Genomic DNA, 57671 nt, shown 5'->3' with positions numbered 1-57671 from the left:
TCCGAGGTGTGGTTCAGCGGCAGATCGATGATCACCCGGACGCCGCGGGCATGGGCCTCGGCCACCAGCCGTTTGAAGTCGGTGATGGTGCCGAATTCGTCCAGCACATCGTAATAGTCGGCGATGTCGTAGCCGCCGTCGCGCAGTGGGGATTTGAAGAACGGCGGCACCCACAGGCAGTCGATCCCCAGCCACTGCAGGTAGTCCAGTTTGTCGATCAGCCCCGAGAAGTCCCCCGACCCGTCCCCATTGGCATCTGCGAAACCGCGGACCAAGACCTCGTAAAAGACGGCCTTGCGATACCAGTGGGGGTCATGCGCCAGTCCCGGCGCATGGAGTTGGAAGGGACTGGCCACTAGCTGCTCCTACGGACATGCAGGATGTGGGCGGGCTCGAAATGCGCGTCCAGCCGCACGTAGTTGTGCTCGCCCCACCGCCAGCTTTCTCCGCTGATCAGGTCGTCCACCCAGAAGGTGCCGTCCTCGTTCAGGTCCGCCGGGTCCAGACCGAGTGCGGCGAGGTCCAGGCTGACGGTGCATTCGCGGGCGCTGTGCGGGTCCACATTTACGACGACGATGATCGTGTCTTTTCCGGTGCCCTCGCTGCCGTCCGCGGCCGGCAGGTTTTCCTTGTGCTTGGAAAAGACCACTGTGGCGTCATCCGTGCTCCGGTGGACGGTCAGGTTCTGCAGGTCCAGAAGCGCCGGGTGGGCGCGCCGGATGTGGTTAAGGCGCGTCAGGTACGGGGCCAGCGAGCGGCCTTCCGCTTCCGCACGGGCAAAGTCCCGCGCTTTGTACTCGTACTTTTCATTGTCGATGTATTCCTCGGCGCCGGGCCGGGCGACATGTTCGTAGAGTTCATAGCCGGCATAGACGCCCCAGAGCGGGCTTCCCGTTGCGGCCAGCACCGCGCGGATCTTGAACGCCGCCGGTCCGCCGTACTGGAGGAACTCGGTCAGGATGTCAGGAGTGTTCACGAAGAAGTTCGGCCGGAAGAACGCCGGGGTTTCATGGCTGATCTGGGTCAGATACTCCTCGATCTCAGTCTTCCGGTTGCGCCAGGTGAAGTAGCTGTAGGACTGCTGGAACCCCGCCCGGCCCAGCGCATGCATCATCGCCGGCACCGTGAATGCCTCGGCCAGGAAGACCACATCCGGGTCCGTGGCGTTGACCTCGCCGATCAGCCACTCCCAGAACCAGACCGGCTTGGTGTGCGGATTGTCCACCCGGAAGATCTTCACTCCGTGGCTGACCCACAGCCGGACGATGCGCAGCACTTCTTCCGACAGACCCTCGGGATCGTTGTCGAAGTTCAGCGGGTAGATGTCCTGATACTTCTTCGGCGGGTTCTCTGCGTAGGCAATGGTGCCGTCCACGCGGGTAGTGAACCACTCCGGGTGCTCCTTGGCCCAGGGGTGGTCCGGCGAGCACTGCAGCGCCAGATCCAGGGCCACTTCGAGCCCCACGTCCGCGGCGGACTGGACGAAACGGTCGAAGTCCTCGAACGTGCCCAGGTCAGGATGGATGGCGTCGTGGCCGCCCTCGGCGCCGCCGATGGCCCACGGCGAGCCCGGGTCATCCGGCCCGGCGGTAAGGGTGTTGTTCGGGCCCTTGCGGTTCGTCACGCCGATGGGATGGATCGGGGGCATGTAAATGACGTCGAATCCCATGTCGGCGACGGCCGGGAGCCGCTCGGCCGCCGTCGTAAAGTTTCCTGACGTCCATTTGCCGGCGGCCGGATCGAAGACGGCGCCCTCGGAGCGGGGGAAGAACTCATACCAGGCGCCGCGCCCGGCCAGGTCCCGTTCCACCAGGATGGGGTACCGCTGCGACTCGGTGACGAGGCTGCGGATGGGGTGGGTGCGTACCGCCGTAAGGACCTCTTCCGAGCCTCCCGCGGCCAGACGGTCTTCGGCGGAGCGGCCCTCATCCGCGATGGCGCCGGCCGCGCGGCGCAGGACCTCGGCGTTCCCGGCCGGGCGGCCGTCCTGTCCGGCGGCCTGGTTGAACAGGCGGATGCCTTCGGCCAGCATCAGGTCCACGTCCACGCCGGCGGCGATCTTCACCTCGGCGTTGTGGTGCCAGGTGGCGTAGAGGTCGCCCCAGCCTTCAATGGTGAAGGTCCAGTTTCCCGGCGACGTGGGCCGTAGGGTTCCGGCCCAGCGGTCGGTTCCGCCGCCGAGCGGACGCAGGTGGGTCCGCTGCACGGCGTGGCCGTCCGGATCGTAAAGCACGGCGGTCACGCCGAGGCGGTCATGGCCCTCGCGGAAGACCGTGGCGGCGACTTCGATGTCCTCGCCGGGTACGGTTTTGGCGGGGAAACGCCCGCAATCCACCACCGGAGAGACCCCGGTGATGGGGATCCTGCCAAAGCGCAGGCGTGAGTTGGACGGTGCCGGACGCGGTTCCTCAGTGAATGTGCTCACAGATTAGACGTTAGCGACAAATGTGCCGGTTTGCTAAGGCTTCTGGACGAACTGGGTACAAATTCGGATCGTTACTCAAGCGTTTACGTATTTGAAACCGACATATGGTTACATCTGCGCTACCGTAGGCCGGGTGAAGGCAATCCGCAGATTTACGGTCCGCACTGTTCTCCCTGAAAGCATCGCCGCCCTGGGCCGGCTGGCAGGCAATTTGCGCTGGTCCTGGCACCAGCCCACCCAGCAGTTGTTCGAGCGCCTTGACCCGGCGCTGTGGGCCAAAAGCCACGACCCGGTAGCGCTGCTGGGCTCGTTCAACCGCGAGCAGCTCCAGGCGCTGGCGGCCGACGCCGCGCTGGTGGAGCAGATCCAGGCGCTCAGCGCCGATCTGGACCGGTACCTGAGCGATGACCGCTGGTACCAGACCCTCGGCGAGGACGCGCCGTCGTCCATCGCGTATTTCTCCCCCGAATACGGCATCAGTTCGGTCCTGCCCCAGTACTCGGGCGGGCTCGGCATTCTCGCCGGGGACCATCTCAAGGCCGCCTCGGACCTGGGCGTGCCGCTGATCGGTGTCGGCCTGCTCTACGCGGCCGGCTATTTCAAGCAGTCGCTCAGCCGCGACGGCTGGCAGCAGGAAACGTACCCGGTGCTGGATCCGGACGGGCTGCCGCTAACCCTCCTGCGCGAACCGGACGGGACGCCGGCGCAGGTGGAGCTGCCGCTGCCCAATGAGCGCCGCCTGCTCGCGCACATCTGGCGTGCCGACGTCGGGCGCGTGCCGCTGCTGCTGCTCGATTCCAACGTGGCCGGCAATGACGAGTCCGCGCGTCATATTACGGACCGGCTCTACGGCGGCGGCGGCGACCACCGGCTGCAGCAGGAGTTGCTGCTGGGCATGGGCGGCGTGAAGGCCCTGCGCATCTACGAGCGGCTGACGGGCACACCCGCGCCGGAAGTTTTCCACACCAACGAAGGCCATGCCGGCTTCCTCGGCGTCGAACGGATCCGCGAGCTGATGGACACCGGGCTGAACTGGTACGAGGCACAGGCCGCGGGCCGCGCCAACACGGTTTTCACCACGCATACCCCCGTCCCGGCCGGGATCGACCGCTTCGAGAAGCTGCAGGTGGAGCATTTCTTCCGCGCCGGCCTGGCTCCGAATGTGCCCATTGAGAAGATCCTGGCCCTGGGCGCCGAAAATTACGACGGCGGGGATCCCACCAAATTCAATATGGCCGTCATGGGCCTGCGGCTGGCCCAGCGGGCCAACGGCGTGGCCAAGCTGCACGGCGTGGTCTCCCGCGGCATGTTCTCCGGACTCTTCCCGGGGTTCGACACGCAGGAAGTGCCCATCGCCTCGGTCACCAACGGCGTCCACGTGCCCACCTGGGTGGATGCCCGGATTGCCGCGCTGGCCAAGGCCAAGTTCGGCACCGAGTCCGTAGTGGCCCGGCAGTGGGACAAGGTCTACGACGTCGATGACGAGGAGATCTGGAACCTGCGCCGGGAGCTGCGCTCCACCCTGATCGACGACGTCCGGCGGCGGCTGCGCTCCTCGTGGAAGAAACGCGGCGCCACGGATGCCGAGCTGGCCTGGACCAAGAACGTACTGGACCCGGACGTGCTGACCATCGGCTTTGCCCGGCGCGTGCCCACGTACAAGCGGCTGACGCTCATGCTGCGCGATCCGGCCCGGCTCAAGGCACTGCTGCTGCACAAGGAGCATCCCATCCAGCTGGTCATCGCCGGCAAGTCGCACCCCGCCGACGAGCAGGGCAAGCGGATGATCCAGGACCTGGTCCGTTTTACTGATGACCCGGCAATTCGGCATCGGATTGTCTTCCTGCCCAACTACGACATCGCCATGGCGCGCACGCTCTTCCCGGGCTGCGACGTCTGGCTGAACAACCCGCTGCGGCCACTCGAAGCCTGCGGAACGTCGGGCATGAAGGCTGCCATCAACGGCGGACTGAACCTGTCCGTGCTGGATGGCTGGTGGGATGAAATGTACGACGGCGACAACGGCTGGGCGATTCCGACGGCCAATCCTTCCACGACGTCCGGAACGGATTCGGTGGTCAGCCCCGAGGACCGCGACGACATCGAATCCGCCGCCCTGTACGACCTGCTGGAGAACCACGTGGCCCCGCGCTTCTACGGGGAGGCTACCGAGGGTGCCGCTGCCGTCGGGCCGTCCGCGCCGGTTGCACCCTCCGACCGGCTGCCGCACCAGTGGATTGCCATGATCCGGCATACCCTGGCCAACCTGGGGCCCGCTGTTTCGGCCGAGCGCATGGTCGAGGACTATGTCCGCCAGCTCTACACGCCCGCCTGCACCGCAGGCCGCGACGCCCGCGACGCGGACTTCGCCGTCGCCCGGGATTTTGCGGCCTGGATCAGGCGGGTACGCGCGGCATGGCCGGACGTGTCGGTGGAACATGTGGACTCGCTCGGGGTGTCCGACAATCCGCAGATCGGGGACCCGCTGCGGGTCAATGCCTACGTACGCCTGGGCAAGCTCAACCCTTCGGATGTCTGCGTTGAGGTAGCCCACGGCCAGGTGGGCGAGGGAGATGAACTGGAGCAGACGGGCTTCGATCCGCTTTCCTTTAAAGAGGACTTGGGCGAGGGCAGATTCCTGTTCTGCGGGGAAGTCGTGATCGACCGCTCCGGTTCCTTTGGCTACACCGTGCGGGTCCTGCCGCTGCATGACTCCATGGCGGGGAAAGCCGAGCTCGGGCTGGTGGCCAACGCGAATTAGGCGGCTGGCCGCCAACGCGGATTACGCCTCCGAGGAAGGCTGTTCCGCTGTGCCTACGGCGGTAGTGAAGCCGATCAGCTTATGCGTGCCATCGCAGTACGGCTTGATCGACGACGCTCCGCAACGGCACAGCGCTACGGTCTTCCGGCGGCGCGGTACCGGTTCACCGTCCGGCGTCACGATTTCGACGTCGCCGCGAAGCAGGAAGGGCCCGTCCGGGCAGGCTACGAGGACATTGTCCGGCTCGGCAGTTCGCTGTGCGGCGCTGCAGGGGCTTCCTGACGCGCTGGCGCTTTCATCGGTGTCTGCTTCGTTGCAGGTTGGCTCGGTTGACTCGATCGGCTCGGCTGGCTGCATGGAATGTTCCTTTCCTGGTCCCGTGGCGAGAGCGGTGATGAGCTGTGCTGCAAACGTTGGGCGGCGTACTTCCGCCGCAGCTGGTAGCGGGGCGTGCCGGCCGTAGGCATCCGGTTGCCGGCGTATTTCACGCCACCGCCGAGCCGCTGCCCCACGGCCAGCCAGATGCAGACGGCGCGTTCGAGCAACCAGCACGGTGCCCACAGCGCCGAGGTCGGCGGGAAGACAGCGCGCCCGTTTTTCCGCCGTCGTCCGGCCTCCGCTATTGCGACGGCCGCAGCCAGCAACGGGATCCAGCGGGACGGCCGGCGGGCCGCGAAGATCGTCAGCGGCAGCAGCGATAGATCCACGGCCAGCCGGATTGGCTGGGCGAAGTCGTCGTAGGCCTGGCGGACCCGCTGGCCCCTGAAATGTGCGGCTGTGGCCGGTATCCGGCCGACGAAAAGATCGTCCGCCCGAAGTTCCCGTCCGCCGGCGGCCTTGACCGTGCGGATCAACTCCAGGTTTTCGAACAGTACGTCCCCGTCATAGCCATCCGTAGCCTCCAGCGCGCTGCGGCGGACCCCCAGCGTGCCGGGAAAGTCCGAGGCCACAGCGCGGTTGAGCAGCGTGCGGGCGGTGTCCCAACGGGCATGCCAGGGCAGGGTCAGGAAGTAGTTTTGCGGCCGGACAACGTCTGCCTCCGCCAGCAGTTCCACCAGCCGGCGGAGCGCGGGGAGGGTGTAGCGGACGTCGTCGTCGGCCAGCACCAGGTACTTCTTACTGCTGTGCCGCACTCCTGTCATTACACCCGCGACTTTGCCGTTGCGTCCCGGCCAGGATTCTGGCCTGCGGTGCTCCGCCAGCCCGGCCCACGCCGCAGCGTGCACCTCGTACAGCCCGGGGGCGGAACCGTCCACCACGGTGATGCGGATCCAGCCGGAGAGCATGCGAAGGTAGCCGGTCAGCTCTTCGAGGCCCTCGTCCGAAAACCAGCGCAGCGGCAGAACGTACTCTGCCTCGGGCAGCTGCACCTCCTGCCCGCTGCCCTCAGTTCCGGTCATGCCGGTGGCCCGCCCGCCTGCCCACGGACAGGACCGCCGCCGCTCATGCCGCCAGGTCCAGCGGGATCCGCAGCGAGCTACGCCCGGCCTGCCACGCTGAAAGCTGGTGCGTACCCACCAAGGCATCCACGGCCAAAGCCGCTGCGGCCCCGAACAGAATGTCCGGCAGCAGGTTCGGTTCCGCCTCCGCGAGCCCGCCGGCCAGATCGCGCCCGGCGATCTGCTCGTGGACGGCGTCGGCCTCGACATGCTCGTCGAAGTAGCCGGTCACATCCTCGCCGTGGCCGTGGCGGCGGAAGCCCCGGCTGTAGAACTTGTTCGGGATGGATGAGGTCATTTCGTACGCCGCCAGGTGCCCCACGATCGCCCCGCGCAGCCGCCGGTTCAGACCGAACAACGACATCATGTTGACCGAGGCCAGCGTTACGGCAGGGATCAGGTCCACATACGTGCCGTACTGATCGTCCAGCCCCAGGCCACGCATGGACCGGGCGAAGAGAGCCGAATGCATCCTCTCCGGCCGGCCACCGCCATATTCGTCCGCCTGGATTTCCACCAGGGCCGCCTTGGCCCGTCCGGTCAGCCGCGGGATTGCCCAGCTGTGCGGATCCGCTTCCTTGAGCTGGTACACGGACCGGTGGATCAGGAACTCCCGCAGTTGCTCCGCGGTCGCTTCCCTGGCGACGTATTTCGAAACGCTGGGGCCGTCGTCGTCCCCCGTGAGCTTGAACAGCGCCGCCGCCACGTCCGCGGCAATGGGTGGTGGCGCGTCGGGCACGTTGGCCATCCGGCGGAGGACGCCCTCGAAGCGGCGTTCCAGCTCCAGCCGGAAGGCGGTCAGCTCCGGATGCCATTCCCACCGGTCGTCCACGCCCTCGATGCCGCCGTAGTGCAGCTCGTAGAGGCAGAAGAGCGCAAGCTGCAGGTCGTCGTCGTCCATGAGCTGCACACCGGCCGCCGCTTCCATGGCGGGGCCCAGCCTCGCCAGCGCGGGTACATGGTGTTGCGGCGCCGTGGCGAGGATGTCCATCAGGATCGAGCTCACCGGTCCGCGAGGCGTAGGCATTTTCATTATTTCTCCTGTTCCAGGGGAACCCCTTACTTCTAAGCATACTTACCAATACGATGGAATTTGTCCGACCATGTTGGGCTCTCCCCAGGAGGTGATCATGACACACGAAGAAACGGCGGCAAAGGGTTCCAAGGCGCCATCGCCCGAAGACTCCCGGAAACCCGGCTCCCCCGGCGACATCAAGAAGCCGTCTTGGCTCTATGTCTTTCGCAAGTCCATGCGCGAATTCTCTGCGGACCAGTGCACAGATTTGGCTGCTGCCCTGACCTACTACGCGGTGCTGTCCTTGTTCCCGGCGCTGTTGGCGCTGGTCTCACTGCTCGGTGTTTTCGGACAGGGCGAGCAGACCACCACATTCATGACAGACATGCTCGAACGCGTGGCACCTGGACAGGCGGCAGACACCATGCGCCAGCCGATCGAGCAGTTGGCCAGTGCACCCACCGCCGGTCTTGCGCTGATCGTCGGTGTCGTCGGTGCACTGTGGTCCGCCTCCGGCTATGTGAACGCCTTTAGCCGCGCGATGAACCGGATCTATGAAATCGAGGAGGGCCGGCCGTTCTGGAAGCTGCGTCCGGTCATGCTGCTGATCACTCTGGTAGTGGTGGTGCTGGCCGCGCTGATGCTGCTCATCCTGATTCTGTCCGGTCCCGTTGCGGAAGGCCTGGGCTCGGCCATCGGACTGGGCGGCGTGGCACTGACGGTGTGGAACATTGCCAAGTGGCCCGTGTTGATTGCCTTTGCCGTGCTGGTGGTGGCGCTGCTCTACTACGCCACGCCCAACGTGAAACAACCGAAATTCCGCTGGATGAGCATGGGCGCGTTCATAGCGCTGCTGGTACTGGCTTTGGCCACTGCCGGTTTTGCCTTCTACGTAGCCAATTTTTCCAACTACAACCGGACCTACGGCGCTATCGGCGGCATGATCGTGCTGCTGCTGTGGTTCTGGCTGGCCAATCTGTCCCTGCTCTTCGGCGCCGAGTTCGATGCAGAAACCGAACGCGGCCGCCAGCTGCAGGCAGGCATCGAGGCGGAAGAAACCATCCAGTTGCCGCCTCGTGATACCCGCAAGAGCGACAAGCAGCTCGAAAAAGAAAAGGAGGACATAGAGCGCGGCCGTTCTCTGCGCCGCAAGTACGCCCAGACCGAGGATGATTCCGGCGGCCCAGGCTAACCATCATCTGCTCCGCAGGAAGAAACCGACGAGGAAAAGGAATTGCGATGACTACGAATCCGAATACCGGCAATTACGACGACGGCATTCCCGGCGCCAACCAGCCCGGCGGCCCGGTCAGCCAGGATCCCTACGCCCCGGATCCCTATGCCACGCCGGCAGGCCAGCAGTCCAAGAGCGATGCAGCCAAGGAAGAGGCCAGGGAAGTAGGCCGCGAGAGCAAAGCCGCCGGAGAGCACGTCAAGGAAACGGCCAAGGGCGAGGCGAAGCAGGTAGCACACGAGGCCAAGGAGAAGGCCCGCGGCCTGATGTCCGAGCTCGGCGACGACGTCAAAAGCCAGGCCAGCAGCCAGCAGCAGCGCGTGGCATCGGGCCTGCGCTCCATCGGCGACGAGCTCCGCTCCATGTCCCAAAACTCCGAAAGTTCCGGCACGGCGACCAATCTTGTGGGCCAGGCGGCCGACAAGGCGGGCTCCGTGGCGGGCTGGCTGGAGAACCGTGATCCGGGCTCGCTGCTGGACGAGTGCAAGCGTTTTGCGCGCCAACGTCCCGGCGCCTTCCTCGCGATCGCGGCCGGCGCCGGACTGCTGGCCGGCCGCCTCACCCGTGGCATGACCGCGGACAGCGGCGGATCCGGACAGACAGGACAGACCGGTGCAACGCAGTACGGCGGCGCACACCGCGCGACGCCGGCAGTCTCCGACTATGACTACGACACCCAAAGTGCCGCGGGCTTCGCGGCCCCGGGTGCGCAGACAGGCTCGGCACTCGGCGGCGCGGCCGGAGCCCCGGAAACCATCGGGTATCCCTCCGCTACCCCGACCGGTGCCACCGAGCGCCAGGAAACAAATTCCGGACTCGGCGGAGCGGCTGGCACGCCGGAGACCATCAGCTACCCGGAGGAGCCGCCTACCGGCGGCCGGGGCACGGCCATTCCGGAACGGGACCCGTATGAGGGCGGTGGGAGCCGATGACCGAGAACCGCGTGCCCGATCCCGGTCAGGTTCCACCCACGCGCGCCGAGGTCAAGGCCGAGAACGAGTCGCTGGGCGATCTGCTCGGCGAAGTCAGCCGTGACCTTTCGTTGCTGATGCGCCAGGAACTGGAACTGGCCAAAGCCGAACTCAAGGAATCCGGTACAAGGGCCGGCAAGGGAGCAGGGATGATGGTTGGCGCCGCGGTCGCGGGCCACTTCGTCTTGCTGTTCCTCTCTATCGGCCTTTGGGATGCCATCGGCTCCCTCATCGGCTGGGGCTGGTCCGCGGTGATTGTCGCCGTCATTTGGGCAATCATCGGCGCCATCCTCTTCGCCGTCGGCAAGAAGCAGATGAAGGCCATCCAAGGGATGCCACGCACCACGGAGTCCGTCAAGAAAATACCCGATACTCTCAAGCCCAGTGAGGAAGCACGATGAGCCAGTCACCAGAAGAAATCCGAGCAGACATCGAACGTACCCGGGCACGGCTTGGCACGGATGTAGACGCCGTCGCGGAGAAGACCTCGCCCTCGAACATTGTGCACCGGCAGACGGACAAGGTGAAGGACTCCGTTGGCCGGGCCAAGGACAAGGTCATGGGAGCCAAGGACTCCGTCATGGGTGCCAAGGATGACGCGGGCGGCTCGGCCCGGTCCATGGCGCACGACGCCGGCGAGGCAGTCAGCGACGCACCGCACCAGATTGCCCGCAAGACCGAGGGCAACCCGCTGGCCGCCGGCCTGATCGCCTTCGGCGCCGGCTGGCTTGTCTCCTCGCTGTTCCCCGCCAGCAAGGTAGAGCAGCAGGCGGCCGAAAAGGTGAAGGACCAGGCCCAGCCCCTGGTCGAGGAGGTCAAGGGCTCCGCCCAGCAGGTGGCTCAGGACATGAAGGAGCCTGCCCGGCAAGCGGCAGAGGATCTGAAGACTTCGGCCAAGGAATCGACGGAGAACGTCAAGGCCGAAGGCCAGACCGCAGCGCAGGACGTCAAGGACCGCGCCGACACGGCACGGCAGCACGTCCAGGACCCGCCGGCCGGCCGGATGTAGGCGGCTTTAGGGGTATCCGCTCCGGATTGGTCCGCGACTGTAGCAGAGCGGAACCTGGCCAAGACGGGTAAGGGGGAACGACGGCGGTGGTGCACACCGCCGTCGTTCTCTAGTTTTCGCCCGGGAGCCAGGCGCGGTAGACGCTGAGGGCATCCGCGCCGATGATCTCGCGCTCCCCGCTGCGTACCTTGGCGCCGCGGCGCTGGTCATCCAGCTTCGAAGTAGTCAGGACCAGCTCAAACATCCGGTTGTGGCCGTCCATGACGCCGAAATCCTTCAAGGCGCCGGCGCTGGGCATAGTGATCTTGCGCGGCTCGTACCGGCCGTTGATCACCACCAGCCCGTCGATGACGCCGTCCGGCGAGCCCATCAGCAACTGGACCGTCCGGCTGCCCGGATCGGTCCACTGCTCCTGCGTCATCGGTTCGCCGGCTTCGTTGAACCACAGCAGATAGGAGCTCTGTTCCCGGGTCGGATAACTGTGCGGCTGGCTGGTCAGGAAGGACTGCCGGATCCGCAGCAACCGCCGCGTGGTCTTGAACATTTGTTCCTGGCGATCATCGAGCACCCAGTTGAGCCAAGAGAGCTCATTGTCCTGGCAGTACGCGTTGTTGTTTCCGTGCTGGGATTTGCCCAGCTCGTCCCCGGCGGTGATCATCGGGACGCCGAGCGAGAGCAGCAGCGTGGCCATCAGGTTCCGGGCGGAGCGGGCCCGCGCGTCCAAAATGGCCGCGTCACCCGTGGGACCTTCGACCCCGTGGTTGTAGCTGCGGTTGTGGTTGGTTCCGTCCCGGTTTTCTTCGCCGTTGTCCTCGTTGTGCTTGCGGTCGTACGCTGTCAGGTCCGCGAGGGTAAAACCGTCATGGGCGGTGATGAAGTTTACCGAAGCCAGCGAACTGCGGCCGGAACCGGCGAAGACATCGGCCGAGCCGGCCAGACGGCTCGCCAGCCGTGCCACCGATCCGCCCGGCATGCCCTGGCTGATCGCGTGCTGGTCGCCGAGCCAGAAGTCCCGGACGGTATCGCGGAAGCGGTCGTTCCAATCCGCCCAGCCGGCGGGAAAGTTACCGGTCTGCCAGCCGCCCGGCGCCACGTCCCACGGCTCGGAAATCAGTTTGACCCGGGACAAGGTGGGGTCTTCCGCCGTCGCACGCAGAAACGGATGCCGCGGGTTGAAATGCCCGTCCGGGTCGCGGCAGAGCGAGACGGCCAGGTCAAAGCGGAAACCATCGATACGGAATTCCTGAACCCAGTACCGCAGCGAGTCCAGCACCAGGGCCAGGACCTGCGGCTCGTTCAGGTCGAGGGTATTGCCGCAGCCGGTGGTGTCCAGATAGTTTCCGTGGCCGTCGTGGCGGTAGTAGACCTCGTCACCCAGCCCGCGGAAGGAGTAGGTCTGCTGGTGTTTGCCGCCCTCGGCAGTGTGGTTGTAGACCACGTCGAGGATGACTTCGAGTCCGGCTTCATGCAGGCGCTTGACCATGGACTTGAACTCGTCCTGCACAGCCTTCGGCCCCGCGGCGCGGGCGGCCTTGGTGGCGTACCGGGCGTGCGGGGCGAAAAAGCCCAGGGTGTTGTAGCCCCAGTAGTTGGACAGCCCCAGCTCCTGCAGGTGCGGCTCGTCGATATGGAAATGCACCGGGAGCAGCTGCACGGCAGTGATGCCCAGGTTCTTGAAGTACTCGAGCATGACCGGGTGTGCCAGGCCCGCGTACGTTCCGCGGAGCTCTTCGGGAATCTGCGGGTGCAGCTTCGTCTGGCCTTTGAGGTGGCACTCGTAGACCACCGTGTCCCGCCACGGTACGTCCGGCGGTGTATCTCCGGCCCAGTCGAACCCGGCGTCCACGTGTACCGAACGGAAGATGCCGCCGTCGTCGTCGATCGCCCGGCCGTAAGGATCCAGCAGCAGTTGCCCCGCACCGCCGTCGGGCAGTGTTTTGCCGTGCGGCCACAACGCGTAGCGGCTGCCGGGGAGCAGACCCCGGACGATCCCGTGGTGCACGCCGTCGGTCAGCTCCGGCAGCAGCACGGAAACCCACCGGCCGTCGGCGTCCTCGAAATGGATGTCCAGTGCGTCAACCGCCGGTGCGAACACCGCGACGTTGACCTCCCCGGCCAACAGCACGGCAGCACCGGCGCTGACGCCCAGCGGTGCGGGACTGGAGGTCCGGGAGGAACGGCCCTCGCTGCCCCGGTGCCCGGCGGTTTGCCTGCCGACGCTCGGGTTGGCGGTGCTGTTGACGGGAGTGACGGGATCGGCCAAAATCTGCCTGTTCTGTTGGTACGGCGGCACTATTGCGCGGCGCGCTGCCGGGATACTTCGTACAGGCTGATGCCCACGGCCATGGAGGCGTTCAGCGATTCCATGTCGGAGTCGATCGGGATGGAGACAATCTGGTCGCAGTTCTCGCGGACGAGCCGGGACAGGCCCTTGCCCTCGGAACCGACCACGATGCACAACGGTTCGGTCGCCAGTTCCAGCCCGGGCAGCGAAACGTCTCCGCCGCCGTCGAGTCCCAGGACGTAGATGCCCAGTTCCTTGAAGGCCTTGAGCGCGTTGTTCAGGTTGGAGGCGCGGGCCACCGGTACGCGCACGGCCGCACCGGCGCTGGTCTTCCAGGCGGAGGCCGTCATGCCCACCGAGCGGCGCTCCGGCACAATGACGCCGTGACCGCTGAAGGCCGAGGCCGAGCGGATGATGGCGCCGAGGTTGCGGGGGTCCGTGATGCCGTCCAGCGCGACAAACAGCGGGGCGTTGCGAATGTAGCCCTTCTTGAACTTGGCCATGGTTTCTTCGGCCAGTTCCAGCGCGTCCTGGTAATCGTACGGCGGGATCTGCAGGACCAGGCCCTGGTGGACGGCGTCGTCGGTCATCCGGTCCAGCTCCGGCTTATGGGTTTCCATCACCGGGATACCGCGTTCGGCAGCGATCTTCAGGGATTCCTTGACCCGGTCATCCATTTCCACCCGGACCGCCACGTGCAATGCCTTCGCCGGCACTCCGGCGCGCAGTGCCTCCACCACGGAGTTGCGCCCGGTGACGACTTCCTCGGCGGTCTTGCTGCGTCCGCGGGAGGCGCCGGCCCGGCCTGCGGGCCGCTTGGCGGCGGAACGCTCGGCGAGTTCCTTGCCGCGGTAAGCCTTGTGGTACGGCCGGTCCTCTGCCTTCGGGGTCGGCCCCTTGCCTTCGAGGGACTTGCGCCCGTGCCCTCCGGTCCCCGTGGTGGGGCCCTTCTTGGTCTTGCGCACCGCTCCTGGGCGTCCTTTGTTGGCCATGGTTTTACCTTCGGTCAGTCAAATATCCGCACCGGTCGGCGCGGGATCAGTTTTTAGCGATTCCCGTCGTCCAGGTCTTGCCTATGCGTACGAGTTTACCGGGCTGCCACAGTCCACGTGGGGCCGTCCGCGGAATCCTCCACAACGACGCCGGCAGCAGCCAGCGTATCGCGGATGGCATCAGCCCTGGCCCAGTCCTTCGCTTCGCGTGCGGCCCTGCGTTCCTCGAGCTGCGCCTTGACCAGGGTGTCCAGCGCCTGGCGTGCGGCGATGTCCGTTCCGCCGGTGTTCCAGTGCGGATCCAACGGATTGATATACAACACATCCGTCATCGCGAGCACCTGGTGCAGCGCCCGCTCTATCCCCGCGCTGTCCTTGCCGTCCAGGGCTGTGTTGCCGGCGCGCACGGTCTCGTGGACCACGGCCAGCGCCTGCGGCACGTTCAGGTCGTCGTCCATCGCGGCGCGGAAGGCCTCCGGGACATCGCTGCCCACGAAGCCGAAGTCTTCGCCGTAGAGGAACTTCAGCGCCCGCTGCAGGAACCCTTCAATGCGTTCGACGGCGGCCGCGGCCTCCGTGAGCGAGCCCGGGTTGTAGTCCAGTGCGGAGCGGTACTGCGCCTGGCCCAGGTAGTAGCGGACCACCACCGGCCGGGCCAGCTCCAGCATTTCGGTCGGGGTGACGATGTTGCCCACGGACTTGGACATCTTTTCGCCCTCGTAGGTGACCATGCCGTTGTGCATCCAGAAATTGGCAAAACCGTGGCCGGCGGCACGGGACTGCGCCATCTCGTTCTCGTGGTGCGGGAAGCGCAGGTCCAACCCGCCGCCGTGGATGTCGAATTCCGGGCCCAGGTACTTGGTGACCATCGCCGAGCATTCCAGATGCCAGCCGGGGCGGCCGGTGCCCCACGGGCTGGGCCAACTGGCGGTGGCGGGCTCGCCCTCCTTGTAACCCTTCCACAGCGCAAAGTCGCGCGGATCCTTCTTGCCGCGGGGACCGGCGTCGGGCGCTGCCTGCATGTCTTCGATCTTCTGCCGCGTCAACGAGCCGTACTCGGACCACGAGCGCACGTCGAAGTAGACGTCGCCGGAGCCGTCCAGCGCCGGGTAGGCGTGGCCGCGGTCGATCAGCAGCGCGATGAGCTGGTGCATCTCCGGAATATGCCCGGTGGCACGCGGCTCGTACGTGGGCCGCTGCACGCCGAGGATGTCGTACGCGCGCTCGAAGGCCTGCTCGTAGCGGTAGGCCAGCGCCCACCACGGCTCGTTGGGGACCGCCAGCGGGTCCTCCAGCGCTTCCGGCAGGTAGGAGGCGGCGGATTTGGCCAGGATCTTGTCGTCGATGTCCGTAACATTGCGGACCACGGTGACCTCGTAGCCGCTGTAACGCAGCCAGCGGGTCAGCTGGTCAAACGCGATGCTGGAGCGGATGTGGCCCACGTGCGGATCCCCCTGCACCGTGGCACCGCAGTAGTAGAGGCCTACCTTGCCCGGCTGCAGCGGGACGAAATCGCGGACTTCTGCGCTGGCGGTGTCATAGAATCTCAGGCTCACCGCTCCAGATTAGCCGTCAGGGCTGGCGAACCGAAACAACGACGGCGGTTGCCACCGCCGCGATCCCCTCACCTCTGCCGGTGAAACCAAGCCGGTCGCTGGTGGTGGCGGAGACGCTCACCGGCGCGCCGGCCGCCTGCGTGAGGGCCGCTTCGGACTCGTCCCGCCGCGGGGTGAACTTGGGCCGGTTGCCGATCAGCTGCACGGCTACGTTGCCGATCTCGAACCCGGCATCGCGGACAATGCGCGCGGCTTCGGCCAGCAGGGTGAGCCCGGACGCGCCGGCGTATTCCGGCCGGTCGGTGCCGAAATGGGTGCCGAGATCGCCCACGCCGGCCGCCGAGAACAGGGCGTCCGCGGCAGCGTGGGCCACCGGGTCGCCGTCGGAATGGCCGGCCAGGCCACGTTCGCCTTCCCAGTGCAGGCCGCCCAGCCACAGCGGCTGCGGGTCATCCTCGGGTGCGTAAGCGTGGACGTCCACGCCGATGCCTGTGCGCGGAAGCGGGTAGGGATACGTGGCCACGGATCAATCCTCCATTGTCGGGACAGGGTGGTTTACAGAGGAACGCTCGATTTCGACGGCAGGCTGTCCGGTTCGGGACCGGGCTGCCACCAACGCTTCGGCGGTCATCAGGTCAAGCGCCGTGGTGATCTTCAGGGCCTCCGGCGATCCGGGCACCAGGAATACTTCGGTGCCTTGGCTTTCCAGCAGCATCGCATCGTCCGTGATTGCTTCAGCCTCCAACTGCCCCATCGCCGCCAAGCTGCGGTGCGCGGCGTTCAGGGCGGCGGCGTCGAAACCCTGCGGGGTCTGTACTGCGCGCAGCCGGGAACGGTCCGGGGTTCCGGACACCTTTTCGCCGGCCATGGCCTGCTGCCCGGCTCCGGAGGGAACCGCGGTCTTGATGGTGTCCGCTACCGGGACTGCGGGAATGACGGCTTTCGCCCCGGCGGCCAGCGCCTGGACCACGCGGCCGAAAACTTCAGGAGGCGTGAGCGCGCGGGCGGCATCGTGGACCAGGATGCCGTCCAGGCCCGAGCCTAACCCGGCCAGGGCATGGCTCACGGAAGCGGCACGGCTGGTACCGCCTTCCACCGCTGTCACGGGAACCTGTCCGGAGGCCGCGGTGCAGACGGTCCGCAGCACGGAATCCCCCGGCGGCACGGCCACGCAAATCCGCTCCGCGACGCCTGAAGCCAGGATGCCCTCGAGTGCGTGCGCCAGAATCGTGCGCCCTGCCAGCGGCACCTGGGCTTTAGGCAGCCCGTAGCCAAGGCGTTGGCCGGAGCCTGCTGCAACAACAACGACGCCGATCCGCGGCTTGGAACTTCTGGGCACGGCCCAAGCCTATACCGGCATCAAAAAAACGGCCGGTCCATCAGGACCGGCCGCTTTGAGTTCATTATGCCTTGCAGGCTGCTGGGTTAGGAGGCCAGGACCTCATCGAGCACTTCAGCTGCCTTGTCTTCGTCTGTCTTTTCCGCAAGAGCCAGTTCGGAAATCAGGATCTGGCGGGCCTTGGCCAGCATGCGCTTTTCGCCTGCTGAAAGACCGCGGTCCTGCTCCCGGCGCCACAAGTCACGGACTACTTCCGCTACCTTGATAACGTCACCGGAGGCCAGTTTTTCCAGATTCGCCTTGTACCGACGCGACCAGTTGGTGGGCTCTTCAGTGAACTCGGCACGGAGAACGTCGAACACGTGCTCCAGGCCTTCCTTGCCCACTACATCCCGAACGCCAACCAGATCTACGTTCTCTGCCGGAACCTCAATGGTCAGGTCACCCTGAGCCACGCGGAGCTTGAGATACATCTTCTCTTCGCCCTTGATGGTGCGCATCTTGATCTCTTCGATCTTCGCTGCACCGTGGTGAGGGTAAACTACCGTCTCGCCGACCTCAAATACCATGTGGACTTTCCCCTTTCCCGCCTACAAGTTTACCACGGAAAAAGGCCCTACTTCCCCGAGTTTGCGCTGGTCAGAGGGCCTCGGAGGGGCAAAATGACCCGCATAATGGTCTTGACGGATCCGGCGATTGATGCATCCCTGGGTCGGCCTGACGCGTTCTTTACGGGTGCCGAGTCCTGGTTTTTGGGCAATTACGGCTAGGCTAGTGACCGTGTTGTGCTTTCTGTCTGCGCAACCGCCACTCATCTACAAAGCCTTTTGATTGAGGAGTTCCTGCTGTGAAGATTGCGCCGAAGAACCGTGTGCAGCGTGCCCTTGTAGCCGGCGCCGCCGCACTAGCCCTGCTGGGGACCGCAGGGTGCAGCGCCATCAATGAACAGGCGACTACGTTCTCCTACGCGGCCAGCGACGGCGTCGTGGCCGACATCGGCCCGATCGATTTGCGCAACCTGATGATCATTGCCGCCGATGCAGAATCGCCGGGCCGGGTGCTGGGCACCGCAGCAAACACCTCGGACTCCCCCGTCCAGCTGAGCCTGGCAGTCGCCGGCAGCACCGCAAGCGTTACCGTTCCGGCCAACGGGCAGATCCGTTTCGAAGAGGATGAGAACGAAACGATCCTCAGCAACCCGGGCGGCGTGCCCGGTTCCATCGTTGACGTCACCGTTCAGGTCAACTCGGACTCCCAGGTTATCGGCGTACCGGTCTTGGACGGCACCCTCGCCGAATACACCGAGTTCGTACCCTCGGGCACGCCGACCGAAGGGGAAACCAGCGCCCCGACCGAAAGCGCTACCCCCGAAGCCACCGAGGCAGCAGCCGAAACGGCGTCGCACTAACCGCTGTCCCGCACCGGCCAGGCCGGACTGGCCGAGACAGAAGGACCGCACTCGCAAGGAGTGCGGTCCTTCTGTCTATACCCAGGGGTTTACGGCTCGAATTTGTAGCCAAGGCCGCGGACGGTGACGAGGTATCGCGGGGCGGATGGGTCCGGCTCCACCTTGCTGCGCAGCCGCTTCACGTGCACGTCCAAGGTCTTGGTATCGCCGACATAGTCGGAGCCCCAGACCCGGTCGATCAGCTGGCCGCGGGTGAGCACCCGGCCCGCGTTCCGCAGCAGCATTTCCAGCAGTTCGAATTCCTTCAGCGGCAGCGAGACCGGCTCACCGCTGACGCTGACCACATGCCGCTCAACATCCATCCGCACCGGGCCGGACTGGACCGTGTTGGAAATCAGCTCTTCCGGCTCGCCCTGGCGGCGCAGGACGGCGCGCACCCGGGCTACCAGTTCACGCGAGGAATAGGGTTTGGTGACGTAGTCGTCGGCGCCCAGTTCCAGGCCGACCACCTTGTCGATCTCCGCGTCCTTGGCGGTCAGCATGATCACGGGCACGTTGGACCGCTGGCGCAGCTGCCGGCACACCTCGGTGCCGGACTGTCCCGGCAGCATCAGATCCAGCAGGACCAGATCCGCACCGGACCTGTCGAACTCCACCACGGCGTCCAAGCCGTTGTCGACAACCTGTACTTCAAAGCCCTCTTTGCCCAGAAGATAGCTCAGCGGATCGCTCAGCGACTCTTCATCTTCGACAACCAGAATGCGGGTCAAGCAATAGCTCCTTGCTCACGGGCGCCTGCGCCCTTGGGTGTTTCCCGGGCCGGTTCATCGCCGGCCTCGTCCTCGGAATCGGACTGCTCCATCTCCGGCAGCCGGACGGTAAACGTTGATCCCTGCCCGGGTTGGGACCAGACCGAAATTTCGCCGCCGTGCTGGGAAATGACGTGTTTGACGATGCTCAGGCCCAGCCCGGTTCCGCCGGTCTGCCGCGACCGCGCGGCATCGATCCGGTAGAAGCGCTCGAAGATCCGGTCCTGCTCATCCTGGGTGATCCCGGGTCCCTGGTCCGTAACGGACACCGTGGCGAGTCCGTCGCGGGTTCGCATGCCGACCCCCACGGTGGAGCTCTCCGGCGCATAGCGGATGGCGTTGTCGATGAGATTGCGCAGCGCGGTCATGAGCAGGTCGGCGTCGCCGTAGACTTCGTTGTCCACCTTGCCGCCCACCACAATCTTGATGTCCTTGCTTTCGGCCGGCAGCCGGTTGCGGTCCACGGCCTCGGCGACCACCGCGTTAAGGTCAACGGCCTCGCCGGACTGCACTACATCCGCACTCTGCAGCCGCGACAGTTCGATGATGTCCTGTACCAGCGCGCTGAGCCGCTTGGACTCCTTCTCCATCCGCTTGGCGAACCGGCGCACTGCCACCTCGTCATCCGCTGCCTCCTCGATCGCCTCGGCCAGCAGCGACAGGGCGCCGACCGGGGTTTTCAATTCGTGCGAGACGTTGGCGACGAAGTCAGTGCGCATGGCCTCGGTGCGGGTGATTTCGGTCCGGTCGTCGGCCAGCAGCAGGATGTATTCGTCCCCGATGGGAGCCACCCGCACCTGGACAATGATCATGCCCTGGCCCAACGGGCCGCGGGGCAGTTCCAGCTGGCGTTCTTCGATGACACCGTCGCGGCGGACCCGGGCGGTCAGTTCCAGCAGCTCCTTGTGCACCACGGTGTGGCCGCGGACCAGGCCAAAGGCATAGGCCCCTGGGCTGGCACGCACCACGCCGTCGATCACGTCGACAATCACGTAGGCGCGTCCGACCACGGACAACACTTCCGCCGAACCGTCAGGAATGGTCGGCTCGGCAACTTCGATGCGGTCCCGCCGCTGGCTCTCGCTCAGTCTGAAGGCGAGCACACCAAAGGCACCCAGCACGATGCCGGCCAGTCCGGCCAGCAGGCCGATCATCAGAGCACTCACGCCTCTAGCTTATGCCTACGAATGCGCCACAATTACCCGTTCCAGTAGTAATCAAACAGGGGTTCAACTAACGTTCACCTAGAGACGGGTAACAGTTCACCGGGCACTGAAAGTCTGCTTGGTAAGTGTGACCACACGTATTGCAACAAGCGAAAGGACGCCCTGTGCGCAAGGTATTCCAGGCGGAGCTCCACCAGGTCGGCGAACAGCTGATCGAGATTTCACGGCTCGTAGCCGAAGCGATGGAGAAGGCGAACCAGTCGTTCGTTAACGCCGATATCGAACTCGCCCAGGAGGTCATCGCCGCCGATGCGCGGATCGATTTCCTGCAGAACGATCTGGACGAACGTGCCATCGAGATCCTGGCTCTGCAGGGGCCGGTGGCTTCGGACCTGCGCATGATTGTGGGGGCGCTGCGCATGAGCGCGTCGCTGGAGCGGATGGGCGATCTGGCCCGCCATATCGCGCAGCTGGCGCGCATGCGTTACCCGGCGAATGTCATCCCCGAGTCGCTGCGCCCCACCTTCGCAGAGCTCGCCGAGAATGACATTGCCATCGCCCGGAAGCTGACGGAGTTGCTGGACACCCGCAACCTCGACCTGGCGCGCGACATCAACCGCCACAACGACCGCATCAACGAACTGCATGCGGGGATCTTCAAGGCCATTGCGGCTCCTGACTTCTCCGGCACGGCTCCCACCGCCGTCGACGTTTCGCTGGCCAGCCGCTACTTCGAGCGCTTCGCGGACCACGGCGTTTCGGTGGCACGTAAGGTCACCTACCTGGTGACCGGCGAATGGGCACCGAACGGCGAGTCCCGCTAGACCGTTCCGCAGGCCGGACGGCGACCGTCCGGCCTCAAGAACCGTCCGGAGCAAAGCGAAGGCCGGCCCGCAGCGCAGTAACTGCGCGGGGCCGGCCTTCGGCGTTTGCGGGGGCGGCGGGCTACTTTTTGCCCTGGTTGGCCACGGCTTCGATGGCCGCCGCGGCGGCGTCGGCGTCGAGGTAGGTGCCGCCGGCCTTCACGGGCTTGAGGTTTTCGTCCAGTTCGTACACCAGCGGGATGCCGGTGGGGATGTTCAGGCCGGCAATGTCGTCGTCGCTAATGCCGTCAAGGTGCTTGACCAGGGCGCGCAGCGAGTTGCCATGCGCGGCCACCAGCACGGTCTTGCCGGCTTTCACATCCACCGAGATGTCAGACTCCCAGTACGGCAGGAACCGATCCAGCACGTCCTTGAGGCACTCGGTGCGCGGGAGGTTTCCGTTGAGGTCCGCATAGCGCGGGTCCCCCACCTGCGACCATTCGCTGGAGTCATCCAGCTTGGGCGGCGGGGTGTCGTAGGAACGGCGCCACAGCATGAACTGCTCGTCGCCGAACTCTTCGCGGATCTGCGCCTTGTCCTTGCCCTGCAGTGCGCCGTAGTGGCGCTCGTTCAGGCGCCAGTCCCGCTTGACGTCGATCCAGTCCCGGTCTGCCGCCTCGAGGGCGATGTTGGCGGTGACGATGGCGCGCTTGAGCCGCGAGGTGTAGAGCACGTCGGGCAGGATGCCCGCCTCAACCAGCAGTTCGCCGCCGCGCTTGGCCTCGGCCCGGCCCTGTTCGGTCAGTGGAACGTCCACCCAGCCGGTGAAGAGGTTTTTCTCGTTCCAGTCGCTTTGGCCGTGCCGCAGCAGAATCAGCTTGAAGTTCGAAGAGGCAGTCATGGCTGTAATCCTAGCGTTTACACGCCTTTCCCAGCCTCCCGCGACCGTGACGTTACGCACGCTGCTGCGCCGCGCCCCGCCGTCGTCATGTGGGCCTTCCCCGCCTGTGACCTGCGGTTTTAGTTTCCAACAGGGGAATTACGACGGCGGTGGGCGGCCGCCGTCGTCATCCCGTGTTTCCGGGCGGCACTTATTCTTTTTCCTTGTGCCCAGCCTGAAGACTGCCCCCGCCGCGTCCGGCCACACTGTGGAGTACCCGAGGGGCGGGCCGGGCAGGCCAGGCAAACCGGTCGGTTCCATCACGCGGGGCACCACCAACCCGAACCGGCTGCGGCGGATGGACCGCTGGCTCTCCGGCCCGAGCGCGGCCAGCGTCAAAAAGGCAGCCGATCCGCTGGTCATCGACCTGGGCTACGGCGCCGCGCCGATCACCGCCGTCGAACTCCACCACCGGCTGGCCAAGGTGCGCCCCGATGTCGAAGTGATCGGGATCGAGATCGAACCAGAGCGGGTCCGCCGCGCCAAAGCGCTGGAGCGGCCGGGGCTGAGTTTCCGGCAGGGCGGCTTTGAGATCCCGGTGGCGGGACGCCGTCCGGCGGTGGTGCGGGCCTTCAACGTGCTGCGCCAGTATGACGAGTCGGAGTACGCCGCGCACTGGGACATGGTTCGGGCGCGGCTGGCACCGGGCGGGCTCTTCATCGACGGCACCTGCGACGAGATCGGCCGGCGCGCCACCTGGGTGGCCATTGCGCCCGAGGGGCCGGTGTCGCTGAGCATCTCGTTACGGTTCGGCGCCTTCCACCGGCCCTCCGACGTGGCCGAGCGGCTGCCGAAGGCGCTGATCCACCACAATTTCCCGGGCGAGAAGATCCACCGCTACCTGCAGGCGCTGGACAAGGCCTGGGCGGAAGCCTCCGTACTGGCTTCCTTCGGCAACCGGCAGCGGTGGCTGGCCATGTGCCACAGCATGGCCGCAGCCGGCTGGCCCGTGCTGGACGGGCCGTCACGGTGGCGCCTTGGTGAAGTGACGGTGGCCTGGGCCGCGGTGGCGCCGGGTTACCAGCGCTCGTAGGAGCCGTTTACCAGGGTCCGTAGGGGCCGTAGGCGCTGCCGCCGGAACCCTTCAGCTCGTTCAGCGCCGGCTTCACATCCGCCAGGTACACGGAGGCAGCGGCGACGGCGGCCAGCTGGAACAGCATCCAGGTGCCCAGTCCGGTCCCCAGCAGCGACAGGGCACCCACGGCGACGGAACCGGCGGTCATACCGGTCCAGAACCCCTTGGTGCGCTTGAAGGCGGCCTGGAAGTGCTCGCCCTTGCGGCCGAGGCAGTCGACCAGTGCCCACAACTCAATGCCCAGGGCAAGAATCCCCAGGCCGAAATACAGCCAATGCTGGAACGCGTAGACAAGTAGCACCTTCCAAGCCTAACTGTTCTTGCGCCTATCAGTCCTGCACTTTTTGCAGGGCCTGGTCCAGATCGGCCCACAGATCGGCTACGTTCTCGATTCCGACGGAAAGCCGCAGCAGGTTTTCGGGCACGCTCTCCGGTTCGTTGACGTGCCGGCGGCGCCGCTCGATCAGCGACTCCACCCCGCCCAGCGAGGTGGCGGGCAGCCACAACTGCAGTGCCTCGATGACGGCTTCAGCGGCAGCCGAACCGCCGCGGATCTGGATGGCGATGATGGAGCCGAAGCCGTTCATCTGCGCTGTGGCACGCTCGTGCCCCGGATCGCCCGGCAGGCCCGGGTAGCGCACGGCTTCCACCCGCGGATGCTGCTGCAGTTTCGCGGCGAGCTCTGCCGCCGTCGCCTGCGAACGCTCCACCCGCAGCGCCAGCGTGCGCACCCCGCGCAGCGCGAGCCAGGTTGCGAACGGACCGGCGATGGCCCCGTGCAGGGAACGGTGCATGAGCAGCTTCGCCTGCAGGTCCGGATTGGAGGTGACCACGGCGCCAAGAACGACGTCGGAATGTCCCGCAAGATATTTCGTCACCGAATGGACAACGACGTCGACGCCGAGCTCCAGCGGGCGCTGTCCCAGCGGGGTGGAAAAGGTGTTGTCGGCAACCACCAAAGCACCGGCGTCGTGCGCTGCCTTGGCGAGGATGCCGAGCTCGGCTATCTCGAGCATGGGGTTGGTGGGGCTTTCCAGCCACAGCATGTCGGCACCCTCGAGTTGGGCCTTGACCGCCTCGGTATCCGCAATGTCCACGGTGCGGATCTTCACCGCGCCGCGCCCGGCCAGGTCTTGTGCCAGGGCCAGGCTGCCTTGGTAGCTGTGCTGAGGCATGACCACCACGCCGCCGGCGGGAACCAGGGACAGCGCCGCGGCCACGGCGGCCAGCCCCGAGGCGAAGACCAGGGCAGGCAGTTCGGCGCCCTCGAGTTCGCCCAGGGTTTCCTCGAACGGGTCCCAGGTGGGGTTGGAGTAACGCCCGTAAGCGCGGTCGCCCGCCACGACTTCGCCGAGGCCGAAGAACGTCGAGGACAGCACCACCGGCGCGTTCACCGGGGAATCGTGGGTCCGCTCCGGGCGGCCGGCGGAAACCACAACGGTGTCCTGGGCAAGGTGGTCTGGATGCTGGGATGCGCTCTGGCTCATGACAGCAAGGTTAATCCCGCAGGCCGTCCACAGGTTAACTCATGACTCTGTGGCAGCAGCGAACAACGGTACGCTAATTGGGTGACTTCCCCCGGTACCCCCTCCCCCGCTCGCGCCCGCGCGGGGCTGTTCATCGCGTTCGAGGGCGGCGACGGGGCCGGCAAGTCCACCCAGGCAGCTGCCGTGCAGGCCCGGCTGGAAGCCGCCGGGCACGCTGTACTGCGCACCCGCGAGCCCGGCGGCACACCCATCGGCGAAAAGCTGCGCTCCCTGGTGCTGGACCACGGCCACGGCGAGATCGATGCCCGCACCGAAGCCTTGATTTTTGCCGCCTCGCGGGCGGCCCACGTGCAGCAGGTGATCGTCCCGGCGCTGGAGCGCGGCGAGATTGTGCTCTGCGACCGTTTCATCGACTCGTCCGTGGCCTACCAAGGCGCCGGGAGGGAACTGGGCATTGCCGCGGTGCGGGACATCAACCTGTGGGCCACGGATTCGCTGCTGCCCGATGTCACGGTGCTGCTCGACGTGGCACCGGACCACGCCCGCGACCGGCGGCTGGCAGGTGAAGCCACCGAAGACCGGCTGGAGTCCGAACCGGATGACTTCCACGGACGGATCCGGGCCGCCTTCCTGGAGCTGGCCGCGGCCCGCCCCGACGACTACCTGGTGCTGGACGCGCGGAGCGAACGCGAGGTCTTGACCGACGCCATCCTCGAGCGCATCTGCGGGTTGCTGGCATGAGCGTCTGGTCCGATCTGCCCGGCCAGACCGCCGTGGTGGAGCAGCTCAACCGTGCCGCAGCCGCCGAGCGGCCCAACCACGCCTGGCTGTTCACCGGCCCGCCCGGCTCCGGCCGGTCCAACGCCGCGCGGTCCTTCGCCGCCGCCCTGCTATGCGAACAGCCCGATCCCGCCGCCCGCGGCTGCGGCGAGTGCCACGCCTGCCACACCGTTTTGGGCGGCACCAACGCGGACGTGTCCGCCATGGTGACGGAGAACGTATCCTTCACCATCCGCGAGGTCCGCGACTGGGTCACGAAGGCGCAGGACAAACCGTCCTCCGGCCGCTGGCGCGTGATCATCATCGAGGATGCCGACCGCATGGCGGAGCGGACCACCAACGTGCTGCTCAAGGCCATCGAGGAGCCGCCGCCGCGGACCATCTGGCTGCTCTGCGCGCCAAGCCCGGCGGACGTGCTGGTCACCATCCGCTCCCGCTGCCGCCCGGTCGGCCTGCGCATTCCACCGGTGGGCGATGTGGCCGAACTGCTGGTCCGCCGCGACGGGGCCACTCCCGAGCTGGCCGAGTTCGCCGCCCGGGTTTCGCAGAGCCACATCGGTGTGGCCCGCCGGCTTGCCGCCGATGAGGACGCGCGCAGCCGCCGGGACACCATTGTCCGGCTGCCGCTGCGCCTGCGCGGGGTGTCCGATGCCGTCATGGCCGCCGGCGAGCTGGTGGAAATCTCCAATGCGGACGCCGCGGCTGCCTCCGAACAGCGCAACGCCGCCGAGCGCGAGGCCCTGCTGTACAGCCTCGGCGCGCCGGAGAAAGGCACGCTGCCGCCGGCGATGCGCAGCCAGCTGAAGCAACTGGAGGATGAGCAGAAGCGCCGGGCGAAGCGCAGCGTGAGTGATTCCCTGGACCGCGTCATGATCGACCTGACTACGTTCTATCGGGACGTGCTGGCCCTCCAGCTGGGCGCTTCGTCGGACCTGGTCAACGAGTACCTGCGGCCGGAGCTGACGTCCTACGCGGAACAATCGACCCCCGAGAAGACGTTGGAGAGGTTGGACGCCATCGCGCAGACCCGCAAACGGCTCAGCACCAACGTGGCCCCGGTACTGGCCATGGAGGCCATGGCAGTCGGCCTGCTCTAGATGCTTGACCACAATCCAGGAGAACAATTGATGCGCACCTTCCCGCGACGATCCGGCCTCGGCGCCAAAACCGCAGCGGCCGCCGTCGTGCTCTTCCTGCTGGCCGGGTGCGGGCTGCTGCCGGGGACGACAGATGCCCCGCCGTCGTCGTCGCCTGAAGTTGTCGGCAGCGTGGACGAGCAACTGATGCCGTACTACAACCAGTCGGTCAGCTGGGAAAGCTGCGAAGGCCGGTTCGAGTGCGCGGACATCGAAGTCCCGGTCGATTACGCCGATCCGGACGGCAAGAGCATCAAGATTGCCGCGATCCGCAGCACCACGGAGGGCGATTCCTTGGGTTCCATCCTGCTGAATCCCGGTGGTCCGGGCGGCTCGGGCTATGACACCGTGCGCGGCTCGCTGGAGCAGATGACCACCGAGGAACTGCGCGGCAGCTACGACATCGTGGGCTTCGACCCTCGCGGCGTGAAGCGCTCGGCCCCGGTCACCTGCATGACCGACGCGGAACGGGATGCCGCGCGCGAGGTGCAGTATGACCTGGACAGCGACGCCGGCATTGCGGAAGCCAGTGAGGATGCCGCCGAGCTGGCCGAGAAGTGCGCGGCGAAGACCGGCGAAGTCCTGGCCCATGTGGACACCGCCAGCGCCGCTAAAGACATGGACATCATCCGCGCCGTGGTCGGGGATGCCAAGCTGAATTACCTGGGTTTCTCCTACGGCACCTTCCTCGGCGCGACCTATGCGGACCTCTTTCCGGAGCGGGTGGGCCGGATGGTGCTCGACGGGGCGCTGGATCCTTCGTTGACCAATGAGCAGGTCACCCTCGGCCAGGCCAAAGCGTTCGAAGGCGCAATCCGCAGCTACGCGGAAAGCTGCCTGGCGTCCGCGGAGTGCCCCCTGTCCGGAACCGTGGACCAGGCCGTCGGCCAGATCCAGGACCTGATCCGGTCGGTCGAGGCCAACCCGCTGACCGCCGAGGACGGCCGCCTGGTCACCGTGGGCACCTTCGTCTCGGGGTTCATCGTCCCGCTGTACAACGACGTGAACTGGCCGCTGCTGACCCGTGCCCTGGACGGTGCTTTCGACGGCGATCCGACGGACATGCTGTACCTGGCGGACCTGGGCGCCGAACGTCAGGCAGACGGCGACTACACCTCCAACAGCACGGCCGCGTTTACCGCCATCAACTGCCTGGACTATCCGATGGAATCCGATTTAGCGGGCATGAAGGAAAATGCGGCGGCGCTGGAGGAAGCCTCGCCAACGCTGGGCCGGTACCTCGCCTACGGCGGCACGACCTGCGAGAACTGGCCGGCGGAGCCGGTGCGCACGCCCGCACCGGTTGACGCAGCGGGAGCCGATCCGATCCTGGTCATCGGCACCACCGGCGACCCGGCCACCCCGTACGAATGGGCCGTTTCCATGACTGAGCAGCTGGAATCCGCCTCACTGCTGACCTACGAGGCGCAGGGGCACACCGCCTACGGCCGCGGCGACAGCTGCGTACAGGACGCCGTAGACAGTTATTTCATCGAGGGCGCGATGCCGGATGAGGGCACGGTTTGCTAAGCCGGTTTTGACCAGCGCGCCCTTGCTCTCCTATAGTTGTTCCTTGTGGATTCTGGCCGGTTATCCGGCGTAGAAGCCCGGCCTCCTTAGCTCAGTCGGTAGAGCGTTTCACTCGTAATGAAAAGGTCGCCAGTTCGATTCTGGCAGGGGGCTCACCAAAGAAATCCCGTCGCATCAGCAGATGTGGCGGGATTTTTCTTTGCCCGCCGCGTTGCTAGCCACCGGCTGCACTGACGCTTACCAATCGACGACGGCGCCGCTAGCGGGTTTCCAGGTAGCGCTGCGCGTCCGCAACGTCCTCGATCACAATGTCCGCCCGCCGTCGTACGTTTTCAACACTGGCCGACCCGCCGGACGGCGTATCCGAGTGCTTGGGGTCCAGCCGGATCATGGCGGCGGCCTGGGCAGCCGCGGCGAGTGAGTTGCCGGCTTTGGACAGGCACCGATGGACGGCGGCCAGGTTTCCGCCGGGGATGTCCATGCCGTCGCTGGGATGCAGTTCCTGGGCCGTCATGCAGTACGTACGGACCTTGGGCAGCAGCGCGGCGAGTTCGTCGGCGATGACCAGGAGCTCGTCGTAGAGTTCCTCGTCCTGCACGCCTTCAAGAACCTGGTGGTAACGGTCCAGCCCGCGGCGGAACCGGTCGTGGGTGCGCCGCCAGATGCCTTTGCCCAGCTCCTTATCGTCCCGCCGGGATTGGCGGGCCGCTCCGAACAGCGCCACCGGGCTCAGAGGTACTGGCCCGGGGTGTGGGTGCCGGGGCCGGACGGGTTTTCCGATTCTGCCCCGTCAGCGCGGCGCGGTTCGCCGTCGTTGCCAATGACGACGCCGGGGGCAATGACTGTGCCGGGCGGGAGCTGGCGCATCTGCATCCGTGCCGCCATCTGCTGGGTGGCGGCCTGCTGCGCGGCGATGGCGGTCTGGATACCGTGGAACAGCCCTTCGAGCCAGCCGACCAGCTGGGCCTGGGCGATCCGCAGTTCGGCGTCCGACGGCGTGGAGTCGTCGGTGAAGGGCAGATTGATCCGGTGCAATTCGTCGATGAGCTCCGGCGCCAGACCATCTTCGAGTTCCGTCACGGAACGTTCGTGGATCTCCGCCAGCCGGTTCCGCGCGGCATCATCCAGCGGTGCGCTGCGGACCTCTTCCAGCAGTTGGCGGATCATGGTCCCGATCCGCATGACTTTGGCGGGTTCATCCACCAGGTCATGGAGCTGCGAGCCCTTCTTGCCGTTCCGGCCCGGTTCGTTCCGGGCTTCGGCTTCCTCCGCGCGCTGCTCGTCAGGGGTGAGAGCTCCTTCGATGGCCGGTTCTTCCGTCTGAGGTATCTGCTCGTCGCTCATGGTTTCATCTTGCCAGAGGCCGAAGCTAAATCCAGCCAGCAGCACAACAAACGGCACCCGCCCCGAAGTCTCCGTGAGGAGCCCGAGGCGGGTGCCGCCGCCGTTATTCAGCTGCGGGCCATTAGCAGCAGCGGCCTTCCGGATTGCGGTCCTGGCGATCCGTTTTGTCCCGCCAGAACTCACGCTCCGTCATGGGCGGCGTGCCGTTGTGGGTCCGTGCGTGGTGGTCAAGATACGCCTGGTAAGCGTTCTCGCCCATCAGGGACTTGAAGTACCAGACGAAGCCCTTCCAGCCGGCGTGTGCCTTGCCGGCCGCCTGGTTGAATGCCTTGTTCGTTGACATGGCCATCAGTGCTTCGACCGCGCCAGCCGCTTGTCCTGGGGCAGTTCGTCCCAGCGTTTCTGCAGTTCGCGCTCCGGTGGTGTGGCGATGAAGCCGGCCGGCGCGTAGGTGGCCGAGACGACGGCGGGGTCCTCATGGGACTTCTCGCCGCCCCGCTGCCAGGACTTGATCGTGGCGATGATGGCGGTGGCGATGACGATGATGGTCAGTACCACGAAGACGATGGACAGCGTGCCCTGGACCCAGGTGTTCCGGACCACCGCTTCCATCGCTTCGACCGACCCCGCATTGCCCAGGCTGGTCTCGCCGTTGGCCAGGGCCTCCTGGTGCGCGAAGTGGTTGGCCCAGTAGCCAACCCGGACGTCCTGCGAGAAGATCTTCAGGATCGACGCCCAGATGGTAATCACCGATGCAAAGGCCAGCGGGAGGGCGATGATCCACAGGTACTTGAACACGCCCTTCTTGGCCGCAATGGCCATGCAGACCGCGAGCGCTATCGCCGCCAGAAGCTGGTTGGCGATGCCGAAGAGCGGGAAGAACGTGTTGATGCCGCCCAACGGATCCGTCACCCCGAGTATCAGGATGTACCCCCAGCCCGCCACCATGATCGCCGTACAGATCCAGACCCCTGGGCGCCAGGACATGTCCTTGAACTTGGGAGCGAAGTTGCCGATGGTGTCCTGCAGCATGAAGCGGGCCACCCGGGTTCCGGCATCCACAGCGGTCAAGATGAACAGCGCTTCGAACATGATGGCGAAGTGGTACCAGAAAGCCATCAGGCCCAGCCCGCCGATCAGGCTCTGCATGATCTGGGCGAGGCCGACGGCGAGGGTCGGGGCGCCGCCCGTTCGCGAGACCACCGACTCTTCGCCAACATTGGCCGCCAGCTGGGTCAGCATGTCCGGAGTCAGGTTCACTCCGGCCAGGCCCAGGCTGTTGACGAAGGCCACCGCGCCCTCCACGGTCCCGCCGGTCGCGGCGGCCGAGGAGTTCATCGCGAAATAGATCCCGCGGTCAATGGAGATCGCGGCGACCAGGGCCATGATGGCCACGAAGGACTCCATCAGCATGCCGCCGTAGCCGATGAAGCGGGTCTGCTTCTCCTTGTGGACCATCTTCGGAGTGGTGCCCGAAGAGATCAGCGCGTGGAAGCCGGAGAGCGCACCGCAGGCAATGGTCACGAACAGGAACGGCCACAGGGAGCCGGGTACTACCGGCCCATCGGTCCGGCCGGCAAACTCGCTGATGGCGGGGATGTTGATTTCCGGTCGGACCAGCACGATGGCCACGGCCAGCATGACGATGGTGCCGATCTTCATGAAGGTGGAGAGGTAGTCGCGCGGGGCCAGCAGCAGCCATACCGGGAGCACCGCCGCGATGAAGCCGTAGATGATGATGCCCCAGGCGATGGTGATGCGGTCCAGCGTGAAGACGGCCACGCCCCATTCGGTATCGGCAATCATGCCGCCGCCGATGATCGCGGCGATCAACAGCACAAAGCCGATGATCGAAATTTCGCTGACTTTACCCGGACGGATGAAGCGCAGGTAGATGCCCATGAAGATGGCGATCGGAATGGTCATGGAGACCGAGAAGACGCCCCACGGGGATTCTCCCAGTGCGTTGACCACCACGAGGGCCAGGATGGCGACGATGATGATCATGATGGCGAGCGTGGCGATCAGTGCGGCGGTGCCGCCGATCAGGCCCAGCTCCTCGCGGGCCATCTGGCCCAGAGAGCGCCCGCCGCGGCGCATCGAGAAGAACAGCACCAGGTAGTCCTGCACCGCACCGGCCAGAATCACGCCGATGATAATCCAGATGGTGCCCGGGAGGTAGCCCATCTGGGCGGCCAGGATGGGGCCCACAAGGGGCCCGGCCCCGGCGATCGCCGCGAAGTGGTGCCCGTACAGCACGCGGCGGTCTGTGACCACATAGTCCTTGCCGTCCGCCTTGTACTCCGCCGGCGTGGCCCGTTTGTCGTTGGGCCTGGTGATCTTGTTCTCGATGAACTTCGAATAGAAGCGGTAGAAGATCAGGTAAGTGCACACCGCTGCGAAGACGAACCAGATGGCGTTGACGGTTTCGCCCCGTACGAAGGCGAGCATCGTCCAGGCCACGCCGCCCAGCAGCGCGATAGCCACCCAGATGGCGATCTTCAGCGGCGGCCATCGGCGCTCCTCGGCGGCGGCGATCTCCGGGTCGAGGGCTACCGGCGGAAGATTCGGATCCTGGACCAGGACGTCTGAGTCACGGTCCGGATCCGGCGCGGATCCTGCTGTGGGTGTATGGCTCATCATTGCTCCTGTTGAGACGCCTGGCGGATAAAAAGCTCACTTATCAGCAATCTAACAGCAGCGTGCATCAAGTCACAGGGATTCTGCATACCAATAGCCGAGCAGGCCGGAGTATGCGCCCAGCGGCCGCCGGCGCGAGGGCGCGGAACACTGGTTTTTTCCCCTTGCCAGGCAGCGCTAGGCGGCCGCGGTGGTGAGCAGGATCTTGCCGATGTGCTCGCCCGAGTCAAAGTACTCGTGCGCCTCGGCCGCCGAATCCAGCGGATAGGTCCGGCCCACCTGCGCTGCGATATCCCCCGAGGCGACCAGCGGCCAGACATGGGTCATGACGGCCCGTACGATCGCGGACTTCTCCTCCACCGGCCGGGACCGCAGCGTGGTTCCGATGACGGCGGCGCGCTTGGACATCAGCTGGCCGAGGTTCAGTTCCGCCTTGGCGCCACCCTGCAGGCCGATGACCACCAGCCGGCCTGAGGTGGCCAAAGCGTCCAGATTGCGCTGCAAGTATTTTGCCCCGACGACGTCGAGGATCACGTCCGCGCCGCGGCCGCCGGTGGCTTCCTTGACCTTGGCGACAAAATCCTCTTCCTTGTAGTTGATGAGGACCTGGGCGCCCAGGGGACGTACGACGTCGAGCTTGGCTTGGGAGCCGCCGGTCACCATGGGCAAGCCACCGAACGCCCGGACCATCTGGACCGCCATTGTGCCGATGCCGCCGCCACCGCCGTGAATGAGCACGCTTTCGCCTGCCTGCACTCCGGCCGCCATGAACAGATTGGAGAAGATGGTGGCCGTCACTTCCGGCAGCGCCGCCGCCGTGACCAGGTCAACCCCTTCGGGCACGGTCATCAACTGCCCGGCCGGCACCGCGACCTGCTCGGCATAACCGCCGCCGGCGAGCAGGGCGCAGACCTCGTCCCCGACCTGCCAGCCGGTGACCTCTTCACCGAGGGCAGCGATGTGGCCGGAAACCTCGAGGCCGGGAATGTCGGAGGCGCCGGGCGGCGGCGGATAGACTCCGCGGCGCTGCTGCACATCCGCGCGGTTCAGACCCGCGGCAACGACGTCGACAATCACCTCGCCCGGCTTCGGCACCGGCGGCTGGACTTCACGGACCTCGATGACCTCCGGGCCGCCTGAGCCCTGGTAAAAAACCGCCTTCATGCCCGCCTCCTGATGCACGCCAAAACCCGGCCGGAGTTTTGATATCTCCGGCCCCTCCGTGACACACTACTAGGCAGGGAAGGTTGTCCGAGCGGCCGAAGGAGCTGGTCTTGAAAACCAGTAGGCGGTAACCCCGTCTCATGGGTTCAAATCCCATACCTTCCGCTCCCTGTAACTCAAGGGCCTCCGGTTTCGGGGGCCCTTGAGTTGTTTAAGCTCAGCCACCCTTACGCACACCAGGATTCTTGTCAAGACTTCCCGGCGTCCCGGGAGTTACAAAACCCTTCTTTCAGAAAACTATTCCCTTGGTACTACCCGCGCGGTAACCTCTCGTTCATCCTGCTGGGCTGGGATTGTCAGGTGCGCTCGCACACCATCACTGCCTTGCTGCCGGACCGGCTCGCCTTTGATGCCGTCCTCCGGCACACCATATGGGGAACCGAAAACTGGAGATACCGTGCCAAAGGCTGCATCATCTATGAAAGCCACGCTGGGCGCTGCATTGTCGATCGGCCTGCTGGCCGCTCCCTTCGCAGCCCTGCCCGCCGCGGCAAACGAAACCGAACCGGAACCGACCGCTGAAGACCAGCAGATCGAACCGCAGGCCGCAGGCGACACCTACGAACTAAACCTGCTGGGCATCAACGACTTCCACGGCCGCATCGACGAAAACACGGTGAAGTTTGCCGGGACCGTCGAAGAGTTACGGGCGCAGAACCCGGATGGAACGCTCTTCACCTCGGCCGGTGACAACATCGGCGCGTCCCTGTTCGCCTCGGCGTCCCAGGACGACCAGCCGACCATCGATGTCCTGAACGCACTGGAACTGGCGACCACCGCCGTCGGTAATCATGAATTCGACAAGGGCTTCGAAGACCTGAACGGGCGGGTCTCCACGAACTCCAGCTACCCGCAGCTTGGCGCCAACGTGTATTCGAAGGGCACCACGACTCCCGTGCTGCAGGAATATGCGCTGGTCGAGGTGGCCGGACTGACTGTGGGCGTCATCGGTGTGGTGACCCAGGAAACCTCGACACTGGTCAGCCCCGGGGGCATTTCCACGCTGGACTTCGGCGATCCCGTGGCAGCCGTCAACCGCGTTGCTGCCGAGCTGACGGACGGCGCCGGCGATGAAGCCGACATCATTCTGGCGTCTTTCCATGAGGGAGCGGCCACCGGGGCGAGCCTCGATGCTGCGCTGGGCAGCGCGGTCTTTGCCCGCATTGCCAACGAGACTTCCGCCGAGGTGGACGCGATCTTCACCGGGCATACGCACCAGGCCTACACTTTCGACGCGCCGGTACCGGGCGCAACGGGTGAAACCCGGCCCATCGTCCAGACCGGGCAATACGGCGAGAACGTCGGCCAGATCCAGCTCAGTGTCACCGAGGGCGAGGAGAACGGCGAGGCGACCTTCGATGTCACGAGCTACGAGATGGCCCTTGAACCCCGCAAGGCGATTCCTGACGAAGACGCTGCGAACGCGGACGAGCTAAACAAGGCCCTCGACGACGAGCTGGCCAACACCTATCCTCGCGTGGCTGAGGTCCGGGCGATCGTCGACGCCGCCCTGGCCGAAGCCGAGGCGGTGGGGGCACGTCCGGTCGGCTCGGTAACGGGCGACATCACCACGGCCTTCACCCCCGACGGCGAGGACGAGGATACGCTGCCTGAGCGCGACGACCGCGCCAGCGAATCCTCGCTGGGCAACCTGGTGGCGGACTCGCTGGTGGAGACACTCTCGGCCGACGGACTGGGCGGCGCCGAGATCGGTGTCGTCAATCCGGGCGGCCTGCGCTCTGAGCTCTACTATGCGCCGGACGGAACCATTACGTTCGCCGAAGCCAATGCCGTGTTGCCGTTCGTGAACAACCTGTGGACCACCACGCTGACGGGTTCCCAGTTCAAGACGCTGCTGGAGCAGCAGTGGCAGCTCGATGCCGACGGCAACGTGCCCAGCCGCCCGTTCCTGCACCTCGGCCTTTCGGACAACGTCAACTACACCTACAAACCGAACGCCGAACAGGGCAGCCACATCACCGGAGTGTGGATCAACGGCGAGCAGCTGGATGAAACCCGCGAATACCGGATCGGCACCTTCAGCTTCCTGGCACAGGGCGGAGACAACTTCCATGTCTTCACCGAGGGCACCGATACCCGGGACTCCGGCCTGATCGACCGTGACGCATGGATCGCCTATCTGGAGCAGAACAGCCCGCTGTCCCCGTCCTTCGACCGCCGCGCGGTGGCCCTGACGGGTGTGCCCGCCACGGTTGAGCCGGGCCAGCAGGTGTCCTTCGAGGTCTCCAAACTGGATCTGACCTCGCTGGGCGCTCCGGTCAACACCGAGCTGACCCTGCGCTACGAACCGGCTGAGGGCGGCGACAGTGCCTATACCCGTTCTGTGCCTGCCGCGGCGTTGCCCGCAACGCTGGGCACTTTCGACGTGGCCGACGGCGCCGCAACCGTTTCCTTCACCGTTCCGGACGAGCTGAGCGGCGGCGTGTTCACCCTGACCGCGGCCGAGTCCGGGACGTTGGTGCGGCTGCCGATCGAGATCCCGGCGGCTGAACTTCCCGCCGGCATCGCCGAAATCCAGGGCACGTCGGATGTCTCGCCGCTGGTCGGCACGAACGCAACAACCCGCGGCGTGGTGACGGCAGTGTACCCGGAGGGCGGGTTCAACGGGTATTACATCCAGACCCCTGGCACCGGCGGCGACATTGCAGAAGACCATGCGGCCTCCCACGGCATCTTCGTCTTCTCCCCCTCCACCGTGGACGAGGTTGCCCTCGGCGACCACGTCGAGGTTACCGGCGGGGTCAGCGAATACCACGGGCTGACTGAACTGACCGTTGATGAGGGCGGACTGGTCCTGCTGGATGAACCGGCCGAGGAGGTCAAGCCTGCCGCAGTCGAGTGGCCCGCCAGCGCCGCCGAGCGGGAGAAGTTCGAAGGCATGCTGCTCGATCCGCAGGGCAGCTTCACCGTGACGGACAACTACTCACTGAACCAGTACGGCGAGATCGGCCTGGCCGCCGGAGATGAGCCGCTGGTCCAGCCCACCGCCGTGGGCACGTACGGCTCAGACGAGTTCTGGGCCGAAACCGAAAAGAATGCCGCGCTTTCCGTGACCTTGGACGACGGCGCCAGCATCAACTACCTGGGCTCCGACGCCAACAAGGACATCCCGCTGCCGTACCTGACCCCGGAGACTCCGGTCCGGGTGGGCTCACCGGCGGACTTCGACACCTCGGTGGTGCTCGACTACCGGTTCGGCCTCTGGCGTTTCCAGCCGCTGACCCAACTGACCGCAGCCAACAGCGAAACGGTCCAGCCGGCGTCGTTCTCCAATACCCGTACCCAGGCACCGGAAGTGGTGGGCGGCAACGTCAAGATCGCCTCCTTCAACGTACTGAACTACTTCACCACCACCGGCGACCAGTTGGACGATTGCAAGGCCTACACGGACCGGGACGGAAACCCGGTCACCGCCCGGAACTGCGATGCGCGCGGCGCCTTCGACGCCGAGAACCTGGAACGGCAGGAGGCCAAGATCGACGCCGCGATCAACGCTCTGGATGCCGACGTCGTGGCATTGGAGGAGATCGAGAATTCCGCGCAGTTCGGCAAGGACCGCGACGCTGCCCTCGCCACGCTGACCGCCGCCCTGAACGAGGCTCTCGCCGCCGCCGGCGAAGAAGCAGCAGCAGCATGGGATTATATGCGGTCGCCGGAAGAGCTGCCCGCGCTTGAGGACGAGGACTTCATCCGCACGGCCTTCATCTACAAGAAGGATGCCGTGCAGACCATCGGCGAGTCCGTCATCCACAACGACACCGATGCCTTTGCCAACGCCCGCAAGCCGCTGGCCCAGACGTTCAAGGTCAAGCACGGCGGCGCGGACACGAAGTTCATTGTGGTTGCCAACCACTTCAAGTCCAAGGGCTCGGCTCCGTCCTCGGGCGAAAACGCGGACCACGGCCAGGGTGCGTGGAATGCAGCCCGCACCGAGCAGGCAAAATCCCTGGTGGGCTTCGCCGGGACGATGCAGGAGAAGTTCAGCACGGACAAGGTTTACCTCACCGGTGACTTCAACTCCTATGCGCAGGAAGATCCGATCCGGGTCCTGGCCGCAGCCGGCTACATCGACCAAGGTGCCAAGACCGGCGAGCACAGCTACAACTTCGACGGCATGGTGGGCTCGCTGGACTACATCTTCGCTTCACCCGGGGCCGACGCCGTAGTGGAAGGCGCGGACATCTGGAACATCAACTCGGTCGAATCGATCGCGCTGGAATACAGCCGGTACAACTACAACGTGACCGATTTCTACGCCCCGGACATGTTCCGGGCCAGCGACCACGACCCGATCGTCGTCGGCCTGGAGCTGCCGACCGCGCGGGACAAGGCGCACGGCAAGCGGTAGGGGCAGGAGGGAACCTGTCAGGCCGGGCCCGCAGCGGCCCCGGCCTTGACCCGGCCGGCACCGGCAGGCGCGGCCGCATCCAGGATGGCGCGGGCAATATCGTCCGCGTCCTTCAGGGTGCGGCCGCCCTGGCGCGCCGGCGCACCGGCTTCCGCGGCAATGGACGTTCCCCACTGCACCGAGGACAGCTGCAGCCCCAGCACATAGAGATTCTCCACGGGCCGGCCGTTGACTCCGATGGGGCGGTACGGCGGCCGGGTGACATCCAGGCCGGACGTCGGAACCGGCGCGTCCTCGGCGCCGAGCATCAGCTTGGGCCGGACCAGGCCTGCCTCCATCAGGTGGCGCAGCAGCGCGGACCGGTTCTGTCCCACCCGGTTGGTCGGCATCATGGCTTCCATCAGATAGGTCGCCGAGTAGGCAGCGCCGCCGACCCAGGGCGAAGTGGCCCGGAACTGTTCGGTCCCCGGGTCCACTTCGAACTGCGGGTCAGGTCCCACGAACTCGACGATTCCGGCGCGGGCGAGCGCAGCCAGCTGTTCGATCCGCTGGGCCGGCGGTCCGCTGGCGAGGCCTTCCACCAGCGGCTCGAACCAGCCACGCAGCTCGGCGAGCCAGGATTCGTCGGTCAGTCCGCCGTCGGCCACAATTTCCTTGAGCAGGCTCCGCCCGGCGTTCAGCGCCCCGATGGCCATCTTCAACGGGTCGTCCTCGCCCAGCGCCGAGCCGGCCGCATCCGCCTCAAGGTAAGCGACCATGGCCTGCTGGTACTCCTGCGCGGAGGCGAACTTCCGCCCGGCGAAGGGCCGGGCCAGCGCCTCGACATCCAGCAGCCGTCCGGGCTCGACCTGTTCGTCCAGGTACCCGCGGATGCGGTTCCTCAGGGTCGGGCTGCCGGGCACGGTCTTCTGCCCCAGCAACTCCTGGAGCCCGGCCAGGAACTCGCGCGGATGCCCGTTGATGCTCCCGGGCTCCACCCTTGCCAGCGTGGAATAGTAGGTCCACAGCACGTCGCGCTGCAGCAGCGGCCACAGGTCGTGGTCAAAACCCGGCTGCACACCGGCGTCCGCAAAGAGCCGCGCGGCGGACGGCGTGAAATAGCGAAGTTCGACGCCGGCAGGCAGGTAACTTTGCAGCCTCGCCTTGGCGCGGTACGGGGTGCCACGGCGGGAGCCGGCCACCAGTTTGGGTTCCTTGCCGGAGGGCACGTACCGCATGGGTTCAGTGTTCGACGCCGGCATGAACGTGCCGCCCCGGCCTTGCGTCAGCTGGATCATCACGTCGAAGAAGTTCAGGCCCATGCCGCGGACCAGCATGGTGCGGCCGGCGGGGATGCGGTTGAAGTCGAGGTCCGCCGGCACATTCGGCGGCAGGTAGTGCAGGCCGTACCGGGCGGCTTCGTCCTGCAGGTTCTGCTGTTCCGGGTTCAGCGCGGCAGGCAGATGCCCCAGCGCCAGCACCACGGCGTCCGCGTCCACGGTGGTGCCGTTCGCGAGGACCAGCCGGCTGGTGCCGTCGATCCGGTGCAGGTGGGTTGCCTCGGCCTCGTGGACGTGGACCACTACGTGGTTTCCGGCCGCCTCGTTCAGCCGGGCGAACGTCCAGGCCAGGTACCGTCCGTACAGTGCCCGGCTGGGGAAGTCCGCGGCCGAGAGCGAGCGGGCCTCGTCCGCGTCCTCCGGCGGCACATCGCTGATGCTCCCGGCAACGACGGCGAAGCGCCATGCCTCGAAGGGCATTCCGGCCACGGGCGCGGCGTCGAGCTCGCCGGCGGGCACCACGGTGGGAAAGAGCGAGGGCGTGTTCATTAGGAACAGGCGGGACTGGCCGGCACGCCAGACATGGCCGGGGCCCGGCGGGTAGGGATCAATGAGGTGGATGTGCAGCCTGCCGGTCTCACCACGGTCCCGGTGATTGGCCACCAAACGTTCCAGCACGGAGGTACCGCGGGGGCCTGCACCCACGATTGCCACCCGGTAGCCGCGCTGAGATTCCATGCCTTCTAGCGTAACCGGGGCCGCGCACTGGCCTGATCCGGGCCTTCCCTGCCTGCCGCTCCTCCAAGCCGCGACGGCTCAGTTGCCCTGACCCCGACGGCTTGGTTGTCTGGCCCTGCCTAGGATGGGAAGCATGACTGAGGAGCCTACCCACCTGCCCGACGACGAATTCCGCTGGCTCGAAGACATTTACGGCGAGAAACCGCTGGACTGGGTCCGGGACCAGAATGCCCGCACCGAAACCAAACTGGTAGACCAGAAGTTCCTGGAGCTGGAGCAGAACGTGCTCGAGGTACTGGATTCGGAAGACCGGATTCCTGCCGTCACCAAGCGCGGCAATTTCTACTACAACTTCTGGCGGGACAAGGCGAACCCCCGCGGCCTCTGGCGGCGCACCACCTGGGAGAGCTACGTGCAGGACTCACCCGAGTGGGATGTCCTGCTGGACGTGGACGCGCTGGCCGCGGCCGAGGGCACGGAATGGGTCTTCGCCGGTTCGCAGTTCCTCCGCCCCGCGGACGGCACCAGCTACCGGCGCGCGCTGCTGCGGCTCTCCCCCGACGGCGGGGACGCGGTCACGCTCCGGGAGTTCGACGTCGAAACCCGCAGCTTCGTGGACGGCGGCTTCGAGATTCCCGCCGCCAAAACCTACGCCAGCTGGCTGGACGAGGACAGCATCCTGCTTGGAACGGACTTCGGGCCCGGCAGCATGACCACGTCCTCCTACCCGCGCACCAGCCGCATCCTGCGCCGGGGCCAGAAACCGGCGGACGCCGAACTGTATTTCGAGGTGCCCGCCGAGCATATGCTGGCGCAGGCCGTCCACGACTCCACCCCAGGTTTCGAGCGCGAGATCGCGGTGGACGTCATCGATTTCTTCAACTACCGCAACTACCTCAGGCGCGACGGCGGATGGCTGCCCATCGACGTGCCCACTGACGTGGAAGTCGGCTTCCACAATCAGTGGCTCACCCTGCGCCCGCAGACCGATTGGCAGCCGGCCGGCACCAGTACCACCTACCCGGCCGGCTCGCTGCTGGCCGCCGGGCTCGAGGATTTCCTCGCCGGCAGCCGCGACCTCATCGCCCTCTTCACGCCGGATGCCGGCACCTCGCTGCAGTCCTGGAGCTGGACGCAGAGCTTCCTGCTGCTGAACCTGCTGCAGGACGTCTCTTCGCAGGTGCTGGTCCTGGACCCGGCGAAGGACTGGGCGGCCGCGGAACTCGATGCCTGCCCGCCGCTGCATTCGGTGGATGCCTCGGCCGTGGACGATGAGGACAGCGACGACTACTGGCTGGTGGCCACGGGATTCCTCACGCCGTCCGCGCTCTCCCGCGGCACTGTGGCAGGTGGGCCGGCCATGGCGGTGAAGTCGTCGCCGTCGTTCTTCGATGCCTCCGGCCACACCGTGGAACAGCATTTCGCCGTGTCCAAGGACGGCACCAAGATCCCGTATTTCCAGGTAGGGCCCAAAGACCTCACGTACGACGGCGGCAATCCCACGCTGCTCTCGGGTTACGGCGGGTTCGAGGTCAGCAGGACGCCTGCCTACAGCGGGACTGTCGGCCGGGCCTGGCTGCAGCAGCGCACGGCGGACGGGCGCGGCGGAGTGTACGTGCTCGCCAACATCCGAGGTGGCGGCGAGTACGGCCCGGCCTGGCACCGCGCCGCTTTGCAAGCCAACAGGCGCCGCGCGTACGAGGACTTCGCGGCCGTCGCGCAGGATCTGATGGACCGCGGCGTGACCCGGCGGGAGCGTCTGGGCTGCTCGGGCGGTTCCAACGGCGGGCTGCTGGTGGGGAACATGCTCACCCGGTACCCGCACCTGTTCGGGGCGGTCTCCTGCGGGGTCCCGCTGCTGGACATGGCCCGCTACACCAAGCTCTCCGCCGGGTACTCGTGGATTGCCGAGTACGGCGACCCGGAGGACCCGGCGCAGTGGGACTTCATCCGCACGTTCTCGCCCTACCACCTGCTTGAGCCGGGAACCGAGTACCCGGACACGTTGATCTGGACGGCGACCTCCGATGACCGGGTCGGACCGGTGCAGGCGAGAAAAATGGCGGCCCGGATGCGGGACATGGGCGTGGAGAATATCTGGTTCCACGAAGCACTCGAAGGCGGCCATGCCGGCGCCAGCGACAACAAACAGGCCGCCCGCCTGCAGACTCTCTCCAACACCTTCCTGTGGAACGCGCTCACCGATTGAGGCATGAAGATCGGCGGAGGAGACCACCTGGTGGCGCCCGTTTTGATCTGACCCGGTTATCTGGGTAATCTTGATGGGCTGGCAACAGCATCTTGGAGACGTGCCAGAGCGGCCGAATGGGCTTCACTGCTAATGAAGTGTGGGCCTAAAGCCCACCGGGGGTTCAAATCCCCCCGTCTCCGCGTTTGACCCCTGCAGTTCCGCGAGGAACTGCAGGGGTCTTTTGCGTTTTCGCGCCGTATTTCCGGGGGTCCGTGGCCCCGTGCCCGCCCGGCGGCCGGGCGGGCGTTGGCCTTCTCAGTCCCGGAACATCAGGCTTTCAGAGCAAGGGCGAACGGCAGCACGGCCTCGGCTCCGGCCCGGCGCAATGTGCGGCCGGCAACCGTGACGGTCCACCGGCTGTCCGCCAGATCGTCCACCAGCAGGACCGGCCCCGGATTGCCCGCGAACCATTCGGCGCCACCGGCCGGCACCTCGAACTGATCCCAGACGTCGGCCAAGCGGTACGCGCTGTTGCCGCCCGGGCCGCCCTTCGGACCGCCGCCGGGCATGGACAGTGCGCCCAGGTAGGGCATCTGCCCGATGCTGGCCAGGCCCTCGGCCAGCGAACCGACCAGTTGCGGGCGGGTCCGGGACGGCACGCTGACCACGGCGAGGGGCCGCTGGGCCCAGCCCCATTCCGCGAGCACGCGGACGCAGGCCTGCAGGGTCAGCTGGTCCAGCGGCTGGTCCGGCGCCTGTTCGGACAGCAGCTCGCGCAGTTTGCTACCCCAACCCAGATCCGTCAGACGGGCCAAGGCACGGCCGGGCTGGTTCGCCTCCCCAGGCCCGATCTTGCCTTTGACCTCCACACCCAGCCGATTCATGCCGGTGGGCCACATGGCGCGCGGATCCAATTCGACGCCCACCCGGTGCAGGGCGGCATCGGCGCTTTCCGTGGCGGACTCGGCCACCGAGTCCGCATACCAGCGGCCGGCGCAGTTATCGCAGCGGCCGCACGGTGCGGCCGCCGGATCATCCAGCTCCCGGGAGAGGAATTCCATCCGGCAGCCGGTGGTGTTCTCGTAGTCCAGCATGGAGTTCTGCTCCGCGACGCGCGCCTTGGCAATGCGCTCGTAGCGCTCGCGGTCATATTCCCAGGGCTGGCCGGTGCCTTCCCAGCCGCCCGAAACCCGTTGCACGGCCCCGTCCACGGCCAGCACCTTGAGCAGCAGCTCCAGCGGGGAGCGCTTGAGATTGACGCGGGTTTCCAGCGCCGCGGTGGAGAGAACCGACCCCGGCTGCGCCAGTTCCCGCAGGACGGCCAGCGCAACGTCCTCGTTCGGCATGGACGCGGTGGCGAAGTACGCCCAGATGTCGCGGTCTTCGCGGCCGGGCAGCAGCAAGACATCAGCGTTCGGCGTTCCGCGGCCGGCGCGGCCCACCTGCTGGTAGTACGCCACCGGCGACGACGGCGCCCCGAGGTGCACTACGAACCCCAGGTCCGGTTTGTCGAACCCCATGCCCAGGGCGCTGGTGGCGACCAATGCCTTGACCCTGTTGTCCTTCAGCGCCGCCTCGGCAGCCTCGCGGTCTGCCGGGTCCGTCCGGCCGGTGTAGGCGAGCACTTCGTGGCCTGCCTCGCGCAGCAGCCGGGCAGTATCCTCGGCGTTGGAAACGGTCAGGGCGTAGATAATGCCGCTGCCGGGCAGTTCGTGCAGATGCGTCAGCAGCCAGCCCAAGCGTGCCCTGGCATTGGGCAGGCGCAGCACGCCCAGGCGCAGGGATTCCCGCGCCAGCGGACCGCGGATGGTCAGCACCTCCCCGCCGGCCGCAACGTCGCCGGCAAGGGCCGCGGCCCCGAGCTGTTCTTCGATGTCGTGGACCACGCGCGAGTTCGCCGTCGCGGTAGTAGCCAGCACCGGCACGGTAGCGGGCAACTGCTCGATCAGGTCCCGGATGCGCCGGTAGTCCGGGCGGAAGTCATGGCCCCAGTCCGAGATGCAGTGCGCCTCATCGATCACCAGCAGGCCCGAACTGCGGATCAGCTCCGGCAGCTGTTCCTCCCGGAACCGCGGATTGTTCAGCCGCTCCGGCGAGACCAGCAGGACGTCCACGCTGTTGCCTGCCAGCTTGGCGCGGATATCATCCCATTCCAGCTGGTTGGCCGAGTTGATGGCGGCGGCACGGACCCCGGCGCGCTCGGCTGCGGAGACCTGGTCCCGCATCAGCGCGAGCAGCGGAGAGACGATCAGTGTTGGGCCGGCGCCCCGGGCACGCAGCAGCAGGCTTGCCACGAAGTAGACGGCGGACTTTCCCCAGCCCGTCCGCTGGACCACCAGTGCCCGCCGGCCCCCGGCCACCAGAGCTTCCACAGCCTCAAACTGCCCCGAGTGGAACTGTGCCTCCGGATTTCCCACCAGTCGGCGGAGGATTTCGGTTGCTTCTTCCCGAAGGTCGGTTACCTGTCCGGTCATGCTCTGCAAATCAGCCATTACCCCAGTATTACAGCCGCGCCTGACAGTCCTGTCGGTTATCCACAGGGGTTCCTTATAAGCTAGGGCGGTGACGAGTCTCGATCTTAGTGTTTCTTTCCAGGAGTCCTTCAAGGCGTACGACGTGCGCGGCATCGTCGGCGAAACGATTACTGCGGCCACGGTGGAGGCCACCGGCGCCGCCTTTGTGGACGTCCTCGGGCTGGCCGGACAGACAGTCCTAGTCGGCGGGGACATGCGCCCGTCCTCCCCCGAGTTCGCGCAGGCCTTCGCCCGCGGTGCCGCGGCCCGCGGGGCGAACCCGAAGATGCTGGGCCTGATCTCCACGGACGAGCTCTACTTCGCCTGCGGCACCCTGTCCGCGGCCGGCGTCGTCTTCACCGCCTCGCACAACCCGGCCGAATACAACGGCATGAAAATGGCCCTGCCCGGCGCCGTCCCGGTCTCCTCCGACACCGGACTCTACGAGATCCGCGACACCGCCGCCCGCTACCTCACCGACGGCATCCCCGCCTCCGGTCCCGGCACGCTCAGCGAACAGGACGTGCTGGCCGACTACGCCGGCTACCTGCGCTCCCTGGTGGACCTCTCCGGCTCCCGGCGCCTGAAGGTCGTGGTCGACGCCGGCAACGGCATGGCCGGACTGACCACCCCCGCGGTCCTGGGCGACGGTGTGCTGCCCGCGCTGCCGCTGGAAATCACCGAACTGTACTTCGAGCTCGACGGCACGTTCCCGAACCACCCGGCCAACCCGCTGGAACCGGAAAACCTGCGCGACCTGCAGGCCGCCGTCGTCGCCCACGGCGCGGACATCGGCCTGGCGTTCGACGGCGACGCGGACCGCTGCTTCGTGATCGACGAAACAGGCAACCCCGTCTCGCCCTCCGCCGTCACCGCGCTGGTGGCCCGCCGCGAAATCGCCCGCGCCAAGGCCGCCGGCGAGGACACCCCGGTGATCATCCACAACCTGATCACCTCCCGCGCCGTGCCCGAACTCGTCGCCACCGACGGCGGTCGCGCCGTGCGCACCCGGGTGGGGCATTCCTTCATCAAAGCCGTGATGGCCGCCGAGGGCGCCGTGTTCGGCGGGGAGCACTCCGCGCACTACTACTTCCGCGACTTCTTCAACGCCGACACTGGCATGCTCGCCGCGATGCACGTCCTGGCCGCCCTCGGCGAACAGGACCAACCGCTCTCCGTCCTGGCGCACGAGTACGAGCCGTACGTCTCCTCCGGCGAGATCAACTCGAAGATCGAGGACAAGGACGCCGCCGTCGCCCGCGTCCGCGCCCGGTTCGCCGGTCAGGACGTGGACATCGACGAACTCGACGGTGTGACTTTCACCGCCCGCGACGGCTCCTGGTGGTTCAACCTCCGCCCGTCCAACACCGAGCCCTTCCTGCGCCTGAACGCAGAAGCCATCGACACCGCAACACTGGACAAGGTCCGGGACACCGTCCTGGGACTGGTAAGGGAATAACCAATGAGCACAGAGGGCACTTCGTGGCGCGAAGGTATAGAACCTGAGGTCCTGAACGACATCGACACGCTCTTCGGCACGGGCCTGGGCATGGCGCAGGAGCAGCTGGAAGAACACGGCGCCTTCCTGCCGGTGGGCCTGGTCATGACCACCGACGGCGAGCTGCGGCTGATCGCCGTCCAGCCCGAGGACATCGAGGGCGACGAGGAATCCGACGAGGTGGACGCGGATGCCATGATCCAGGACATCTACACCGCGTTGCAGCAGGAGAAGTCGCAGTTCCGCGCGATCGCAGTGATCAGCGACATCTACCTGCCCGACAATGACACGGACGCCATCCACGTCGCCACCGAGCATTCGTGGGGAGCCGCCATCGCGGCCATCCAGCCCTACAGCCATGACGACGACGGCGAGTGGACCTACCCCGACCCGTTCATCGACCCGCAGGACCGGATCGTCTGGCCGCCCGCCTAACACCGGACGGAGCAACCTCCGGACGGAGCATCGACTCAGCGGCGTTAGAATGCCTGCATGCGGATCAATGCCTTCTCTGACGTGTGCCTGCGCGCCCTCATGCTGCTCAGCGCCTCGCCCGAAGGCGAACTGCTGACAACACAGGCCATAGCCGACGGCGTCGGAACTCCCTACAACCACGTCAGCAAAGCAGTCCTGAAACTGCGCTCCCTCGGCCTCGTGGACGCGGTCCGCGGCCGCTCCGGAGGCGTGCGTTTGAGCGCCAAAGGGCGTACGACGACGGTGGGCTGGCTCCTGCGCGAACTGGACGAGCGCGAAGACCTAGTCGACTGCGAAAGCGCCGCCGGCAACTGCCCGATGAGCAACAACTGCGGCCTGCGCGGGGCCCTGCGCCGCGCCCGCGAGGCCTTCTACCGCGAACTCGACGATCTGGTCGTCTCGAGCCTGCCGCATCAGGCCCAAATGGAGCCGGTCTTTGTGATGTTGAACACACGCCGCCCGGCCTAGGCGCGAAAAATCAAGGAAGTTTCTACACGTGGTAGAAATGTGGATTTAAACCAGCATTTGGGATGCTACTTTTGAGGCATCAACCACCTTCCGACCCAAGGAGTAACGATGCTCTCGGAGAAATCCCGCCCCATCATTGAAGCCACCCTCCCCCTCGTGGGCGAACGGTTGGGGAGCATTACACCGAACTTCTACAGCCGCATGTTCGCGGCGCATCCGGAACTCCTTGACGGGCTTTTCAGCCGCGCCAACCAGCGCAACGGGGAGCAGCAGAAGGCCTTGGCCGGTTCCATCGCCGCCTTCGCCTCCGCCTTGGTCGCCAACCCCGATCTGATCCCCGAGACCATGCTCAGCCGCATCGCCAACAAGCACACCTCGCTGGGCATCACCGAAGACCAGTACGACATCGTCTACAAGTACCTCTTCGAAGCCATCGCCGAAGAGCTGGCCGATGTGATCACCGCGGAGATCGCCGAAGCCTGGACCGAGGTCTACTGGTTGATGGCCAACGCCCTGATCAAGATCGAAAAGGGCCTCTACGCACAGCAGGCCAATGACAAGATGTGGACGCCGTGGAAGGTCGTGGAGAAGAACCCGGCCGGCACCGGCGCCATGACCTTCGTCCTCGAGCCGGCGGATGACACCCCGGCCACCGTCGCCCGCCCCGGCCAGTTCGTCAGCGTCAAGGTCCAGCTGCCCGACGGCCTGCGCCAGGTCCGCCAGTACTCGCTCTCCGCCGACGTCCACTCCACCGAACGCCGGGTCTTCACCACCAAACTCGACGACGGCGGCGAGGTCTCCCCCGTGCTCCACCGCACCGTCCAGGTCGACGATGTCCTCGAGCTGTCCAACCCCTACGGCGACGTCACCCTGGACGAGGGCGACAACCCGGTAGTCTTCGCCACCGCAGGCATCGGCTGCACCCCGTCCGCGTCCGCACTGCGCTCCCTGGCCCGGCAGGGTTCCAGCCGCGAAGTAATGGTCCTGCACGCGGAGAAGAACCTGGAAGCCTGGGCGTTGCGCGACCAGATGGTCAACGACATCGAAAAGCTCGACGGCGCCAACCTCAAGCTGTGGCTCGAAGAGCCGGCCGAAGGCGCCAGCACAGGCTTCATGACCCTGCAGGATGTAGAACTGCCGGTCGACGCCTCCGTCTACGTCTGCGGCCCGCTGCCGTTCATGAAGTCCATCCGCAACCAGGCGATCGACGCCGGTATCCCCGCCACCAAGATCCACTACGAGGTCTTCGGCCCGGATCTCTGGCTCGCCTCGGCAAACTAAGGCCCCTCGAAAAAAGCAGCCACCATCCCAACAGTCGGCGGCCCGGAAATGTCCGGGCCGCCGTCGTTGTTAAGCGCACTCATCGTCAGGCGCGCTCATCGCCGGCGGGCAGGACCAGACCGGCGGAACCATCCACGAGGACCTGCTGACCGTCCCGCAGCACATCCGTTCCGGTACCGGTTCCCATCACCGCGGGAATGCCGTACTCGCGCGCTACGATCGCGGCGTGCGAGCCGAGGCCGCCAGCGTCCACAACGACGGCGGCGGCGCGCTGGAACAACGGCGTCCACGAGGGATTGGTGTACGGGCAGACGAGAACCTCCCCGCTGACCAAGGTGCCGAAGTCCGCCGGCGAGCGGATCACCCGGACCCGTCCGGCCGCCCGGCCTGCGCTGGCCGCTGTGCCGGAAACCAGGGCATTCCCGTGCCGGCGCCTGCCGGCGAAGAGGGCATCCGTCGGCAGCAAGGGAATACCTTCGAGCTCGCGGCGCTTTGCCTCGCGCGCCAGCACCACGCGGCGGTACCGCTCGCGTTCGGCGGCCGGCAGTACCGCGCCGTCGCCGATGCCGTTGCCGATGCCGTCGCGGCCACCGCCAGCGCTGCCGCCTCCGCCTCCGCCTCCGCCTCCGATTGTCATCGTTTGGAGTTCGTCGAAGCGCAGGTGGTGGACCTGGTCCGGTGACTCCAGCACACCGACCGCGGCCAGCCTCTGCCCGAGCTCCAGCAGCGCCCGGCGCAGCGGCGGCAGCAGTTTGGTGGCGTAGAAGTGGGTGTCTTCGCGGAACGCCATGCCGGCTTTGGCGGCCGCGACGGCGCCCTCGATCTGGCGCCGGAGCGGTCCAAACCGGAGGGCGGGATGCCGCTCCAGCTCCCGCAGGGCCTGTCCGGTCTGGTCAGCGCCCTGGTGCCGTTCGCCCAGCATCGCCTTGACCAGGCCGAGCACCACATCGGGAGCGCCGGACCAGGTGGGTGCGCTGCTGAGCACAATGCTGACTGTCTCGCGGTGGCCGTACACTGTCAGGAAAGCGTCGAAATCAGCGCGGAAGCCGGCGAAATCCGGCTCATTCAGCCGGACGAGCAGCTCCGCTGCGGCCAATTCATCAAACGCCGCGGAGAGAGCGGGATCGCGCTGGATGCCCTCCGCCAGCTGCTCCAGAGCGCGGTTGGCCTGGCTGGTGCGGGTTTCGGCGCCGGCGACCAGCGCAGAGGCCAGCCGGGGCTTGCCCAGCAGCAGCAGTAACAAGCGCAGCTTGGCCTGCGGGACAAACGCCCCGGGCAGATAGGCGGCGCGCAGTTCGGTAATCCAGTGAATCGCGGCGAAGGCGTCCTCGGCCAACCGGATAACTTCGTGCCAGCGCAGCGGCTCCGGATCCCGCGCATTCAGTTGTTCCACCTCGGCCAGGAACGCGGTGAACCGGCCGTCCTCTGTCCATTTGTCCGGCCTGAACCGGCGGACGCGCAGGGCGATGGACATGGGCGCTGCGACGGTCCGGAGCGTTGGCCGCGGGATCGGTGGAACCAGCCGGACCACCACCCCGTCTTCTTCCGGCAGCAGCTGTTCAATGGACGGGAACCGGACGCCAACGCTGCCCGCCATTCCCCGGAGCATGGCGCCGATTCCCTGATCTATCCAGCCCGAGACATCCAACGGGTAGGGCCGCTGCGTGAACATTTCGAGGAAGAACGGCCCCATCAGCTTCTGGAACCGGTTCAGTTTCAGCGGTTGTGGCGGCAGTGCTGTCATCGGACGTGACTGCAGGACGTAGATCCGATCCCCGGCTACCGCCCATTCCATGTCCTGCGGCCGGCCGAACAGCTCCGCCGCCTGCCGCGCCAGCCGCACCAGTTCCGCGAGCTGTGCCGGGCTAAGCGAAGGCTGCAGGTCCGCGTTGGCCCGGACGCGACCGCGGCCCTCGCGGGCACCGGGGACATCGCTGATCCCGCCGTTCTCGCTGGCGGCTCGGGTCTCGCCGGTTCCGCCGTCGTCGTACGCGTGAATCACTACTTCACGTCGCCCAGGGGCATAATCCCTCAGGCGTCCAGCGCTGTCGAGAACATAATGGTCCGGCGTAACCAGGCCGGAGACCACGGCTTCCCCCAGCCCGCTGCTGGCATCCACGACAATCTCGTCCCGCGCACCGGTTACGGGGTTCGCGCCGAACATCACGCCGGCCATCTCTGCCGGAACCATGTCCTGAACGACGACGGCGATAGCCACCTCATGCGGATCGATCCGCTGCCGCTGGCGGTAAGCGATCGCCCGGTCCGTCCAGAGCGAGGCCCAGCAATCCGCCACGGCCTGGATCACCGCATCCTCGCCGACAACATTGAGGTAGGTGTCCTGCTGGCCGGCGAAGGCTGCGCCCGGCAGGTCCTCGGCCGTGGCACTCGATCGCACGGCTACTGGTTTCGAACCCAGCTGAGCATATGCATCCGCTACTGCCGCCCGGATCTTTGGCGGAAGGCTCGTGGCTGCAAATTCCGACCTGATACTGGCACCGTCCGCGCCCAATTGCAGCAGTTCCGCCAGTTTCCCGCCGAGCGGCGTGGAGTCCAGCAGGGCGGCGTACGCCCGGGTGGTAATGACGAAGCCGTCCGGCACGGGAAAGCTGGTGCGGATCAGCTCACCGAGGTTGGCGCCCTTGCCGCCTGCCAAGGCGATATCATCGGCGCAGAACCCGGCCAGCCGTCCCACAAATGCGCTTTCAGTCATTCTGAGGATCCTCCGAGGGTCGCCGACGGCCGGTCCTCTACAAGATACGCCCGGAGCCCGTTAAAAGAAGCAGGCCCCGACTCAATTGTCGGGACCTGCTTCCGTACGGTCCTAGCGGCAGGGAACCTTACGCGGCGAAGCGCTCCTGCAGCACCTTCAGCTGTGCGGACAGCTGCTCCGGCAGGGACTCCCCGAAGCGGGCGTACCATTCCTCGATGCCCTTGAGCTCTTCGGCCCATTCAGCAGGATCAACCTTGACGGCTTCCTCAACCTGTTCCGGCGTCATGTCTAGACCGGTGAGATCGAGGGAGTCCGGCGTCGGCACGAAGCCGATCGGCGTTTCCGTGGCCTTGGCCTTGCCTTCGATCCGCTCGATGGCCCACTTCAGCACTCGGGAGTTGTCCCCGAAGCCCGGCCACGCGAAGCCACCGTCGGCCGTGCGGCGGAACCAGTTGACCAGGAAGATCTTGGGCAGACGCTCCTGGTTGCCCTTGCCGGAAACGGTGATCCAGTGGCGCAGGTAATCGCCGGCGTCGTAACCCATGAAGGGCAGCATTGCCATCGGGTCGCGGCGGACCACACCCACGGCACCGGCTGCAGCGGCAGTGGTTTCCGAGGACAACGTGGAGCCCATGAAGATGCCGTTGGTCCAGTCGCGGGCCTCGGTGACCAGCGGGATGGTGGTCTTGCGGCGTCCGCCGAAGAGGATGGCGTCAATGGCCACGCCCTGCGGGTCGTGGTACTCCGGTGCCAGCATGTCGACCTGGTCGATCGGTGTGCAGAACCGCGAGTTCGGGTGCGCGGCGGGACGGCCCGCCTCCGGGGTCCATTCGTTGCCCTGCCAGTCGGTCAGACGCTCGGGAACTTCATCCGTCATGCCCTCCCACCAGACACCGCCGTCGTCGGTCAGCGCCACGTTGGTGAAGATGGAGTTGCCCTTGGCAATGGCGCGCATGGCGTTGGGGTTGGTGCTCCACCCCGTACCCGGCGCCACACCGAACAGGCCGAATTCAGGGTTGACCGCCCGCAGCTCGCCTTCTTTGCCGAAGCGCATCCAGTTGATGTCGTCGCCGAGGGTCTCGGCCTTCCATCCCTCGATGGTCGGATCCAGCAGGGCCAGATTGGTCTTGCCACAGGCCGAGGGGAAGGCAGCGGCGATGTGGTAAGCCTTGTTCTCCGGGCTGGTCAGCTTGAGGATCAGCATGTGCTCGGCAAGCCAACCCTCGTCGCGGGCCATGACAGACGCGATGCGCAGGGAGTAGCACTTCTTGCCCAACAGCGCGTTGCCACCATAGCCGGAACCGTAGGACCAGATGGAGCGCTCCTCGGGGAAGTGGACAATCCACTTCTCCTCGTTGCACGGCCACGGAACATCCTGCTGACCCGGCTCCAGTGGAGCGCCTACGGAGTGCAGTGCCGGCACGAAGAAGGCATCCAGCTCTTCGATCTTGCGCAGCACATCCGAGCCGATGCGGGCCATGATGCGCATGGAGGCGACCACGTAAGCGCTGTCGGTAATTTCGACGCCGAACTTCGGATCTTCTGCGTCCAGGTGTCCCATGACGAACGGGATCACATACATGGTGCGGCCACGCATGCTGCCGGCGAAGCGCTCCCGCAGGATGCCCTTCATCTTGGCCGGTTCCATCCAGTTGTTGGTGAAGCCGGAGTCGCGTTCGTTCTCCGAGCAGATAAACGTCCGCTCTTCGACGCGGGCCACGTCCTTAGGATCGGAGGAGCCGGCAAAGGAGTTCGGGAACAATTCGGGGTTCAGCCGCTTGAGCGTGCCTGCCTCGACCAGTTCATCCGTCAGTTGCTTGTACTCGGCTTCCGAACCGTCCACCCAATAGACTGAGTCAGGCTGCGTCAGCTCGGAAACTTCGGAAACCCAGGCCAGAAGCTTGGCATGTGTAGTTGGTGCGTTCTCGAGTGTTTCGTCAAGAACCGGCTGACGCGCGTTATCGCCCATGACTCTTCCCTTTCTCGGGCCAGTGGTGTGTATTGATGCTATGGGCCATGGAGTAGACCGGACTGCAGCTTTGTAACGCAAACCACTGATCGATGTTGCTGTCAACCGCGGAAAATCAGGGTTTTTCCTTTCGGGCATCGCGCTTTAAGTGATAAAGGTCATATAGACCGGTCTAGTTCACATTAGTCATCGAGGGCCTAAATGTCGAGTCATCCGCATGATCCCGGGGGTTTTGAGGGGTGGCGATCCTCGCCCCAGCGCCGATTTGGTGACCGGAAGGAAACACGCTAGAGTTATATCCGGCCGCGAGGCCAAAGCGCCCATAGCTCAGCTGGATAGAGCGTCTGTCTACGGAACAGAAGGCCGGGGGTTCGAATCCCTCTGGGCGCACCACTCGAGATGAGGCTCGGTCAATATTTGACCGGGCCTCTTTTTTGTTTCCGGAACCGTTTGCTTGCAGATGGTGCGCGATCAGGCTGATCCCTATGTCAGTCGACTCTCTTACATCACTCGGCGGGCCGCTTGCGAAACTTTTGATGAGCCGCCTGCTTGCTCACACCCAGGACTGCGGCAATGGCCGCCCAACTAACGTCGGCGTTGCGAGCTTGCAGCACCCAGTAGTGCTCCTGCCGCTCCATTTGCAGTCGGGCCTTGCGAATAGCGCCGAGTTCCTGCAATGGATCGCCACCTTCAGCTTGGCTGAGACCAGTTTTTGAGGCCATGCCGTCAGGATACGTTGACGATTTGGTGGCGTCAATCATTTCTAGAACGGTGGCGGGGAGTAGAGATCCGGTGGTGGTGGTTCGGTTGGCGGGCGGATGGACCAGCTGTTTTCGGGAGTGCTGGTCCATTCGTGGCCGGTCCGCGATTTCCAAATGGTGCTGCCGTCGGCGTATTGGGTGACTTTCCAGCCACCTTTGTGCTTCGCACGATGGTCGGGTTTGCAGGCGGCTTTAAGATTTTCGAGCACTGTTTTACCGCCGTCTTCCCAGGCGATGGTGTGGTCAATTTCGCAGAACCGGGCTTCGACGCGGCAGCCGGGGCCGCTGCAGTGCCCGTCGCGTAACCGGACGAGTCGTTTCAGCCATTCGGGCGGGTGTCTGAGGTCTTTCGCGGCGGCGATCGCGTTGTGGTATTCATCGGTCAGGACCGGCAGCCAGGATTCCGCGAGTCCGGCGAGGTTGCGTGCCATTTCCGGCGGGATCGGCCCGTAGCCGGCGAGTTCGCCAGGTTCCTCGCTCAACCTTGCCGCGGTCTCCAACGACAATGTGACCGCGACACTGGCGGTCACACCGGCCCCGGCACCGGTCCCCGTACCCTTGCAGGTTCCGTTCCCGGTCCGGGTGGCTGCGCTGCTGGTACAGCTGCCGGTGCCGTTGCCGTTCCCGGTGGCTGCGCTGCCGTTGCCGTTGCCGCCGCAGGTGCCAGTCCCGCTGCCGTGGAGGATCAGGTCGGTGATGACATCGGCGCGCAGCTGGGGCAGGGTGCGGGCCTCTTCGGGGCCTTGCAGCTTCTTCGAGAGGGCCTGGACCAGGTTGAACACCATGAGCGCCTTGTCCGCGCTGCAGCGGAACCAGACTTCGGCCATCCCGTCATCCTGCGGCACGAGACCGACGTTGCGGGACTGGTTCGCTTTTTCGTGGCGGACGGTGAGGGTTTCCGGGTGCAGCCGTTCGCGGGCCTTGCGGGCCCGGGCCCGCACGGTGTCCACGGTGATCTTCCCGGCTTTGGGCAGGACCTTGGCCTCGAACGCGGGCAGCAGGTTTTCGGGCAGGTCGGCGGAGCCGCGGGCGATGGCGGTGGCCCGCGGCAGGTCCAGGTCCCCGGCGGCCATGGCCTCCACCGTGCCCGGCAAATGCTCGCACAGTTGCGCGGCCTCGGCCAGATCCTTTTCCGCGCTGCCGCGGGGCTGGGCCAGGGCCGCGGCGATCTCCGTTGCGGCGCAGGAGGAGAACCCGTGCGCGTTGCCGGTCTCGGCGTCTTCGGCCGGGCGCAGTTCGGTGAACCGGTTCAATGCCTTCACCCGGCCGGACTGCAGCCACGCCACGGTTTTCGCGCATGCCTGCAGGTAATCAATGGTCCCGACATCATCGAGGGCCTCCGGATCAATCCGTTCCAGCACCCCGGCCAGCGCCGCCGGCGCGAGGTCCTCCCAGCCCTCCGGCAGGCCCGGCGCCTCCGGCAGGCCCGGCGCCTCCGGCAGCACCGCAGCCTTCGCCAGCACCTGGCCGGCCTCCTCCGCGGCTTCCTCGGCCGCTTCGTCGAAAGGGTCCCCGAGCCGGCCGCCGAAGGCCAGATTCTCCTCGGCCCAGGCGTCCAGGAGGACCTTATGCAGCATGATTTCCAGCAGCGAACTCCCCGCCAGGCCGAGCGCCCGCAAGCCACGCTCCAGGTCCCGCTCCGGCGCCGGTATGAAATCAAACTGGAAGTCTTCCATACACCCACCCTACGAACCGCCTCTGACAGTTTGTGACCGCCCACACACCACGGGGCGGAGCATGGCAGAAAAACGCCAGAAAACTTTCCGGCACCCGTGGCCGAAGGCCGGCGATGGGCGACGTACTTGCGACGGGCCGTAAGCCCTGCAGCGCGCCTTAGCGCAAGGCAAGCCACCGCCGTCGTTATTTGGATCCTGACTGGGAGCGTCCGTGAGCTTTTCCGGACTGCTCTGGGGCTTGCCGGCTCAGCGCTGCACGACGAACCGCGTCAGCTTGGCGTCGCGTCCATCGAGTTCGGCCCAGCTCTTCTCATGTTCGAAGACCGTCAGGCCGGATGTCGGGTAGTGCAAGGCCATGTCCATCACCGATTCCTCGTCCGATTCCACCGAGGCGAGCCGCATGGCCAGATTCTGCACCGCGGGCATGTGGCTGATCACCAGCAAGCTCGTGATGGTGTCCGGGAGCTGGTTGATCTCGCTAAGCACCTGCGTGGCGGAGGCTTCGTAGATTCCGTCGGAGAGCATCGGGGTGGGCGCCTTGTCGCCGAGCGCGTTGCAGATCCAGGTGCAGGTCTGCCGCGTGCGAAGCGCGGACGAACACAGAATGAAGTCGGGAATGTGGCCCTGCTCCACCATCCACCGGCCAATCAGCGGCGCCTCATTGTGCCCTCGCTGCGCCAGCGGCCGCTCGTGATCCTCCACGCCCAGCGGCCAGGCAGCCTTGGCATGGCGCAGGATCAGCAGCTTCTTGATGTGGTGCTCGCTCATCCTCCGAGTCTAGCTGCGGCGCCTAATCGGCCCTTTGTGTCCCTTGTGCCCGGACGGAGCAGCTGCAAGGCTCGGAGCATGGCGGATCAGACGATGAAGGTAGATGTAGTAGTTATTGGCGCCGGAGCCGTTGGCGAAAACGTCGCCGAACGCACGGCGCGCGGTGGCTTGAAGACCGTCCTGATCGAAAAGGCGCTTGTGGGCGGTGAGTGTTCCTATTGGGCATGTATGCCTTCGAAGGCACTTTTACGCCCTGGCACCGCTGTAAATGCCGCGCGAAGCATAGACGGCGCCAAGCAGGCGGTCACCGGGACGCTGGATGTCGACGCAGTGCTCAAGCGCCGGGACGGCTTTACCTCGCACTGGGACGACAAGTCGCAGGTGGAATGGGTGCACGGCGCGGGCATCGAACTGCTCCGCGGCACGGCGCGGCTGACCGGCACGTGCATGGTGGAACTGGCTGCGGAGGACGGCGCCACCACCTCCATCGAGGCTGGCCACGCGGTTGTGCTGGCGACCGGCTCCGTGCCCATAATCCCGCCGATCGAGGGTTTGGACCGCGTTGATTTCTGGGGCACGCGGGAGGCCACCGCTTCGCAGGAGATTCCGCAAAACCTGCTGGTGCTCGGCGGCGGCGTGTCCGGGGCGGAACTGGCGCAGGCCTATGCCCGGCTGGGAGCGGCCGTCACGCTGGTTGCCCGGGGCGATCTGCTGGCCAATTATCCGGAGCCGGCACGCCGTCTGGTGGAGGCCGGGCTGCGCGAGGAGGGCATCGACATCCGGCTGCACACCACCACCCAGAAGGCCACACAGAATGACTCAGGCATCCATCTGACGTTGGTACCGACAAATAGCGACGGCGGCGCCGCGCCTTCGATTGTCAGTGGCGCCAAACTGCTGGTTTCCACCGGACGCCATCCGGCCCTGGCCGACCTGGGACTTGAATCCGTGGGTGTGGTCCCCGAGAAACTTGAGACCGATTCCAGCGGACAGGTGGCCGGCGTCGAGGACGGCTGGCTTTACGCCGTCGGAGACGCCGCGGGCAAGGCGCTCCTGACCCACCAAGGGAAGTACGAGGCCCGTGCCACCGGAGAGGCGATCGCTGCAAGGGTCGCGGGCGACCTGGGCAGCGGCACTCCGGAACCGTGGAGCCGGTTCGCGGCCACCGCGGACGAGGCTGCGGTACCGTCCGTGGTCTTCACGGATCCGGAAGTGGCGATGGTCGGGCTGACACTTGAGCAGGCGCGGAAGAATGGCGCCAATGCCAGGGCCGTAGAACTGCCGATCGCCGTCGCCGGCTCCGCGCTGCACGCCGACGGATATGACGGTTGGGCGCAGCTGGTGATCGACGAGGACCGCAAAGTCATTCTTGGCGCCACCTTCGCCGGGCCCGATGTCAGTGAGTTGCTGCACGCGGCGACCATCGCCGTCGTCGGCCAGGTTCCGGTGGATCGCCTCTGGCATGCGGTTCCGGCCTACCCCACCATCAGCGAAGTCTGGCTCCGGCTGTTGGAGGAATACGGACTCTAAACCGAAGTTACGTGGGCTGATCGCCCTGGTTCCTTGTGGTTCCGGGTGATCAGCCCTCTTTTGTACCACCGTTTGTAGCCACTAAATTGTGGTGTG

Annotated in this window: 46 protein-coding genes and 4 tRNA genes (1 of these 50 running past the window's edge); 22 read left to right on the top strand and 28 right to left on the bottom strand. The window is 66.1% G+C overall.

Annotation, left to right across the window (positions count from 1 at the left end; all coding sequences use genetic code 11):
* Both treS and B0G38_RS20280 read right to left on the bottom strand, forming a co-directional pair.
* On the bottom strand, positions 1 to 356 hold the 5' end (the start) of the coding sequence (gene treS / locus B0G38_RS20285) for a maltose alpha-D-glucosyltransferase (protein WP_169993004.1). 1441 nt of this gene lie to the left of the window's left edge; only the first 356 of its 1797 coding nucleotides appear in the window; the start codon lies at positions 354 to 356; the stop codon falls past the left edge of the window.
* A complete protein-coding gene (locus B0G38_RS20280; RefSeq protein ID WP_264671116.1) occupies positions 356 to 2425 on the bottom strand; it encodes an alpha-1,4-glucan--maltose-1-phosphate maltosyltransferase in 2070 nt (689 codons plus the stop codon). The genes treS and B0G38_RS20280 overlap by 1 nt, the downstream gene beginning before the upstream one ends.
* 133 nt (positions 2426 to 2558) lie before the next feature.
* On the opposite strand from B0G38_RS20280, the gene glgP reads away from it, so the two are divergent.
* Positions 2559 to 5186, top strand: a complete 2628-nt coding sequence (gene glgP, locus B0G38_RS20275; RefSeq protein ID WP_264671115.1) for an alpha-glucan family phosphorylase — start codon at positions 2559 to 2561, stop codon at positions 5184 to 5186.
* A 21-nt stretch (positions 5187 to 5207) separates the two neighbouring features.
* On the opposite strand, the gene B0G38_RS20270 is transcribed toward glgP, so the two are convergent.
* The 3 genes from B0G38_RS20270 to B0G38_RS20260 are packed head-to-tail and all read right to left on the bottom strand — an operon-like array spanning position 5208 to position 7658.
* The gene (locus tag B0G38_RS20270) at positions 5208 to 5390 is read right to left on the bottom strand and encodes a CDGSH iron-sulfur domain-containing protein (protein ID WP_264671122.1); all 183 of its coding nucleotides are present in this window, start codon (positions 5388 to 5390) and stop codon (positions 5208 to 5210) included.
* Positions 5391 to 5410: 20 nt separating this feature from the next.
* Positions 5411 to 6586, bottom strand: coding sequence for a glycosyltransferase family 2 protein (locus B0G38_RS20265; protein WP_264671114.1), 1176 nt, complete (start codon positions 6584 to 6586; stop codon positions 5411 to 5413).
* A gap of 43 nt (positions 6587 to 6629) precedes the next feature.
* Positions 6630 to 7658 (bottom strand): iron-containing redox enzyme family protein, encoded by a 1029-nt coding sequence (locus B0G38_RS20260; RefSeq protein WP_264671113.1) that lies wholly within the window; start codon positions 7656 to 7658, stop codon positions 6630 to 6632.
* Positions 7659 to 7755: 97 nt separating this feature from the next.
* Between B0G38_RS20260 and B0G38_RS20255 the strand changes: the two genes are divergently transcribed.
* Genes B0G38_RS20255 through B0G38_RS20240 form a run of 4 tightly spaced genes read left to right on the top strand, consistent with a single transcriptional unit; the run spans position 7756 to position 10854 of the window.
* Entirely contained in the window at positions 7756 to 8832 is a 1077-nt protein-coding gene (locus B0G38_RS20255; RefSeq protein WP_264671112.1) for a YihY/virulence factor BrkB family protein, read from the top strand.
* Positions 8833 to 8879: 47 nt separating this feature from the next.
* Positions 8880 to 9806, top strand: a complete 927-nt coding sequence (locus tag B0G38_RS20250; RefSeq protein WP_264671111.1) for a hypothetical protein — start codon at positions 8880 to 8882, stop codon at positions 9804 to 9806.
* Positions 9803 to 10246: a phage holin family protein gene (locus B0G38_RS20245; RefSeq protein WP_264671110.1), complete on the top strand. Its 444-nt coding sequence runs from the start codon at positions 9803 to 9805 to the stop codon at positions 10244 to 10246. Before B0G38_RS20250 ends, B0G38_RS20245 begins: the two co-directional genes overlap by 4 nt.
* Entirely contained in the window at positions 10243 to 10854 is a 612-nt protein-coding gene (locus B0G38_RS20240) for a DUF3618 domain-containing protein (protein ID WP_264671109.1), read from the top strand. The genes B0G38_RS20245 and B0G38_RS20240 overlap by 4 nt, the downstream gene beginning before the upstream one ends.
* Positions 10855 to 10963: 109 nt before the next feature.
* On the opposite strand, the gene glgX is transcribed toward B0G38_RS20240, so the two are convergent.
* The 6 genes from glgX to B0G38_RS20210 all read right to left on the bottom strand — a co-directional run bounded on the left by glgX (position 10964) and on the right by B0G38_RS20210 (position 17594).
* A complete protein-coding gene (gene glgX, locus B0G38_RS20235; protein WP_264671121.1) occupies positions 10964 to 12979 on the bottom strand; it encodes a glycogen debranching protein GlgX in 2016 nt (671 codons plus the stop codon).
* A gap of 167 nt (positions 12980 to 13146) precedes the next feature.
* Positions 13147 to 14130, bottom strand: coding sequence for a 23S rRNA (guanosine(2251)-2'-O)-methyltransferase RlmB (gene rlmB / locus B0G38_RS20230; protein ID WP_264671108.1), 984 nt, complete (start codon positions 14128 to 14130; stop codon positions 13147 to 13149).
* A gap of 95 nt (positions 14131 to 14225) precedes the next feature.
* The gene (gene cysS, locus B0G38_RS20225; RefSeq protein WP_264671107.1) at positions 14226 to 15686 is read right to left on the bottom strand and encodes a cysteine--tRNA ligase; all 1461 of its coding nucleotides are present in this window, start codon (positions 15684 to 15686) and stop codon (positions 14226 to 14228) included.
* A 16-nt stretch (positions 15687 to 15702) separates the two neighbouring features.
* On the bottom strand, positions 15703 to 16209 hold the full coding sequence (gene ispF, locus B0G38_RS20220; protein ID WP_264671106.1) for a 2-C-methyl-D-erythritol 2,4-cyclodiphosphate synthase: 507 nt from the start codon (positions 16207 to 16209) through the stop codon (positions 15703 to 15705).
* A 3-nt stretch (positions 16210 to 16212) separates the two neighbouring features.
* On the bottom strand, positions 16213 to 17025 hold the full coding sequence (gene ispD / locus B0G38_RS20215) for a 2-C-methyl-D-erythritol 4-phosphate cytidylyltransferase (protein ID WP_264671105.1): 813 nt from the start codon (positions 17023 to 17025) through the stop codon (positions 16213 to 16215).
* An 86-nt stretch (positions 17026 to 17111) separates the two neighbouring features.
* Positions 17112 to 17594, bottom strand: coding sequence for a CarD family transcriptional regulator (locus B0G38_RS20210; protein ID WP_074699806.1), 483 nt, complete (start codon positions 17592 to 17594; stop codon positions 17112 to 17114).
* A 278-nt stretch (positions 17595 to 17872) separates the two neighbouring features.
* On the opposite strand from B0G38_RS20210, the gene B0G38_RS20205 reads away from it, so the two are divergent.
* A complete protein-coding gene (locus tag B0G38_RS20205) occupies positions 17873 to 18433 on the top strand; it encodes a hypothetical protein (protein ID WP_264671104.1) in 561 nt (186 codons plus the stop codon).
* Positions 18434 to 18522: 89 nt separating this feature from the next.
* On the opposite strand, the gene B0G38_RS20200 is transcribed toward B0G38_RS20205, so the two are convergent.
* Together B0G38_RS20200 and B0G38_RS20195 are read right to left on the bottom strand one after the other, a co-directional pair.
* The gene (locus tag B0G38_RS20200; protein WP_264671103.1) at positions 18523 to 19203 is read right to left on the bottom strand and encodes a response regulator transcription factor; all 681 of its coding nucleotides are present in this window, start codon (positions 19201 to 19203) and stop codon (positions 18523 to 18525) included.
* Complete coding sequence (locus tag B0G38_RS20195; protein WP_264671120.1) at positions 19200 to 20399, bottom strand: sensor histidine kinase; 1200 nt, start codon at positions 20397 to 20399, stop codon at positions 19200 to 19202. Before B0G38_RS20195 ends, B0G38_RS20200 begins: the two co-directional genes overlap by 4 nt.
* Before the next feature lie 173 nt (positions 20400 to 20572).
* On the opposite strand from B0G38_RS20195, the gene phoU reads away from it, so the two are divergent.
* Positions 20573 to 21232, top strand: coding sequence for a phosphate signaling complex protein PhoU (gene phoU, locus B0G38_RS20190; protein ID WP_169992964.1), 660 nt, complete (start codon positions 20573 to 20575; stop codon positions 21230 to 21232).
* Between the two features lie 121 nt (positions 21233 to 21353).
* Here the strand turns inward: phoU and B0G38_RS20185 are convergent, their stop codons facing one another.
* Positions 21354 to 22112 carry a phosphoglyceromutase gene (locus B0G38_RS20185; RefSeq protein ID WP_264671102.1) on the bottom strand — a complete coding sequence of 253 codons (759 nt, stop codon included), beginning with the start codon at positions 22110 to 22112 and terminating at the stop codon, positions 21354 to 21356.
* Positions 22113 to 22449: 337 nt separating this feature from the next.
* Between B0G38_RS20185 and B0G38_RS20180 the strand changes: the two genes are divergently transcribed.
* The gene (locus B0G38_RS20180; RefSeq protein ID WP_264671119.1) at positions 22450 to 23184 is read left to right on the top strand and encodes a class I SAM-dependent methyltransferase; all 735 of its coding nucleotides are present in this window, start codon (positions 22450 to 22452) and stop codon (positions 23182 to 23184) included.
* 7 nt (positions 23185 to 23191) lie between these two features.
* On the opposite strand, the gene B0G38_RS20175 is transcribed toward B0G38_RS20180, so the two are convergent.
* Together B0G38_RS20175 and B0G38_RS20170 are read right to left on the bottom strand one after the other, a co-directional pair.
* A complete protein-coding gene (locus tag B0G38_RS20175; RefSeq protein WP_139006834.1) occupies positions 23192 to 23527 on the bottom strand; it encodes a DUF2516 family protein in 336 nt (111 codons plus the stop codon).
* Between the two features lie 28 nt (positions 23528 to 23555).
* Complete coding sequence (locus tag B0G38_RS20170) at positions 23556 to 24713, bottom strand: trans-sulfuration enzyme family protein (protein ID WP_264671101.1); 1158 nt, start codon at positions 24711 to 24713, stop codon at positions 23556 to 23558.
* 81 nt (positions 24714 to 24794) lie between these two features.
* Here B0G38_RS20170 and tmk point away from each other — a divergent pair, with 81 nt between their 5' ends.
* The 4 genes from tmk (at position 24795) to B0G38_RS20150 (ending at position 28312) form a co-directional block, all read left to right on the top strand.
* Positions 24795 to 25454, top strand: a complete 660-nt coding sequence (gene tmk / locus B0G38_RS20165) for a dTMP kinase (RefSeq protein WP_264671100.1) — start codon at positions 24795 to 24797, stop codon at positions 25452 to 25454.
* The gene (locus tag B0G38_RS20160) at positions 25451 to 26590 is read left to right on the top strand and encodes a DNA polymerase III subunit delta' (protein WP_264671099.1); all 1140 of its coding nucleotides are present in this window, start codon (positions 25451 to 25453) and stop codon (positions 26588 to 26590) included. Before tmk ends, B0G38_RS20160 begins: the two co-directional genes overlap by 4 nt.
* A 30-nt stretch (positions 26591 to 26620) precedes the next feature.
* Positions 26621 to 28159, top strand: coding sequence for an alpha/beta hydrolase (locus B0G38_RS20155; RefSeq protein ID WP_264671098.1), 1539 nt, complete (start codon positions 26621 to 26623; stop codon positions 28157 to 28159).
* An 80-nt stretch (positions 28160 to 28239) separates the two neighbouring features.
* Positions 28240 to 28312, top strand: a tRNA-Thr gene (locus tag B0G38_RS20150).
* Positions 28313 to 28418: 106 nt separating this feature from the next.
* Here B0G38_RS20150 and B0G38_RS20145 read toward each other — a convergent pair.
* From B0G38_RS20145 to B0G38_RS20125, 5 genes are all read right to left on the bottom strand, one after another.
* Positions 28419 to 28883 (bottom strand): hypothetical protein, encoded by a 465-nt coding sequence (locus B0G38_RS20145; protein ID WP_264671097.1) that lies wholly within the window; start codon positions 28881 to 28883, stop codon positions 28419 to 28421.
* 5 nt (positions 28884 to 28888) lie between these two features.
* On the bottom strand, positions 28889 to 29503 hold the full coding sequence (locus tag B0G38_RS20140; RefSeq protein ID WP_264671096.1) for a bacterial proteasome activator family protein: 615 nt from the start codon (positions 29501 to 29503) through the stop codon (positions 28889 to 28891).
* Positions 29504 to 29624: 121 nt separating this feature from the next.
* Positions 29625 to 29846: a YbdD/YjiX family protein gene (locus B0G38_RS20135; RefSeq protein ID WP_264671095.1), complete on the bottom strand. Its 222-nt coding sequence runs from the start codon at positions 29844 to 29846 to the stop codon at positions 29625 to 29627.
* Between the two features lie 5 nt (positions 29847 to 29851).
* The gene (locus tag B0G38_RS20130) at positions 29852 to 32146 is read right to left on the bottom strand and encodes a carbon starvation CstA family protein (RefSeq protein ID WP_264671094.1); all 2295 of its coding nucleotides are present in this window, start codon (positions 32144 to 32146) and stop codon (positions 29852 to 29854) included.
* A 174-nt stretch (positions 32147 to 32320) separates the two neighbouring features.
* On the bottom strand, positions 32321 to 33307 hold the full coding sequence (locus B0G38_RS20125) for an NAD(P)H-quinone oxidoreductase (protein ID WP_264671093.1): 987 nt from the start codon (positions 33305 to 33307) through the stop codon (positions 32321 to 32323).
* Positions 33308 to 33384: 77 nt separating this feature from the next.
* On the opposite strand from B0G38_RS20125, the gene B0G38_RS20120 reads away from it, so the two are divergent.
* Positions 33385 to 33472: transfer RNA gene (locus B0G38_RS20120), tRNA-Ser, on the top strand.
* Positions 33473 to 33785: 313 nt separating this feature from the next.
* Positions 33786 to 37736: an ExeM/NucH family extracellular endonuclease gene (locus B0G38_RS20115; RefSeq protein WP_264671092.1), complete on the top strand. Its 3951-nt coding sequence runs from the start codon at positions 33786 to 33788 to the stop codon at positions 37734 to 37736.
* A gap of 17 nt (positions 37737 to 37753) precedes the next feature.
* Here B0G38_RS20115 and B0G38_RS20110 read toward each other — a convergent pair whose 3' ends face one another.
* Complete coding sequence (locus tag B0G38_RS20110; RefSeq protein ID WP_264671091.1) at positions 37754 to 39733, bottom strand: FAD/NAD(P)-binding protein; 1980 nt, start codon at positions 39731 to 39733, stop codon at positions 37754 to 37756.
* A 124-nt stretch (positions 39734 to 39857) separates the two neighbouring features.
* Between B0G38_RS20110 and B0G38_RS20105 the strand changes: the two genes are divergently transcribed.
* Together B0G38_RS20105 and B0G38_RS20100 are read left to right on the top strand one after the other, a co-directional pair.
* On the top strand, positions 39858 to 41942 hold the full coding sequence (locus tag B0G38_RS20105) for a prolyl oligopeptidase family serine peptidase (RefSeq protein ID WP_264671090.1): 2085 nt from the start codon (positions 39858 to 39860) through the stop codon (positions 41940 to 41942).
* Positions 41943 to 42036: 94 nt separating this feature from the next.
* Positions 42037 to 42124 (top strand) — tRNA-Ser (locus B0G38_RS20100).
* A 129-nt stretch (positions 42125 to 42253) separates the two neighbouring features.
* Here B0G38_RS20100 and B0G38_RS20095 read toward each other — a convergent pair.
* Positions 42254 to 44416 (bottom strand): RecQ family ATP-dependent DNA helicase, encoded by a 2163-nt coding sequence (locus tag B0G38_RS20095; protein WP_413542097.1) that lies wholly within the window; start codon positions 44414 to 44416, stop codon positions 42254 to 42256.
* A 70-nt stretch (positions 44417 to 44486) separates the two neighbouring features.
* On the opposite strand from B0G38_RS20095, the gene B0G38_RS20090 reads away from it, so the two are divergent.
* The 4 genes from B0G38_RS20090 to B0G38_RS20075 all read left to right on the top strand — a co-directional run bounded on the left by B0G38_RS20090 (position 44487) and on the right by B0G38_RS20075 (position 48158).
* A complete protein-coding gene (locus tag B0G38_RS20090) occupies positions 44487 to 45896 on the top strand; it encodes a phosphomannomutase/phosphoglucomutase (RefSeq protein ID WP_264671089.1) in 1410 nt (469 codons plus the stop codon).
* Positions 45897 to 45899: 3 nt separating this feature from the next.
* Positions 45900 to 46370, top strand: coding sequence for a hypothetical protein (locus B0G38_RS20085; RefSeq protein WP_169992935.1), 471 nt, complete (start codon positions 45900 to 45902; stop codon positions 46368 to 46370).
* 57 nt (positions 46371 to 46427) lie between these two features.
* Positions 46428 to 46877 (top strand): RrF2 family transcriptional regulator, encoded by a 450-nt coding sequence (locus B0G38_RS20080; protein ID WP_264671088.1) that lies wholly within the window; start codon positions 46428 to 46430, stop codon positions 46875 to 46877.
* A 108-nt stretch (positions 46878 to 46985) separates the two neighbouring features.
* Positions 46986 to 48158, top strand: coding sequence for a globin domain-containing protein (locus tag B0G38_RS20075; protein WP_264671087.1), 1173 nt, complete (start codon positions 46986 to 46988; stop codon positions 48156 to 48158).
* 85 nt (positions 48159 to 48243) lie between these two features.
* Here B0G38_RS20075 and B0G38_RS20070 read toward each other — a convergent pair whose 3' ends face one another.
* Positions 48244 to 50871, bottom strand: coding sequence for a PEP/pyruvate-binding domain-containing protein (locus tag B0G38_RS20070; protein WP_264671086.1), 2628 nt, complete (start codon positions 50869 to 50871; stop codon positions 48244 to 48246).
* Positions 50872 to 50998: 127 nt separating this feature from the next.
* Entirely contained in the window at positions 50999 to 52840 is a 1842-nt protein-coding gene (locus tag B0G38_RS20065) for a phosphoenolpyruvate carboxykinase (GTP) (RefSeq protein ID WP_264671085.1), read from the bottom strand.
* Between the two features lie 316 nt (positions 52841 to 53156).
* Between B0G38_RS20065 and B0G38_RS20060 the strand changes: the two genes are divergently transcribed.
* Positions 53157 to 53233 (top strand) — tRNA-Arg (locus B0G38_RS20060).
* A 113-nt stretch (positions 53234 to 53346) separates the two neighbouring features.
* On the opposite strand, the gene B0G38_RS20055 is transcribed toward B0G38_RS20060, so the two are convergent.
* The 3 genes from B0G38_RS20055 to B0G38_RS20045 form a co-directional block, all read right to left on the bottom strand.
* The gene (locus tag B0G38_RS20055) at positions 53347 to 53601 is read right to left on the bottom strand and encodes an AsnC family protein (RefSeq protein ID WP_264671084.1); all 255 of its coding nucleotides are present in this window, start codon (positions 53599 to 53601) and stop codon (positions 53347 to 53349) included.
* 2 nt (positions 53602 to 53603) lie between these two features.
* The gene (locus B0G38_RS20050; protein WP_264671083.1) at positions 53604 to 55277 is read right to left on the bottom strand and encodes an HNH endonuclease signature motif containing protein; all 1674 of its coding nucleotides are present in this window, start codon (positions 55275 to 55277) and stop codon (positions 53604 to 53606) included.
* 246 nt (positions 55278 to 55523) lie between these two features.
* Positions 55524 to 56045, bottom strand: coding sequence for a SixA phosphatase family protein (locus B0G38_RS20045; protein ID WP_264671082.1), 522 nt, complete (start codon positions 56043 to 56045; stop codon positions 55524 to 55526).
* A 78-nt stretch (positions 56046 to 56123) separates the two neighbouring features.
* Between B0G38_RS20045 and B0G38_RS20040 the strand changes: the two genes are divergently transcribed.
* A complete protein-coding gene (locus B0G38_RS20040) occupies positions 56124 to 57575 on the top strand; it encodes a dihydrolipoyl dehydrogenase family protein (RefSeq protein WP_264671081.1) in 1452 nt (483 codons plus the stop codon).
* Positions 57576 to 57671: the final 96 nt, after the last annotated feature.

Origin of the sequence: Crystallibacter permensis (assembly GCF_025960875.1) — a bacterium.
Lineage (GTDB): Bacteria > Actinomycetota > Actinomycetes > Actinomycetales > Micrococcaceae > Crystallibacter > Crystallibacter permensis.
This window is presented reverse-complemented; position numbering and strand designations above follow the sequence as displayed.

Excerpts from the sequence above, each read along its gene's own strand:
- B0G38_RS20065 (WP_264671085.1), bottom strand. The coding sequence starts at position 52,840 with ATGGGCGATAACGCGCGTCAGCCGGTTCTTGACGAAACACTCGAGAAC.
- B0G38_RS20115 (WP_264671092.1), top strand. The coding sequence starts at position 33,786 with ATGAAAGCCACGCTGGGCGCTGCATTGTCGATCGGCCTGCTGGCCGCT.
- B0G38_RS20055 (WP_264671084.1), bottom strand. The coding sequence starts at position 53,601 with ATGATTGACGCCACCAAATCGTCAACGTATCCTGACGGCATGGCCTCA.
- B0G38_RS20130 (WP_264671094.1), bottom strand. The coding sequence starts at position 32,146 with ATGATGAGCCATACACCCACAGCAGGATCCGCGCCGGATCCGGACCGT.
- B0G38_RS20110 (WP_264671091.1), bottom strand. The coding sequence starts at position 39,733 with ATGGAATCTCAGCGCGGCTACCGGGTGGCAATCGTGGGTGCAGGCCCC.
- B0G38_RS20160 (WP_264671099.1), top strand. The coding sequence starts at position 25,451 with ATGAGCGTCTGGTCCGATCTGCCCGGCCAGACCGCCGTGGTGGAGCAG.
- B0G38_RS20045 (WP_264671082.1), bottom strand. The coding sequence starts at position 56,045 with ATGAGCGAGCACCACATCAAGAAGCTGCTGATCCTGCGCCATGCCAAG.
- B0G38_RS20170 (WP_264671101.1), bottom strand. The coding sequence starts at position 24,713 with ATGAGCCAGAGCGCATCCCAGCATCCAGACCACCTTGCCCAGGACACC.
- B0G38_RS20265 (WP_264671114.1), bottom strand. The coding sequence starts at position 6,586 with ATGACCGGAACTGAGGGCAGCGGGCAGGAGGTGCAGCTGCCCGAGGCA.
- B0G38_RS20050 (WP_264671083.1), bottom strand. The coding sequence starts at position 55,277 with ATGGAAGACTTCCAGTTTGATTTCATACCGGCGCCGGAGCGGGACCTG.
- B0G38_RS20185 (WP_264671102.1), bottom strand. The coding sequence starts at position 22,112 with ATGACTGCCTCTTCGAACTTCAAGCTGATTCTGCTGCGGCACGGCCAA.
- B0G38_RS20040 (WP_264671081.1), top strand. The coding sequence starts at position 56,124 with ATGGCGGATCAGACGATGAAGGTAGATGTAGTAGTTATTGGCGCCGGA.
- B0G38_RS20260 (WP_264671113.1), bottom strand. The coding sequence starts at position 7,658 with ATGAAAATGCCTACGCCTCGCGGACCGGTGAGCTCGATCCTGATGGAC.
- B0G38_RS20075 (WP_264671087.1), top strand. The coding sequence starts at position 46,986 with ATGCTCTCGGAGAAATCCCGCCCCATCATTGAAGCCACCCTCCCCCTC.
- B0G38_RS20095 (WP_413542097.1), bottom strand. The coding sequence starts at position 44,416 with ATGGCTGATTTGCAGAGCATGACCGGACAGGTAACCGACCTTCGGGAA.
- B0G38_RS20180 (WP_264671119.1), top strand. The coding sequence starts at position 22,450 with ATGGACCGCTGGCTCTCCGGCCCGAGCGCGGCCAGCGTCAAAAAGGCA.
- B0G38_RS20080 (WP_264671088.1), top strand. The coding sequence starts at position 46,428 with ATGCGGATCAATGCCTTCTCTGACGTGTGCCTGCGCGCCCTCATGCTG.
- B0G38_RS20140 (WP_264671096.1), bottom strand. The coding sequence starts at position 29,503 with ATGAGCGACGAGCAGATACCTCAGACGGAAGAACCGGCCATCGAAGGA.
- B0G38_RS20085 (WP_169992935.1), top strand. The coding sequence starts at position 45,900 with ATGAGCACAGAGGGCACTTCGTGGCGCGAAGGTATAGAACCTGAGGTC.
- B0G38_RS20155 (WP_264671098.1), top strand. The coding sequence starts at position 26,621 with ATGCGCACCTTCCCGCGACGATCCGGCCTCGGCGCCAAAACCGCAGCG.
- B0G38_RS20125 (WP_264671093.1), bottom strand. The coding sequence starts at position 33,307 with ATGAAGGCGGTTTTTTACCAGGGCTCAGGCGGCCCGGAGGTCATCGAG.
- B0G38_RS20135 (WP_264671095.1), bottom strand. The coding sequence starts at position 29,846 with ATGTCAACGAACAAGGCATTCAACCAGGCGGCCGGCAAGGCACACGCC.
- B0G38_RS20255 (WP_264671112.1), top strand. The coding sequence starts at position 7,756 with ATGACACACGAAGAAACGGCGGCAAAGGGTTCCAAGGCGCCATCGCCC.
- B0G38_RS20250 (WP_264671111.1), top strand. The coding sequence starts at position 8,880 with ATGACTACGAATCCGAATACCGGCAATTACGACGACGGCATTCCCGGC.
- B0G38_RS20105 (WP_264671090.1), top strand. The coding sequence starts at position 39,858 with ATGGGAAGCATGACTGAGGAGCCTACCCACCTGCCCGACGACGAATTC.
- B0G38_RS20240 (WP_264671109.1), top strand. The coding sequence starts at position 10,243 with ATGAGCCAGTCACCAGAAGAAATCCGAGCAGACATCGAACGTACCCGG.
- B0G38_RS20070 (WP_264671086.1), bottom strand. The coding sequence starts at position 50,871 with ATGACTGAAAGCGCATTTGTGGGACGGCTGGCCGGGTTCTGCGCCGAT.
- rlmB (WP_264671108.1), bottom strand. The coding sequence starts at position 14,130 with ATGGCCAACAAAGGACGCCCAGGAGCGGTGCGCAAGACCAAGAAGGGC.
- B0G38_RS20210 (WP_074699806.1), bottom strand. The coding sequence starts at position 17,594 with ATGGTATTTGAGGTCGGCGAGACGGTAGTTTACCCTCACCACGGTGCA.
- B0G38_RS20245 (WP_264671110.1), top strand. The coding sequence starts at position 9,803 with ATGACCGAGAACCGCGTGCCCGATCCCGGTCAGGTTCCACCCACGCGC.